The organism is Nonomuraea sp. NPDC005650 (assembly GCF_040605375.1).
Taxonomy (GTDB): domain Bacteria; phylum Actinomycetota; class Actinomycetes; order Streptosporangiales; family Streptosporangiaceae; genus Nonomuraea.
The window spans coordinates 320,576-375,475 of record NZ_JBEXCR010000007.1 but is presented as its reverse complement, the minus strand read 5'-3'; the positions used below and the strand labels follow the sequence as shown (position 1 = coordinate 375,475).

59 protein-coding genes and 1 tRNA gene (2 of these 60 only partly in view) are annotated in these 54,900 nt (G+C 66.5%); 32 read left to right on the top strand and 28 right to left on the bottom strand.

The annotated features are described in order from the left end of the window. Positions 1-51, bottom strand: the 5' end (the start) of a protein-coding gene (locus ABZS69_RS15125; protein ID WP_355371572.1) for a DUF397 domain-containing protein. It extends 153 nt beyond the left edge of the window; only the first 51 of its 204 coding nucleotides appear in the window; its start codon is at positions 49-51; its stop codon lies beyond the left edge, outside the window. 12 nt (positions 52-63) lie between these two features. Then, complete coding sequence (locus ABZS69_RS15120; RefSeq protein ID WP_355371570.1) at positions 64-912, bottom strand: helix-turn-helix transcriptional regulator; 849 nt, start codon at positions 910-912, stop codon at positions 64-66. 530 nt (positions 913-1,442) lie between these two features. Between ABZS69_RS15120 and ABZS69_RS15115 the strand changes: the two genes are divergently transcribed. The 3 genes from ABZS69_RS15115 (at position 1,443) to ABZS69_RS15105 (ending at position 6,543) form a co-directional block, all read left to right on the top strand. Beyond that, positions 1,443-1,850 (top strand): ATP-binding protein, encoded by a 408-nt coding sequence (locus ABZS69_RS15115; RefSeq protein WP_355371647.1) that lies wholly within the window; start codon positions 1,443-1,445, stop codon positions 1,848-1,850. Positions 1,851-3,265: 1,415 nt separating this feature from the next. After that, positions 3,266-4,828 (top strand): ISL3 family transposase, encoded by a 1,563-nt coding sequence (locus ABZS69_RS15110; protein WP_355371644.1) that lies wholly within the window; start codon positions 3,266-3,268, stop codon positions 4,826-4,828. A gap of 998 nt (positions 4,829-5,826) precedes the next feature. Beyond that, positions 5,827-6,543, top strand: a complete 717-nt coding sequence (locus ABZS69_RS15105) for a type II toxin-antitoxin system prevent-host-death family antitoxin (protein WP_355371567.1) — start codon at positions 5,827-5,829, stop codon at positions 6,541-6,543. A 184-nt stretch (positions 6,544-6,727) separates the two neighbouring features. On the opposite strand, the gene ABZS69_RS15100 is transcribed toward ABZS69_RS15105, so the two are convergent. The 4 genes from ABZS69_RS15100 to ABZS69_RS15085 form a co-directional block, all read right to left on the bottom strand. After that, positions 6,728-7,030, bottom strand: a complete 303-nt coding sequence (locus tag ABZS69_RS15100) for a hypothetical protein (RefSeq protein ID WP_355371564.1) — start codon at positions 7,028-7,030, stop codon at positions 6,728-6,730. Positions 7,031-7,034: 4 nt separating this feature from the next. Further along, positions 7,035-7,448 carry a hypothetical protein gene (locus ABZS69_RS15095; RefSeq protein ID WP_355371562.1) on the bottom strand — a complete coding sequence of 138 codons (414 nt, stop codon included), beginning with the start codon at positions 7,446-7,448 and terminating at the stop codon, positions 7,035-7,037. Positions 7,449-7,600: 152 nt separating this feature from the next. Then, positions 7,601-9,550 (bottom strand): hypothetical protein, encoded by a 1,950-nt coding sequence (locus ABZS69_RS15090; RefSeq protein WP_355371559.1) that lies wholly within the window; start codon positions 9,548-9,550, stop codon positions 7,601-7,603. A gap of 182 nt (positions 9,551-9,732) precedes the next feature. Beyond that, complete coding sequence (locus ABZS69_RS15085) at positions 9,733-10,194, bottom strand: GntR family transcriptional regulator (protein ID WP_355371556.1); 462 nt, start codon at positions 10,192-10,194, stop codon at positions 9,733-9,735. 138 nt (positions 10,195-10,332) lie between these two features. On the opposite strand from ABZS69_RS15085, the gene ABZS69_RS15080 reads away from it, so the two are divergent. The 3 genes from ABZS69_RS15080 to ABZS69_RS15070 all read left to right on the top strand — a co-directional run bounded on the left by ABZS69_RS15080 (position 10,333) and on the right by ABZS69_RS15070 (position 12,731). Next, on the top strand, positions 10,333-10,602 hold the full coding sequence (locus tag ABZS69_RS15080) for a hypothetical protein (protein WP_355371553.1): 270 nt from the start codon (positions 10,333-10,335) through the stop codon (positions 10,600-10,602). A 531-nt stretch (positions 10,603-11,133) separates the two neighbouring features. Next, positions 11,134-11,823 carry a GntR family transcriptional regulator gene (locus ABZS69_RS15075; protein ID WP_355371550.1) on the top strand — a complete coding sequence of 230 codons (690 nt, stop codon included), beginning with the start codon at positions 11,134-11,136 and terminating at the stop codon, positions 11,821-11,823. Further along, positions 11,823-12,731, top strand: coding sequence for an aminoglycoside phosphotransferase family protein (locus tag ABZS69_RS15070; RefSeq protein WP_355371547.1), 909 nt, complete (start codon positions 11,823-11,825; stop codon positions 12,729-12,731). Before ABZS69_RS15075 ends, ABZS69_RS15070 begins: the two co-directional genes overlap by 1 nt. Here the strand turns inward: ABZS69_RS15070 and ABZS69_RS15065 are convergent. Next, complete coding sequence (locus ABZS69_RS15065; RefSeq protein WP_355371545.1) at positions 12,728-14,113, bottom strand: hypothetical protein; 1,386 nt, start codon at positions 14,111-14,113, stop codon at positions 12,728-12,730. The genes ABZS69_RS15070 and ABZS69_RS15065 overlap by 4 nt on opposite strands. 312 nt (positions 14,114-14,425) lie before the next feature. Here ABZS69_RS15065 and ABZS69_RS15060 point away from each other — a divergent pair, with 312 nt between their 5' ends. From ABZS69_RS15060 to ABZS69_RS14995, 14 genes are all read left to right on the top strand, one after another. Continuing rightward, complete coding sequence (locus ABZS69_RS15060; protein WP_355371542.1) at positions 14,426-14,593, top strand: hypothetical protein; 168 nt, start codon at positions 14,426-14,428, stop codon at positions 14,591-14,593. A 22-nt stretch (positions 14,594-14,615) separates the two neighbouring features. After that, the gene (locus tag ABZS69_RS15055) at positions 14,616-14,945 is read left to right on the top strand and encodes a WhiB family transcriptional regulator (protein WP_355371539.1); all 330 of its coding nucleotides are present in this window, start codon (positions 14,616-14,618) and stop codon (positions 14,943-14,945) included. Then, positions 14,945-15,328 (top strand): RRQRL motif-containing zinc-binding protein, encoded by a 384-nt coding sequence (locus tag ABZS69_RS15050; RefSeq protein WP_355371536.1) that lies wholly within the window; start codon positions 14,945-14,947, stop codon positions 15,326-15,328. The genes ABZS69_RS15055 and ABZS69_RS15050 overlap by 1 nt, the downstream gene beginning before the upstream one ends. Positions 15,329-15,377: 49 nt before the next feature. Next, entirely contained in the window at positions 15,378-16,352 is a 975-nt protein-coding gene (locus ABZS69_RS15045; protein ID WP_355371533.1) for a DUF2637 domain-containing protein, read from the top strand. Beyond that, complete coding sequence (locus tag ABZS69_RS15040; protein ID WP_355371530.1) at positions 16,352-16,756, top strand: hypothetical protein; 405 nt, start codon at positions 16,352-16,354, stop codon at positions 16,754-16,756. Before ABZS69_RS15045 ends, ABZS69_RS15040 begins: the two co-directional genes overlap by 1 nt. Continuing rightward, positions 16,753-19,008, top strand: a complete 2,256-nt coding sequence (locus ABZS69_RS15035; RefSeq protein WP_355371527.1) for a cell division protein FtsK — start codon at positions 16,753-16,755, stop codon at positions 19,006-19,008. Before ABZS69_RS15040 ends, ABZS69_RS15035 begins: the two co-directional genes overlap by 4 nt. 199 nt (positions 19,009-19,207) lie before the next feature. After that, positions 19,208-19,366, top strand: coding sequence for a hypothetical protein (locus ABZS69_RS15030; RefSeq protein ID WP_355371525.1), 159 nt, complete (start codon positions 19,208-19,210; stop codon positions 19,364-19,366). 25 nt (positions 19,367-19,391) lie between these two features. Further along, a complete protein-coding gene (locus tag ABZS69_RS15025) occupies positions 19,392-19,838 on the top strand; it encodes a single-stranded DNA-binding protein (protein ID WP_355371522.1) in 447 nt (148 codons plus the stop codon). Positions 19,839-19,935: 97 nt separating this feature from the next. Continuing rightward, positions 19,936-20,112 carry a hypothetical protein gene (locus tag ABZS69_RS15020; protein WP_355371520.1) on the top strand — a complete coding sequence of 59 codons (177 nt, stop codon included), beginning with the start codon at positions 19,936-19,938 and terminating at the stop codon, positions 20,110-20,112. Beyond that, positions 20,099-21,016 carry a bifunctional DNA primase/polymerase gene (locus tag ABZS69_RS15015; protein ID WP_355371518.1) on the top strand — a complete coding sequence of 306 codons (918 nt, stop codon included), beginning with the start codon at positions 20,099-20,101 and terminating at the stop codon, positions 21,014-21,016. The genes ABZS69_RS15020 and ABZS69_RS15015 overlap by 14 nt, the downstream gene beginning before the upstream one ends. A gap of 23 nt (positions 21,017-21,039) precedes the next feature. Further along, on the top strand, positions 21,040-22,215 hold the full coding sequence (locus ABZS69_RS15010) for a DUF3631 domain-containing protein (RefSeq protein WP_355371515.1): 1,176 nt from the start codon (positions 21,040-21,042) through the stop codon (positions 22,213-22,215). A gap of 165 nt (positions 22,216-22,380) precedes the next feature. After that, positions 22,381-22,575: a helix-turn-helix domain-containing protein gene (locus tag ABZS69_RS15005; RefSeq protein ID WP_355371511.1), complete on the top strand. Its 195-nt coding sequence runs from the start codon at positions 22,381-22,383 to the stop codon at positions 22,573-22,575. 11 nt (positions 22,576-22,586) lie between these two features. After that, positions 22,587-23,951, top strand: coding sequence for a site-specific integrase (locus tag ABZS69_RS15000; protein WP_355371508.1), 1,365 nt, complete (start codon positions 22,587-22,589; stop codon positions 23,949-23,951). Positions 23,952-24,539: 588 nt separating this feature from the next. Further along, entirely contained in the window at positions 24,540-25,202 is a 663-nt protein-coding gene (locus tag ABZS69_RS14995) for a hypothetical protein (RefSeq protein WP_355371505.1), read from the top strand. Positions 25,203-25,251: 49 nt separating this feature from the next. Here the strand turns inward: ABZS69_RS14995 and ABZS69_RS14990 are convergent, their stop codons facing one another. The 4 genes from ABZS69_RS14990 to ABZS69_RS14975 all read right to left on the bottom strand — a co-directional run bounded on the left by ABZS69_RS14990 (position 25,252) and on the right by ABZS69_RS14975 (position 32,344). Then, a complete protein-coding gene (locus ABZS69_RS14990) occupies positions 25,252-25,839 on the bottom strand; it encodes a TIR domain-containing protein (RefSeq protein WP_355371503.1) in 588 nt (195 codons plus the stop codon). Between the two features lie 409 nt (positions 25,840-26,248). Continuing rightward, positions 26,249-28,984 (bottom strand): DEAD/DEAH box helicase family protein, encoded by a 2,736-nt coding sequence (locus ABZS69_RS14985; protein WP_355371500.1) that lies wholly within the window; start codon positions 28,982-28,984, stop codon positions 26,249-26,251. Further along, positions 28,981-31,233 (bottom strand): site-specific DNA-methyltransferase, encoded by a 2,253-nt coding sequence (locus ABZS69_RS14980; RefSeq protein WP_355371498.1) that lies wholly within the window; start codon positions 31,231-31,233, stop codon positions 28,981-28,983. Before ABZS69_RS14980 ends, ABZS69_RS14985 begins: the two co-directional genes overlap by 4 nt. A gap of 1,039 nt (positions 31,234-32,272) precedes the next feature. Continuing rightward, positions 32,273-32,344: transfer RNA gene (locus tag ABZS69_RS14975), tRNA-Arg, on the bottom strand. 115 nt (positions 32,345-32,459) lie between these two features. Between ABZS69_RS14975 and ABZS69_RS14970 the strand changes: the two genes are divergently transcribed. The 5 genes from ABZS69_RS14970 (at position 32,460) to ABZS69_RS14950 (ending at position 35,085) form a co-directional block, all read left to right on the top strand. Next, entirely contained in the window at positions 32,460-32,849 is a 390-nt protein-coding gene (locus ABZS69_RS14970; RefSeq protein ID WP_355371641.1) for a response regulator, read from the top strand. Positions 32,850-32,891: 42 nt separating this feature from the next. Continuing rightward, the gene (locus tag ABZS69_RS14965) at positions 32,892-33,530 is read left to right on the top strand and encodes a tetratricopeptide repeat protein (RefSeq protein ID WP_355371495.1); all 639 of its coding nucleotides are present in this window, start codon (positions 32,892-32,894) and stop codon (positions 33,528-33,530) included. A 72-nt stretch (positions 33,531-33,602) separates the two neighbouring features. Next, on the top strand, positions 33,603-34,265 hold the full coding sequence (locus ABZS69_RS14960; RefSeq protein ID WP_355371493.1) for an AIM24 family protein: 663 nt from the start codon (positions 33,603-33,605) through the stop codon (positions 34,263-34,265). Between the two features lie 42 nt (positions 34,266-34,307). Next, positions 34,308-34,610 (top strand): winged helix-turn-helix domain-containing protein, encoded by a 303-nt coding sequence (locus tag ABZS69_RS14955; protein ID WP_355371490.1) that lies wholly within the window; start codon positions 34,308-34,310, stop codon positions 34,608-34,610. Further along, positions 34,600-35,085 carry a YbaK/prolyl-tRNA synthetase associated domain-containing protein gene (locus ABZS69_RS14950; RefSeq protein ID WP_355371488.1) on the top strand — a complete coding sequence of 162 codons (486 nt, stop codon included), beginning with the start codon at positions 34,600-34,602 and terminating at the stop codon, positions 35,083-35,085. The genes ABZS69_RS14955 and ABZS69_RS14950 overlap by 11 nt, the downstream gene beginning before the upstream one ends. 36 nt (positions 35,086-35,121) lie before the next feature. Here ABZS69_RS14950 and ABZS69_RS14945 read toward each other — a convergent pair whose 3' ends face one another. From ABZS69_RS14945 to ABZS69_RS14930, 4 genes are all read right to left on the bottom strand, one after another. Beyond that, positions 35,122-35,646 carry a DUF402 domain-containing protein gene (locus tag ABZS69_RS14945; RefSeq protein ID WP_355371486.1) on the bottom strand — a complete coding sequence of 175 codons (525 nt, stop codon included), beginning with the start codon at positions 35,644-35,646 and terminating at the stop codon, positions 35,122-35,124. 141 nt (positions 35,647-35,787) lie between these two features. After that, positions 35,788-36,960 (bottom strand): cellulose binding domain-containing protein, encoded by a 1,173-nt coding sequence (locus ABZS69_RS14940; protein WP_355371483.1) that lies wholly within the window; start codon positions 36,958-36,960, stop codon positions 35,788-35,790. Positions 36,961-37,029: 69 nt separating this feature from the next. Then, entirely contained in the window at positions 37,030-37,872 is an 843-nt protein-coding gene (locus tag ABZS69_RS14935; protein WP_355371481.1) for a universal stress protein, read from the bottom strand. A gap of 12 nt (positions 37,873-37,884) precedes the next feature. After that, on the bottom strand, positions 37,885-38,235 hold the full coding sequence (locus tag ABZS69_RS14930) for a hypothetical protein (RefSeq protein ID WP_355371479.1): 351 nt from the start codon (positions 38,233-38,235) through the stop codon (positions 37,885-37,887). Positions 38,236-38,367: 132 nt separating this feature from the next. On the opposite strand from ABZS69_RS14930, the gene ABZS69_RS14925 reads away from it, so the two are divergent. The 3 genes from ABZS69_RS14925 (at position 38,368) to ABZS69_RS14915 (ending at position 40,525) form a co-directional block, all read left to right on the top strand. Next, on the top strand, positions 38,368-38,802 hold the full coding sequence (locus ABZS69_RS14925) for a CBS domain-containing protein (RefSeq protein ID WP_355371477.1): 435 nt from the start codon (positions 38,368-38,370) through the stop codon (positions 38,800-38,802). A 119-nt stretch (positions 38,803-38,921) separates the two neighbouring features. After that, positions 38,922-39,428: a SigE family RNA polymerase sigma factor gene (locus ABZS69_RS14920; RefSeq protein WP_355371474.1), complete on the top strand. Its 507-nt coding sequence runs from the start codon at positions 38,922-38,924 to the stop codon at positions 39,426-39,428. Next, positions 39,425-40,525 (top strand): hypothetical protein, encoded by a 1,101-nt coding sequence (locus ABZS69_RS14915; RefSeq protein ID WP_355371472.1) that lies wholly within the window; start codon positions 39,425-39,427, stop codon positions 40,523-40,525. Before ABZS69_RS14920 ends, ABZS69_RS14915 begins: the two co-directional genes overlap by 4 nt. An 11-nt stretch (positions 40,526-40,536) precedes the next feature. Here the strand turns inward: ABZS69_RS14915 and ABZS69_RS14910 are convergent, their stop codons facing one another. From ABZS69_RS14910 to ABZS69_RS14865, 10 genes are all read right to left on the bottom strand, one after another. After that, a complete protein-coding gene (locus tag ABZS69_RS14910; RefSeq protein WP_355371470.1) occupies positions 40,537-41,694 on the bottom strand; it encodes a hypothetical protein in 1,158 nt (385 codons plus the stop codon). Then, entirely contained in the window at positions 41,691-42,191 is a 501-nt protein-coding gene (locus ABZS69_RS14905; RefSeq protein ID WP_355371468.1) for a SigE family RNA polymerase sigma factor, read from the bottom strand. The genes ABZS69_RS14910 and ABZS69_RS14905 overlap by 4 nt, the downstream gene beginning before the upstream one ends. An 81-nt stretch (positions 42,192-42,272) precedes the next feature. After that, entirely contained in the window at positions 42,273-43,118 is an 846-nt protein-coding gene (locus ABZS69_RS14900) for a geranyl diphosphate 2-C-methyltransferase (protein ID WP_355371466.1), read from the bottom strand. Positions 43,119-43,135: 17 nt separating this feature from the next. Then, the gene (locus tag ABZS69_RS14895) at positions 43,136-44,302 is read right to left on the bottom strand and encodes a family 2 encapsulin nanocompartment cargo protein terpene cyclase (protein ID WP_355371463.1); all 1,167 of its coding nucleotides are present in this window, start codon (positions 44,300-44,302) and stop codon (positions 43,136-43,138) included. A 38-nt stretch (positions 44,303-44,340) separates the two neighbouring features. Then, the gene (locus tag ABZS69_RS14890) at positions 44,341-45,726 is read right to left on the bottom strand and encodes a family 2B encapsulin nanocompartment shell protein (RefSeq protein ID WP_355371460.1); all 1,386 of its coding nucleotides are present in this window, start codon (positions 45,724-45,726) and stop codon (positions 44,341-44,343) included. A 100-nt stretch (positions 45,727-45,826) separates the two neighbouring features. Next, on the bottom strand, positions 45,827-46,846 hold the full coding sequence (locus ABZS69_RS14885) for an iron chelate uptake ABC transporter family permease subunit (protein ID WP_355371457.1): 1,020 nt from the start codon (positions 46,844-46,846) through the stop codon (positions 45,827-45,829). Then, complete coding sequence (locus tag ABZS69_RS14880; protein ID WP_355371454.1) at positions 46,843-47,841, bottom strand: iron ABC transporter permease; 999 nt, start codon at positions 47,839-47,841, stop codon at positions 46,843-46,845. Before ABZS69_RS14880 ends, ABZS69_RS14885 begins: the two co-directional genes overlap by 4 nt. Continuing rightward, on the bottom strand, positions 47,838-48,857 hold the full coding sequence (locus ABZS69_RS14875) for an iron-siderophore ABC transporter substrate-binding protein (protein WP_355371451.1): 1,020 nt from the start codon (positions 48,855-48,857) through the stop codon (positions 47,838-47,840). Before ABZS69_RS14875 ends, ABZS69_RS14880 begins: the two co-directional genes overlap by 4 nt. Positions 48,858-48,867: 10 nt before the next feature. Further along, on the bottom strand, positions 48,868-49,743 hold the full coding sequence (locus tag ABZS69_RS14870; protein ID WP_355371448.1) for a siderophore-interacting protein: 876 nt from the start codon (positions 49,741-49,743) through the stop codon (positions 48,868-48,870). A gap of 100 nt (positions 49,744-49,843) precedes the next feature. Further along, positions 49,844-50,692, bottom strand: coding sequence for an alpha/beta hydrolase (locus ABZS69_RS14865; RefSeq protein WP_355371445.1), 849 nt, complete (start codon positions 50,690-50,692; stop codon positions 49,844-49,846). Positions 50,693-50,846: 154 nt separating this feature from the next. On the opposite strand from ABZS69_RS14865, the gene ABZS69_RS14860 reads away from it, so the two are divergent. From ABZS69_RS14860 to ABZS69_RS14845, 4 genes are read left to right on the top strand one after another with little or no spacing between them, the layout of a single operon-like run. Continuing rightward, positions 50,847-51,296: a hypothetical protein gene (locus ABZS69_RS14860; RefSeq protein WP_355371442.1), complete on the top strand. Its 450-nt coding sequence runs from the start codon at positions 50,847-50,849 to the stop codon at positions 51,294-51,296. 10 nt (positions 51,297-51,306) lie between these two features. After that, on the top strand, positions 51,307-51,903 hold the full coding sequence (locus ABZS69_RS14855; protein ID WP_355371439.1) for a cell wall protein: 597 nt from the start codon (positions 51,307-51,309) through the stop codon (positions 51,901-51,903). Positions 51,904-51,917: 14 nt separating this feature from the next. Beyond that, positions 51,918-52,673: a MauE/DoxX family redox-associated membrane protein gene (locus tag ABZS69_RS14850; RefSeq protein ID WP_355371436.1), complete on the top strand. Its 756-nt coding sequence runs from the start codon at positions 51,918-51,920 to the stop codon at positions 52,671-52,673. Positions 52,674-52,711: 38 nt separating this feature from the next. Then, entirely contained in the window at positions 52,712-53,170 is a 459-nt protein-coding gene (locus ABZS69_RS14845) for a hypothetical protein (RefSeq protein ID WP_355371434.1), read from the top strand. 50 nt (positions 53,171-53,220) lie between these two features. Here ABZS69_RS14845 and ABZS69_RS14840 read toward each other — a convergent pair whose 3' ends face one another. The 3 genes in view from ABZS69_RS14840 to ABZS69_RS14830 are tightly spaced (each overlapping or abutting the next) and all read right to left on the bottom strand, a layout consistent with a single transcriptional unit that may run on beyond the window. After that, positions 53,221-53,841, bottom strand: coding sequence for a VOC family protein (locus ABZS69_RS14840; protein WP_355371431.1), 621 nt, complete (start codon positions 53,839-53,841; stop codon positions 53,221-53,223). After that, on the bottom strand, positions 53,838-54,413 hold the full coding sequence (locus tag ABZS69_RS14835) for an alkylhydroperoxidase domain protein (protein ID WP_355371429.1): 576 nt from the start codon (positions 54,411-54,413) through the stop codon (positions 53,838-53,840). The genes ABZS69_RS14840 and ABZS69_RS14835 overlap by 4 nt, the downstream gene beginning before the upstream one ends. After that, positions 54,410-54,900: the 3' portion of a CMD domain protein gene (locus tag ABZS69_RS14830; RefSeq protein WP_355371426.1), read on the bottom strand. Its footprint extends 100 nt past the window's final position; only the last 491 of its 591 coding nucleotides appear in the window; its start codon lies off the right edge, out of view — the gene reads right to left on this strand; it ends in the stop codon at positions 54,410-54,412. The genes ABZS69_RS14835 and ABZS69_RS14830 overlap by 4 nt, the downstream gene beginning before the upstream one ends.

Sequence of the window (54,900 nt, the reverse complement as noted above, 5' to 3'; positions counted from 1 at the left end):
ACTGAAGCTGCTCTTGCGCCATTCGGCTCCGGTCAGGTCTATCTCTTCCATTAGGTCCTCCCCTCAGTCCTCTTCCAGCACTTTGGCCAACAGAGCATCCGACGCCTCTGGGCTAAGAGCCAGCTCCTGCAGGTCTGTGAACATAAGGCTATATCGCCCGATATCTTCCTGACTCTCCAAGAAGAGGTCGTTCGTGCTCGACTCGATGTAGACGACGTCCTGCGCTTCCTCGAAGCGCAGGATCGCGAAGCTACCGTGCATCCCGGGATGAGCCCCGGCCTCGTACGGGATGACTTGCAGTCTGATGTTCGGCTGGCGCGACGCCTCTCTCAGGTACTCCACTTGCGCACACATGACGGCCTTGCCTCCGACCAGCCGGTGCAGCACCGCTTCATCGATGACGGCTTCCAATGTCAGTGGTTCCTGCTGCGTCAGCAGTTCCTGGCGCTTCAGCCTCGCCGCCACTCGGCCATCCACCTCTTCCGGAGACGCTTTCGGCGCCGAGCCCGCGATGACAGCGCTCGCGTACGCCTCCGTTTGAAGCAGGCCGGGAACGAAGGAGGGCTCGAAGTTGTGGAGGGCGGATGCCTCTCGCTCGAAGCCGATGTACGCAGCGTACGGACCAGGCAGGTATTCCGCAGTGGGCTGCAGCCAAGTCTCTTCTGACGCCGCCCGGAGAAGGGCCTCCAACTCTTCCCGGCGTTCCGGCGAAGTTCTGTAGAGGTCGCAGAGCGTCCGCAGGGTGCGGAGTTGCGGTTTGGTCTTGGCCGTTTCGAGGCGGAACAGGGTGGACGCCACCAGTCCTGTCTCATTGGCCACCTGCTGATGACTGAGGCCGGCTTCCTCCCTGAGCTGGCGCAATTGCAGAGCAAGTCGCCTCAGGCGGGTCGTAGGGGCCTTATAGCGTGCCACGTCGGACAGCGTAGCCGACCTTGGTCGCGGAGTGCAGATGCAGTATTGCATTTGCAGTTATGCTCATGCACGATGGCTTTGCGTAGTCGGGGCGTAGCGATTGGTGATCGCCTCATCGTCTGTCCGCTGCGCAACGCATGCCCCCGATCTCTGGCGATGAAGGGTGGATGAACCCGTGCGATGGCCCCGGGCGCGAACATCACAGGTCCCAATACCTCAAAGACGACGTACACCTCAGGAGGAGCAGTATGTCTGCCTGGGGAAACTGGCATGGTCCATGCGAGAGGCCGGCGTGGCCCCCTCGATCTCGCTCGTCTTGCGGAAGCGAGATGAGCCCTTTGTGCTCGTCTCACGCGCCTCCACTTCAGAAGAACTGCGGGTGCGGGCCGCCGTCCGAGAGGGGCAATGGGTCTTCACCTGGGGGCGCGGACGTGAGCGATGGGCGGACATCAGCGATGCCGGATTCCAGCGGCTCTGGAAGGCGGCGCAGTGAGCAGGTTCCTCGCTGAGTTGATCGTCCCCGGGGAGCCCTGGTCAGTGCCACTGCTTCGGCACTTCGTTGGACGGGTGCTGACGGTGGCGGGCACCGCAACATCGACAACGCACAGCTCGTGACCAGCGAGTTGGCGGGAAACGCCGTCTTGCACACGCGATCGGCACGTCCCGGCGGCCTGATCACCACCAAGGTGACCGAAGTCAGGGCGGGGCTGGTCCGTATCGAAGTGATCGATGAGGGATCCGCGACTCTCCCCCGTCCCCGAACGGTCAGTGGCTACGCATGTCACGGTCGCGGACTGCGCCTGGTGGAGCTCCTGTCCGAACGGTGGGGCATACGTCTGAAGCCTCTCAGGTGGAAGGCCGTGTGGGCTGAGGTGCTCACCTCCGAAGACGCCCTGGCCGCGACTATGAGCGTCTCCCTAGACGAAGCCGAGACGTGATGGCTCTCCATTGGCGAGCCGGAGGGGTAGGCCCGGCCAGCGGTCAGGGCAGCCCGCGTCGGACATCGCAGGGCTCTGGCTGCGCGCGGGGGAATTGGATCGCTCCATCCTTTGATGGTCGATCATGAGCGGCCCCTTGACTCCAGGTAGCCAAGTGAAGATCACGGGACTGGAGCACAGCCCACCAGTTACTCGGGCATGCAAGTCGCTGATCGGCGAGTGTGGGGCGATCGTGACACTGTTGCACTTCGGTAAGTGCGCTTTGGTGGAACTCGATACTCCAAGGTCCGAGTGCCCTCAGGGTATGCGGCGCTGGTCGGTGGGTTTGGATGACCTGACCCATCTGGGTCCCGGGATCGGTCCTCGGAGACGAAAGGCCAGCCCAGTCACTGGCCTCACCGGTAGCGGTTCGCGCATCGCCCAGCACGCGGTGTGGGAGGGCGAGGAAAAGAGTCTCTGCGGCGAACTCGTGCGCCCTCTACCTTTCACCGGCTGGTCTGTGCCGTTCTCCGGCTCATCCCGAAGAGCCTGCCGCGACTGTGCCGGCCTGACGGCGGACGCGTTGCCGCCCGAGTCACCAGACTGAGGGGCACCCAGGGTGTGGTCTGTGACGACGCCCATGGGCTCCGCCAACCCGGACCATGAGAAGGCGTCCTGGTCTCCGCTCCGGAAGCAGAATCCGCACAATCCGCAGAATGGCGCTCCAAGAGCTGAGCAGCAGGTCACACGCTGTCTTCGCAGGTGCCGTCGGCCAACGCCGACGGTCGCGCAATCCCGCAGTATCCGCAGAAACAGCCGCCCGGAGCATGAGAGAGCATCAGACGCTCTCCACGACAAAGACGGAAGATCAAGTAGCAGATGGCCTCCAAGCTCAGCGCGTTGCCCGCTGACATTCGCGGCGCGTTCAGACGCTTCTACGTCTGGCATGACCCCCTCGACGGGTGGCATGCAAAGCCGCTCCCTAAGCTGAAAGCCGACGAGATCGCCAACGGGGTCAAGCCGGAACTCGTGGCGGACACTCTGCTACAGCTCGCATACGCATGCACTTGGCAGCGGAGCCGCCGCAACGTCCTCCGTTACCTGCGGAAATACGCCGGGCCAAGCTGTTGATGTGAATTCCGACGCCGACCACCTCCTGTTCCTCCCTGACAGGAATCTGGCTTTCTGCGGCATAGTGCGGGACTTGCCTTCGGACCGTTGATCGAAGGCACTGATGTGCTCCGAGTGGCGTAGCGCGGGTTCTGCGGTTTACGCGGCATGACCGATGATCACGATCATTCTCGGCTCGCCGTGTCAACGACGGCCGAATTCTGGGTCTGGCCCACTTTTCGTGATCAGCCGTCCATTCGAGATCACAATCATGTCGAACCGGATGCGGGCCGGTGCCGGTGTCGGGACGCTGCTCTGTGTCGATCATGGAGCTGTTGGCGGTCGTGTTCCCGCATCTTGCCGCCGTTCGTATCGAGCGGGTGCATCGGATGGGCGCGACCGTGCGGGTGAAGGCCGCGACGACGCAGCCGAAGGGTGAATGTCCGGCCTGTGGCTGTGAGTCGGTGCGGGTTCATAGCCGCTATGAGCGGTTCCTGTCGGATCTGCCGGTGGCCGGGCAGGAGGTGCTGCTCCAGGCGCGGGTGCGCCGCTTCTTTTGCGACAACACCGCCTGTGACAAGCGGACCTTCGCTGAGCAGGTTCTCGGTCTGACCAGCAGGCACGGCCGGCGCGCGGCGGGGCTGTTGTCGATGCTGCGGATGGTGGCGTTGGCTTTGGGTGGTCGGCCCGGTGCCCGTCATACCGCCCGTCTGGCCTGTGCGGTGGGCCGTTCGACGCTGCTGCGGCTGTTGCGGAGCTTGCCTGATCCGCAGGTGGCGACTCCGCGGGTGCTGGGGGTCGATGAGTTCGCCTGGCGCAAGGGCCACACCTACGGGACGGTGCTGGTCGATGTGGAGGGCGGCCATGTGGTCGACCTGCTGCCGGATCGCTCGGCGGACTCGTTCGCGGCCTGGCTGGAGGCCCATCCCGGGGTCGAAGTGATCTGCCGGGACCGGGCTGGCGCGCGGCGCGGCGCCCCGCTGGCGGTGCAAGTGGCCGACCGCTGGCATCTGCTCCACAATCTGTCCGGCGCGGTCCAGCGGGCCGTGTCCCGGCACCGCGCGCGCCTGCGTGAACCGGCCAAGCCCGAGATCGTCGATCCTCCTGCTGCCCTGGAGTCGGCCCGCGAGGAAAGCCCTTCGGCAGCCCGCATCAGGGCACGGCACGCCGAGATCCACCAGGCCCTCGCCCAGGGGGCGAATATCACTCAGATCAGCCGCGAGCTGCGGCTAGATCGCAAGACCGTGCGCCGCTACGCCACCGCAGCCAGCGCCGATGACCTCATCAGCGATGAGCGCGCACCATACCGGACGATCCTCGATGCCCATGTTCCCTACCTGCAGCACCGCTGGGAGCAAGGCTGCCGCAGCACCGATCAACTCCTGACTGAACTGCGCGAACGTGGCTACTTGGGCAGCGCCCGCACGCTCCGACGCCTCACCGCCAAGCTCCGCTCGACAACCGTCAAACCCGCAACGCCGCCCGCGCCCAAGATCCGGGAAGTCACCGGCTGGATCGTCCAGCCACCCAGCAAGGTCGCCACCGAAGACCTGGCCAAGCTCGAACAGATCACCGCCCGTTGCCCAGAACTCGCCTCGGTCACCGAATTGACGCGCCAGTTCGCCGAGATGCTCGTCCACCGTCGCGGCGAGCAGGACCTGGAAGGCTGGGCGGCGCGAGCGGAGGCCAGCCCGGCACGGGAACTACGCGACTTCGTCGCCGGTCTTCGCCGGGACTGGGCGGCGGTCAAGGCCGGACTCACCCTGCCCTACAGCTCCGGGGCCGTGGAAGGCAACGTGAACCGCATCAAGATGATCAAACGGATCATGTACGGGCGAGCCAACCCCGACCTTCTCCGCGTCCGTGTCCGTGTCCTGCACGGCTACTGATCACGGAAAGTGGGCCAGACCCACTTTTACATGGCCACGGACAGCGGGGGGCGTTCTCGTCTACATGATCGCAAGGACCTGTGCGGGATCTTGTCACCATCAGCATCATCGGTGGGCACCGCCTCCGACACACCTTCGGTTACGGAGGCACTAACCGGCCGCCACATCGCGGAGGGCGGTCAGGCTGCCCTGCAGCGGCATCGAGTGGCGCCTAAGATCCGTACGCTCCTCGTACGTGATCATGGGCACATGCTTGCCATCGGCGGCATCGGGTGGCACACCCCGGAACGCAGAAGGACCTGCGTTTCCGCAGGTCCTGGCGCATCTTACGATGTAGATCTCGAGTGCCCCCTGTAGGATTCGAACCTACGCACCCGGCTCCGGAGGGGATTGCGTGTTTGTAGGCGGACACGTTTCTGACCAGGCACTATGCATGGACAGCGCTAGATCGGGCGATGGATGGTCCACACATGGTCCACGATCATGCCGGAGAGCCTCTGCGGAGGGACCCGCTCGTCCGATTGACCATCCGGCGGGTCGTGCGGAGTGGTGAGGGCCAGGACTCGCTTCTCCTCCGCCTGGCGTGCGTTCTCTCCGCCTCTCACCCGCTCCTATTATGGGTGCACCGGCCGCCCTATGGTCGCGAAGTACTCGCGGGCCCTCGCCATGCCTTCTCGTTAGATGGCTGCAGCACCAAACTTCAGTGTTGCAGCCACATCACGTTAAAGTGCTGGGGAAATTGCTGCACCTAACGAGCGTGCAACAAGATCGCAGCACCTATCACAACGACTGTTGTGATGGCGCACAGGCGGGCGGTCCGTGGCCAACTGTCCAAGGATGTCCGGATCGTCCGCCCTGCCTCCTTTACCAAGCATGTAAGCCAGTCCAATGATGATCACCTCCTTGTCGCCAGCTTCATGCGAGCCACTGTAGAGATGGGGCATCGGCGGGTCCAAGTCCATTGTGTACACGGTGTACACCCTGTATGTTGAGCGGCCATGAGCGCTCAGGAGCCTGGTACAGGCCATCAGGCATTGGACGTTGGGCTTCGGGATGCCAGGGCTTCTCTCGGTCAACTCGTGGACAAGGTGTGTTATGAAAACGTTCCCGTCTTCCTGACTAAACACGGTCGACGAGTAGCGGCGATACGAAAGGTCGATCCCCTACTGACACCTGACGATGTGTTGGATGAGGATTCCGATGAGCCAATATCGATACCGGGAAACGTTGAGGCCGCTGCGGGCTTCCTTTTAGGATCACTGAGTGGCAAAATCGATCAGGAGCGGTTGAAACAGGTTTCGCAGTATTCCGGAATCAGTCAAGCGGATTTTCTCGGGGGCCTAGCGACCATTGCTTGGTATATGTTCCCTGCGCCTTCGAAAGACGAAGATGAAGGCGAGGAACGAGAGCACTTGGATCAGATATACGCGAGAGTGACCCTGATGATCTCTCGGGTATTGCCGTCGTGGGGTGCGGACTCTGCAGTTGTCCCGATATTTTCTGGATCGATGGTCGCAGCTCACCTTGGTCAGCATCCCGCCGTATGGAGAAATAGGCTCCCGGTCAAAGTTGATGAAGTAGAGCGGACGGCGTGGATGCTTGGGTGCTATCTGCTAGCTGATGCGCTTCGTGAGCTATTCGGACAAGACTTTATTGAAGAAGCTGTCTACTCGGCGGTAGAGACTGTCGCTGAGGTCGCTTCACCCGACGGATGAGCCGCATCGCCTCTGGCGCCGGATGCTGATTGCTGCGCCGCGAAGCTGTCGAGACATCTTCTGACCAGCGTTTCGCTGGAATTGGCTCCCGCATCCTAACCGCTTCGGTTGTTTAAATCATCGTTTCAACCCCGAACGACAGTGAACAGACGTGATGCACCTGCCGCGCCATTGTCCGTCACCATCACGACAAATCGTACTGCCGGGTGAGCGCGAGGGCTTGTTTCTCGTCCACCTGGCGTGGCATGCGGGCCATCTTCTCGCGCAAGTCTTCCAGGATGTTGTTGCCAGCGCGGGCGACGCGGTAACGGTGGAGCTCCAGTTGGGAGTCAAAGAGCTTGGCCGTGGGCCCCATCCAGATTAGCCCGGAGTGGAATTCCTTGTGATTTTGCTCTATCGCCTCGGTGGCCTTTTGGATGAGCGGGGCGATCTTCTGCTCGGCTTCGCGTAACGCTTCGTAGAGCGGGTTGGGCACCATGTCGGGCATCGGCTCAGCCGTTCTCGTCGGCGTTGAGGGTAGTGGCGATGAGCTTGGGCGCGATGAGCTTCATCAAGGCCACCACGTCGGCGGTGTTGTCGCGACCCTTGACGCCTTTCACCAGTTCGATGGACAGCCGCACCTTGCCTTTCACCAGCATCGCGCCAGCCCTGGTCTTCTCGTTGGGGTCGGTCGTGTAGTAGCCGAAACTGCCGGGGACGATCTCTGGCAGCTGCTTGGAGACTCCGTCGCGTAGCTGGTTCTCGATCTGGCCGCGTGTGCCGCCGACGTCCTGGAAGATGCGAAGCACTGTCCATCGTTCGCCGGTTCGCTGGTAGGCGGCGCAGGCGCCGACGGCGGGGTTGAGCTTGTCCTCTCGTGCGAGCTCGACCGATCCGGTGACCAGCGGGTCAGTGACTCCCGTCATCCGTTCCACCGCGATTTTGGGAACGTGGCCGCATATGAAGGGTGGGCCGTATGCGGTAGGTAGTGGGGTCGTGTCGACCGGGCTCTCGTCCGCGATGCATGCTGAAACGGTGATCAGAGCGCATGCGAGCACTATCCCGCGACCGGCTGTGATCACCTGTAGTGGGCGAAGCCGCTGTCGAAACCTTCGTCGAGCTTGCTCTGTACGTCGAGTGATTTCCACGCGTTGTCCTCGGGGCGTCGATAGAGCCAGGTGCGGTACGCGTTGTAGCGCTGGCCATCGCCCGCGATCATCTCCTGGAGTGACATCAGCGTCTTGCCGTCCTCCTTCAGGAAGTTGTTCGGCGCGCTGCGTGGGTTGTCACCAGGTTGGACGTTGGTGAGCGAGGCCCATGGGTGGGTTTTTGCCGGTGGGTCGCCCGCGCCGAAGAGTCCATGGTTGAACATGGCCTGCGCGGTGAGTTGATGTACGAGGAACCGTGCCTGTTCGCGGGCGTTGTTGGCGTCGAGGACGGCTGCCGTTTCTGCGGTGCCCTTGACGCCTTCTTCGATCATGCCGCTCCATGCGCCCACGGTGCTCGCAGTAATGGGCCACCCGCCTGTTTGCCCGAACCCCAGACCGGTGTTGACCACGGCCATGAGGATCTTTATATTCCGCTTCTGGGTCTCGTCGAGTTCATGGCCCTTTTCAATACTGGCGAGCCCGGCCGCGTCGGTGATGAGACCGAAACCAGCACCGACCTCAAGGGCTGCGGTCTGGATACTCCCGGTGCCACTTTTCGCGGCCAACTGCCCGGCACCATGGTCGAAGAGTTTGTCACCCCATGCCGTCTGGGCTGCGGCTACCATTCCGAAGGCGTACTCGTCCTCCTTGAATGCCTCCTGCATCACTGCGCGGAGTTCGTTCTTGTTAAACTGGGCACCCCAGTCCTCCCGTCCCGGGAGGTTCGGGTAGTCCTCTCGGAACACGCCAGGTTGTTCCAGACCGGGCGTGCCGGCCACACGGTTGACGTCGGGGATGTACGCCGCCAGGATGTGGCCGATGGAGCGGGGCGCCACCAGGGATTTCGGGTGGTCATCGGCCTTGAGCCGTTCATACTGGAGGTGAATTACGTCCGAGGCGATCTTGGCCGACAGATAACCGCGGGATGGGTTCATGGGAGTGCCCGCATGGTCGCGGTACGTCATGGTGGCCGCCTCCAGAGCCGTACCCAACGCTTTGCCGCCATCATTCAGCGGCATCTCCGTCACGTAGTACTTGAGCGCCGTTGGATCGTAGGCGAAGAACTCTTGAGCCGCTGCGGGATGGCGGCCCAGCGCCTCGAACACGTCCGCCATCGGGTTGTCATATCGTAGGCCGTCGTGTTGGGCGCGTTCGGCCGCGTCCACCTTTCTGGCCACGTCCAGTAGGAATTCGTGGTCGAATTTTCCGAACTTGAGCGCCCGTGCGAGCCCGCGGTGCTGCCCTCGGCTGAGATCGCCCGTCAACTGCTTGCGCCAGGTGGCGTCCAGGCGTGGGCTCGCTGCGCCGAGCGCCTTGCCCAGCACGGCCTGAAGGCGCTCGGCCTCTTTACCTTCCTGGTGGATCGCCCTGTTCATGATTTTGCGGAAGGTCTCCGTACCCAGGGCGTACATGAGCTTGGTGGCGAACTCCGGGTCCAACGCTCGCTTTTCCAGGGCTGCCAGGGCGGAGTCTGGGATCTGGGCGTCGTTGGGGTAGGCGGATAAGTGGCTAACGGCGGCGTAGACGTCGGGGTCGTTGGAGGCCTTACTATAGAGTCCTTCGTCGAAGCCGGCCATCCCATTCACGGCCTGGCCAGGCCCTCCCCATTCCGAATTCTCGACGGTGATGGTTTCCTTGCGGCGTCGTAACTCCGGGCGCTTGGCATTGATCCAGTTGGCGGCTTCTCTGAACGCGGTCAGATGCGAGGTATCCAGGTCGAACTGTTGCAAGGTGCGCCGGATCTGTGGCTCGCTGCTTTCGATCGTGGACCCAGTACGGCCAAGGGCGGGCTCGAAGAGCGCCATAAGGCCGGGGTCGATGCCCGAGTAGTTCCCCTTCAGTTCCCACACGCGGGGATCAGGGCCGGTGGGGTAGCTCATGACAAGCCTCCAGCACGAACGGCGGGACGCACACGGCCAGCCAGACCAGCGTATCCCCGTGCTGGCTTGACGTTGAGATCTCATGCCGAGACCGATATGGCGTCGTTGCGGATCGTCAGGAAGTACGCGAGCTTAGGCTCCAGAAGTTCAGATATATAGCAAGGAAGTGCAGCAACCGCGGCTTATTCGCTGTCGCTGGCGGGCAGATCGTCGAAGGCCAATTCCACGTGGTCACCACGCAGGACCTTCCGATGCTTGCGGGGCCCCGGCACGATCTCGAAGACCGGTACGCCCTCGGGCATGCCGCCGAACTCCCGTAGCTCCCCTGGCGTGGCCAAATCTCGCCGCTCGTCTGGGGTCGGCATGCGCGCGATCACTCGCGAGCCAGCAGGGACGAGGTACGGCTCTCGGGTCGGCTCAGTGGCCACCATCGACCCCCGCTTGCGGACCGTGGTGATGCGCCCCTCGGCCCGCAGGTACGCCAGCGCTTCGCGGACGGTGTCCCGGCCCACCTCGTACATCTGCGAGAGCTGAGCCTCCGAGGGCAACCACGCTCCCGGCCGGTAGCGGCCAGCGGTGATGTCGTCGCGGATCGCGTTGGCGACCTGGCGATACACCGGCACCCCGGAGCTGTAGTCGATCACAGTACACAAGTGTCACGCGGCTATGTTGCCATGAGCCTTGTGGCCATGAGGCCCTAGAGTTAACGTGGGCAAACGTCGGTCAGAGTGGATTTTTGACTGGCTTCCCTGTCCAACGCAACACGGGGAGATCAATCCCGCATGACTTCCATCTTTGGCGTCTCGCCTCACGACCTGCGCGGCGCGTTCAGGCGCTTCTACGTGTGGCACGACCAGCTCGGCGTCTGGCGGGCCAGGCCGCTGCCCAAACTGACCGCCGACGAGATCGCCTATGGCGTCAAGCCGCAGCTCGAAGCCGACACGCTCCTAGAGCTCGCCTACGCCTGCGCATGGCAGCGATGCCGCCGCAAGGTCTTCCGCTACCTGCAGGAGTACGCCGTGGAAGGGCCGAGCGGCCATGCCGGATCCTGACGTGCCCGGACTGCGCTGGGAACCTTATCTGCGCCCTTGGAGGGACTACATTCGGATCACTGAGACATCGTGCTGCGGAGTGTATGAGTGGGCGGGCCAGGGTGGGCAGTTCTTCGTTCTCCGTACTGCGGGGGAGAGCTACGAGGAGGCCGGTAGGGGTCGCTACAAGCACGCGCGTGAGCTTTGGATGATGCTCATGGCGGAGTTCGAGAGGACGCACAAGTGTAAAGACCCGGACGATGCTGCCATCAAAGCCGGGTGGCGCGGTGACACGCGGCCGGCCAGGAGCCGGAGGCCTAAACGGTCACGTACGTCTGCCGTAGGAACTGCTCCAGGGGACGCGTAGAGCGTCGCAGCCCCTCCTGGTCCGCGCTCGGACCTCAACTGAGACTTGTTGGCCAACCTGGTGCCGGATCGCGTCCATGGCTCCATCGAGGGAGAACTTCAAAAGAGGCGAGGAGTCGCGATACTCCGCAGGTCCTGGCCTGTCCGCCCTACTCTAGAGACGATGTGCCTCGGCGAGGGAGCGCGATGAGCAAGGCGAAGGATGGGCCCACCTACGTTCGGATAGCCGAGGATATCCGCCGTCGCATTCGCGAGGGAGACCCCCCCGCCGGCGGCATGCTGCCTTCCGAGGCGATCCTTGCCCACACATACGGCGTGGCACGCGGAACCGTACGCCAGGCCGTCGCCGAGTTGGAGCGTACGGGACTGGTGGCCAGCGAGGCAGGCCGCGGACGTCGGGTGGTGGGAAAAGAGCCACCAGGCGGCCGCCGTGCGGCCGCGACCCAGTACGAAGCGATCGCCGAGGCGATGCGCAAGCGCATCGAGAGCGGCGAACTCGTGGCCGGCCAACAGCTACCAGGTGAAGCAGCGACCGCGAACGAGTATGGCGTCTCGAAGGGGACTGTCCGTCAGGCGTTCCAGTTGCTTGCCTCTGAACAGATGATCGCCTCTGTCCATGGGAAGGGGTGGTTCGTCGGAGGGCCCGATCATGCGCGTACGCGGGCTGACGACGTTGCTGCTGCTCTGCGACAGGACATAGCCAGTGGGCAGTTCGCCATAGGTGCTGTGCTCCCCGGAGAGAATGCACTGGCCCAAGAGCGAGGCGTTGGTCGTATCACTGTCAGGCGGGCGTTCGCGCTGCTAGAAGCAGAAGGGATAGTCGAGAAGCGGGCCGGAAGAGGCCGCGTGGTCAAGACGCAACCAAAGGGCTCCTAGTGACCGTGTTCCAGTCAGCCGCAGTCCCGTTCACCTCTCAGGAAGCACAGGCGACCCTCCAGGAAGCTTGTAAGGTCGCCGGCCTCGCGAGCGAAGACGCGCGGCTGATCCGCCTCGGCGAGAATGCCCTCTTCGTGCTGGCGGCCGAACAGATCGTCGTGCGAATCGCTCGGAGCCTGGACGTTCTTAACGACGCTCGCAAAGAGGTGGCCGTGTCCGCCTGGCTTCATGAGGCGGGACTGCCAGCGGCGCAAACGACTCATCACCCCCAACCTCTCGTTGTCAGGGACAGGCCCGTCACGCTGTGGCACTTCGTCGACAACGGCGGCGGTCCCGCGACCTTGATCGATCTTGCCGAGGTCTTGCGGGCTCTCCATCGGATGCCGGTCCCTGAAGATCTGGCGCTGCCACAGATCGACATCCTTGGACGCGTATCGGAACGCATCTCCTCGACCAATGTCCTCTCGGACGAGGAACGTCAGTTCCTGCTGAGGAAGTACCAGCAGCTCCGGACAGCCTATGAGGCTCTGCATTTCCCTCTCGCCGCCTGTGCCGTACACGGTGACGCTCACTCTGACAACCTCATCAAGACCGCTGACGGCACCATCGTGCTGATCGACTTCGAGCGTTTCGCCTTCGGCCCTCCTGAGACCGATCTCGCTGTCACAGCCCTTGAACACTCCCTGGGCTGGGGTACCCGTGCCGAATATGACCAGTTCGCGGAGCACTACGGCTTCGATGTTCTGGCGTGGGAGGGCTATCCCGTGCTCAGAGACATCAACGAGTTGAAAATGACGACATGGCTGATGCAGAACGTCAACGAAGACGAGACCATCGCTCGCGAGTTCCGTAATCGCCTTTTCTGTCTGCAGAATCCGGATACGACTCGTCGGTGGCGGGCTTTCTAGTCGCCGAGGGAAGGGTACTTCTCGGTGACAAGAGTGTTGAACGCTCTGACCGAATCTTCGCAGCCGAAACCTGCGAGGTCGGCTTTCAGGTCTCGAATGTACCGGAGATAACGCGCGGACTTGAGGGGGCCGGCAAGGTTGACGGCTTCTAGCGCAACCAAGGCCGCCTTCGCGGGCTGCCCCATGTGGACGTAACTCGCTGCCTGCACGAGGCGGTCGAAGGCGAGCGTCCGCACGTACATCGCGTCACAGAGATCGACGGCCTGACCGACGAATTCCATGGCCTGTGAGGGGATTCTGAGGTCGCGATAGCAGTGCGCACCTTCGCTGGCCAGTTCCGCTGCGTCGAAGTAGCGTGACCATGGCGGGTCATCCTCCACGTTGCGCCTGCTGAAATACTTCTCGGCCTGTAGCAACGCCCGTGCGCACTGGACCTCATCGCGGTTACCTGCGTGGGCCCGCGCTTCCATGGCGTAGAACAAGGCCATGGGCGTGGCAGTGGAAACGTCCTTGCACCCTTCCTGAGCTGCGCGTGCAAGCTGTATCGCCTGGTTGTACCGGCCAAGATAGTTGGCCTGATGGCTCATATCGGCGAGCAGCAGACCGCCCATCATGCGGTCCCCCGACGCTTGCGCGAGGCGTAGTCCTTGGAGGAAATATCGCTGAGCGAGCCCGTGTCTGCCCAGGTCGTAAGCCGTCCAGGCGACCAGCTCGGTGATTTCCGCAGCAGCCGCGTACAACGATCGTCCTACCGGCTCGGTAAATTTACCGTTCAGCATTGGGACGACTTCGCGGTTGTAATACTGGATGAGCGCGGAACGCGCATGGCCACCGCCGAACTGAAAACCCATATTGGCGAAGATCTCAGTGGTCGCCCGGACCGCGTGTACGTCCCACGCGCCCACAGATGGCCGGGCATTATCCCTGGCCTGATGCGGCTCTGGCCGCGACAGTAGCCACGCGATCAGAGCCTCACTCCAGGCGTCCGGCACGATCACGGACTCCAGCGCGACGGGATCATCGGCGAGGTCCCGCCGGGTAAGGCCGAGCAGCAAGCTTCCGACATCGGATATCCCGCCGCCGTGGGCGAGGGTGGCTTCAAGCGTCTCCGGAGTGACGACCCTGCCGAAGCCGATGTCGTCCAACGAGAACGTCGCGCCGGCCTTCTGAGAGAGGGCCTCGGCGATGAACCGTGCCGTCGTCGGGCGAGGCTTCACACCGTCAAGCCAACGCTTGACGTCCACATGGGTGCAACTCAGGTTTATGCCGTCTTTCTGGGCAATTTGCCGCACTCGCGAAGCAAGTCCCGAATTTGAGCAATCCGCGCGCCGCATGACCTGCGCAAGCGCAACATTGGGCATTCGAGACACGTTCACCTCCACATATCCGCGCCTTCGCATCATGGCGCGGACAAAGGTTTCCGCGACTCGAACTCCACAAATTTGGTCTGGATATTTCTCCTGGTCGAGGGCCGAAAACACCCCCAAAAGCACCTCCTGTGCATTCAGTCCCGGGGGCGATCACAGTGTTGCCGGAGCTCGCGGCGAGGAACCCTTGAGTCAGCAGGAACGAGTGAGGCGAGGCCTACAGGAACCCGAAACGGTCGGTACCTAGGACTTGACTCTCCGTGACTATACATGTTCTATGTCTCTTAGAACCTGCTCGCAGGCTCGAGAACCCGAGAGGGGCTCAACATGCTTGTCCGTCCGCGAAAGGTACTCCCGACCGTCCTCACGATCTGCGCCGTCCTCTACGCCATCAAGGACCCCGAGGGCGCCGCGACCATCGTCAAGGCGGCGGCGCACCTGGTCATGAGCGCGTCCGAATCGTTCGCACGGTTCGTCCAGACCATCCGCAACTGAACGCAGAAAGAGAGATCCATCCATGGCACACAACACGAACCGCCTCATCCACCCCGCACGCATGTCGCTCGCCGAAGTCGAAACGGCATGGCAGGTGGACGGCGGAACGCCGCTCCCCGAATGCACCTACGACCCCGAGCTGCACACCGGCCCTCGGCTCACCATCGAGAGCAGCCATGAGCGCGCGGCCCGCGAAGCCGTCGCCCGCGAGGTCTGCGCCACCTGCCCGGCCCTGGAGCTCTGCCGGCTCTATGCGCTGGAGGCCCGTCCGAAGTCGGGCATCTGGGCGGGGCGCACACCCGCGGAGTTCGCCGAACTCGCCGGTGAGCTGGAAGACCTGGAGGTGGCCTGATGGCCAGCCGCATTCGTGCCCGCTTCTGGGATCCGGCCGGCGACCGGTACAGGATCCCCACGTACCCGTGGAAGATGGCGCCGCCGCACCTGCGTACCCTTCGCCAGCTCACCGCAGAAGGGCTGCGGCCTGGCGTTCAGGGCGTACAGGCACAAGTGCTGTGGCGCTCCCGCCGCTACGGTGCGCCCGGCGTCCGCGCCGCTTACCTGTACGACGTGCGCTTCGCCCTCCCCAAGCGCACCGCCAGCCTGCGTCAACGCGCCGCGCTGGCCACGGCGAACGCCGCCCGCCGCACCTGCCCGGAGTGCCTGACAGACATCGGGTACCAGCTGCCGCGCCACCCCGGCGTGTGCCTGGACTGCGCGGAGGAGGCGGCCGCATGAGGCGCACCAGCGCACGTCCGCCCGCTCTACCTGCAAGGAGATTCGACTCATGACCACGTCCCATCCCAACCACGACACGCCCCGCCCGCTGACCGAAGGCGAACAGACCGTCATCGCCGTCACCTCGGCGGTAACGGGACTGCTCGGCCTGCTCGGGTTCATCAACAGCTTCGAGCGTGTGGCCGACGCCGCCGAGGCCTCGTTCGGCTGGTTCGCCTGGACCGTTCCATTCGGTATCGACCTCGGTATTGCGGTGTTCTCCGCGCTCGATATCGTGCTCGCCCGCCTCGGTATGCGGCTGGGCTGGCTGCGGTTCATCCCGTGGGCGCTCACGGCCGCGACGGTCTACCTCAACATCATCGGCTACTTCGGCGCACGCACCGACTGGTTCGCCGTAGTGGCCCATGCGATCCTGCCGCTCCTGTGGGTCATCGCCATCGAGATCGGTGCTCACGTCCTGCGCAAGCGTGCCGACCTGGCCAGGGCCGATCACATGGACGGCATCCGCCGCTCACGCTGGCTGCTGGCACCAGTGGCGACCGTAGTGCTGTGGCGCCGGATGGTGCTGTGGGAGGTTCGCAGCTACCCCGAGGCCCTCGGGCGCGAGCGTGAGCGCATCCTCGCCAAGACGGATCTGCAGGATCGGTACGGCCTGCTCTGGCGCTGGAAGGCCACCCGTCGCGAGCGAGCCCTGTACCGCCTCGGCGAACTCGCGCCGAAGGACGCGCCCGTCAAGGCTGTACAAGTCACGCAAGAAGCGGCCCCTCCGGCCCTTCCGCCAGCTCCGCGCAAGCCGAAGAAGCCGCTCGTGAAGCCGACCACGGCGAACCTGGGCGACCTGGTTCCGCTGGGGCGGCGCGTGGCCGCCGACTTGACGGCCCAAGGGAAGCCGCTGACCCGTGACCGGCTGCGAGACGGCATCCGCAGCCTGGGGCAAAGCATCTCGACCGATCGGGCCGGAGCACTCCTGACCCAACTGAAGAGGCAGACACCGTCAGCCGAACGGGAAGACGAGGCCGCCTAATGACCCTGCGCATCACCGACGACCGCATGAGTTCGGACGACTGCCCGCACGTGGCCGACCTTCAAGACGGGCGCTGGACCGTCACCGGTTACCCCGGACAAACCTTCGACCGCATCCAGGCCATCACCGCCATGCTGCTGGCCGAACTGCTCACCCGGCGCCCGTTCCCAGCGGACCGGATCGACCTGTTGGCCGCCACCTGGCGGACCGAACTCGGCATCACCGAGGCGGACGGACCGCACACCCCGACCGCCACCACAACGCCCACCGACCGACCCGACGAGCAGCGGTCCGACCGCTCATCGTCCCTGACCGCCACGTGGGGCGCGGCCTCATCCGCCAAGACAACGACCGCGCCCCAGGACCCCGCGACCAGCAAGTCAGACGAGGTGAACCCATCATGACTCACGAGCAGGACAACCCGAACCACGACGACGGCAACGGGCCGGACCGGTCCGACGCGGACCGCGAGCAGGGCAAGGACGCGGACATCGTCCACCTGGACGCCGCCCGCGCCGGACGCCAGCCCCAGAAGCCGGAAGCCGTCCGGTCCGAACCGGACACGCCTGCGCAGGCGGACGGACCGGTCCTTGAAGGCGCGGTCGTCCGCGTCGACCAGCCCGGTCCGACCGGAGCGGACTGGCGGACCGCGTTCGAGGCGAAGGCACGCAGCCGACAGCCGATCATCCCGCTGTGGCTGCGCTCCCGGTCCGAAGCCGGCGACACCCTCGCCTGGATCAGCCGCCACTACCTGCACATCGCTGGATACCAGGTTGCCCGCCTGCCGCTGTACGGCGGACGGCTGACCGCCCGCGCTCCCCGCGGGCTCCTTCGGCTGGTCGGCGGGAGCATCAAGTGGACGTTCGACCTGGAGGGTGAGCCGGTACGAGTGGCCGCCGTTCAGAAGGAGGACCCCGAGGCGTATCTCAAGCTCAGCAGGCAGCGAGACCGCCGCGTCCGCCTGCGTGTTCTGATCTCCGTCGTCGCGCTGATCACGCTGGCAATCGCCGCCATCGTGGTGGCGGCGCAGCCGACCACCATGCAGTGGATGGCGCTCGCGGTCTCCATCGCCATGCTCGGCATCCTTGGCAAGCCCGCCGACCGCCCGCTGATCAACCGTGCGGTGGTGCCGTCCACGGTGGAGAAGTTGACCAGCGACATCGTCATCCGCGCCCTGACCGTGCTCGGCATCGCCGGCATCAACCAGGCCGTAGCCAAGAACCCGAAGGACGCGATCCGGTTCGTTGCCCCGATCACCCGCGACGGTCCCGGCTGGCGGGCGGACATCGATCTGCCGTACGGCGTGACCGTGGCGGACGTGATGGACAAGCGCGACCGCATGGCCTCGGCGCTGCGCCGCCCGCTCGGGTGCATCTGGCCCGAGGGCGATTCGACCATCCACGAGGGGCGCCTGATCCTGTGGGTGGGGGACAAGGACCTGTCCAAGACGGTCGTCAAGTCTCCGCTGCTCAAGGCCAGCTCACATGACGTTTTCAAGGGCATCCCGTTCGGCTGCGACCCGCGAGGCCGCGCCATCGTTGTCCCGCTCACCGAGCAGAACATCCTGATCGGCTCGCAGCCAGGTCAGGGCAAGACGGCCTCGGTACGCGTGCTGGCCTCGGGCGCGGCCCTCGACCCGTCCGCAGAGCTGTGGATCCACGAGCTCAAGGGCACCGGCGACCTCGACCCGCACGAACAAAACTGCCACCGCTACGTCTCCGGCATCGACGACGAGGCCATCGCCTACGCCGCCGACTCCCTGGCCCTGCTACGGAAGGAGGTCATGCGCCGCGCCGCCGCGCTCAAGGCGCTGCCGCCGGATCTGTGCCCGGACAAGAAGGTCACCCGGCACATCGCCGACAAGCGCTCACTGGGCCTGCACCCGCTGGTCGCCATCTTCGACGAGTGCCAGAACCTGTTCGCCCACGCCGACTACGGCGACAAGGCCGGTCAGGACGCCGAGTTCATCATCAAGCTCGGCCGCGCCCTCGGCGTGATCCTGGTGCTGGCCACGCAGCGTCCGGACAAGGACAGCCTGCCCACCGGCATCAGCGCGAACGTGACCATCCGGTTCTGCCTGCGAGTGGCCGGCCAACTGGAGAACGACATGATCCTCGGCACGTCCGCGTACAAGAACGGCATCCGCGCCACGGTGTTCCAGCCCACGGTAGACGCCGGGATCGGATACCTGCTCGGCGCGGCCCCGATGCCCAAGGTCGTACGCACCGCCTACCTGGACACGCCCGCCACGCAGCGCATCGCCGACCACGCCCACGCACTACGGGCCAACGCGGGAGCGCTGAGCGGACACGCGCTCGGCGAGACGCCCGAGCAGCACGCACCCGCGTACGACCTGCTCGCGGACATCCTCGCCGTTGTCCCGCCGTCCGAGGCCAAGGTCTGGAACGAGACCATCGTCGATCGCCTGGCAGAGTTGCGGCCCGAGATCTATGGCACGTGGGCGGGCCTGGAGGGCGGGGCCAAGACGGCCCAGCTCACGACCGCGCTCAAGCCGTACGGCATCAAGACCTTGCAGGTGTGGGGCACGCCCGAAGCCGGCGGCAAGGGCGCCAACCGCATCGGCGTGGCCCGAGACGACATCACCAAGGCCATCACACACCGTGACGGCGGACGCAGCACCAGCGCCGCGTCCTGAGCCCTGAATCGCCTCTAGACCTAGAGGCCGCCCCCTCTAGGTCTAGAGGCCCTGCTAGAGCCCAAAACCATGTTCGACCAGGGATCTAGCGCCTAGGCACCGACCTGCGGAAACCCTGAAATCGGCCCTTGGAGCCCACATGGCCACCACCATCGCCCTTCTAGCCGCCTGCCTACCAACAGTCACTGTCGGTTACATCGTGTTCTGCCTCGCGTCACCCTGGGGCGCCTGCCAGCGATGCCGTCCCGGCCGCAGGAACCGCACCTGCCGCGCCTGCGACGGCACCGGCCTGCGCTCCCGCCTCGGCTGGCGGCTCTACGTCTACGCCCGCCGCCTGTACCGCGACGGCACCCACTAGCCCAGACCCACGGAAGGAACCCGCCATGTCCGGCGAGACCACCATCACGATCATCGGCAACCTGACCAACGACCCCGAGCTCCGCTTCACTCAGACCGGAACGGCCGTCGCCACCTTCACGATTGCCTCAAGCCCGCGCGTCTACAACAAGCAGCTTGAGCAGTGGGAGGACGGCGAGGCCCTGTTCATGCGCTGCTCGGCCTGGCGCGACCTCGGCGAGCACATCTGCGAGTCGCTCACCAGAGGCACCCGCGTCATCGCCTCCGGACAGCTCCGGATGCGCACCTACGAGACCAACGAGGGCGAACACCGGACCGTCTTGGAGATGACCGTTGACGAGATCGGCCCATCCCTGCGCTTCGCCACCGCCAAGCCCGCCAGGGCGGCCCGCAAGTCCCACACCAGCCACAACGGCACCGCACCCGACCCGTGGGCCGACGCTGCTCCATCGGGTGACAAGCCGCCGTTCTAGCCACTCACGCAGCACCAGGGATACGGCCTCGGCGACCAGCCGCCAAGCACAACCGCCGAGGCCACCCACCCCGATCACGAGGAAAGGCACTGCCAGCATGACAGCCACCAACGCCCGCGACCATTTCCATCACCAGATCCGCGTGTGTACCAAGCGCCTCGGCTCGGATCGCCCGCACCGCGCCCTCCCATTGGACGCCTTCCGTCAGGACCTGGTCGAAGGCAACCGCCTTCGGCTGCGTGAGGACCAGGAGGCGTCCAATGGGGTGGCCTGACCTGACCCGCTCGGCCCTGGAAGCCGCGGCTCGCGGCTGGCATGTCTTCCCGCTCACGCCACGCGGCAAGAAGCCGTTGCGCGGCTTCACCAACTGGGAACGGCACGCCACTACGGACACCGACCGCCTCGCCGCCTTCTGGCCGCGCCAGCCGTACAACATCGGGATCGCCTGCGGCCCGTCCCGCCTGGTCGTGATCGACCTCGACCAGCCCAAGCCCGGCGAGCACCCGCCGGCCACCCACGACCCACAGGACGGCGAGGAGGTCTTCCGCCTGCTCTGCGCCGAGCACGGCCAGCCCTACCCTGACCAGACCTTCACGGTGCGCACGCGACGCGGCGGCACGCACCTCTACTTCACCGCACCCGAGGGTGTACGGCTGCGTAACAGCGCAGGCCACAACGGCGGCCTCGGTTGGCTGATCGACACCCGCGCCCATGGCGGGTACGTCGTCGGGCCTGGCAGCCAGGTCACCCAGCCGGACGGCACCGGCCCGTACGAGATCACCCGCGACCTACCACCCGCGCCGCTTCCGGCCTGGCTCGCTGAGGCCCTCACACCCGCTGGACCTTCCGCGATCAGCACTGCTGACCTGCTGGCGATCCTGCCCGACCACCGGCTGACTCGCTACGGCGAGGCAGCGCTACGGGGCGAGGTGGAACGGGTGGCCACCGCTCGGCGCGGCACCCGCAACCACGCGCTCAACACCGCCGCCTTCAACCTCGGCCAGCTCGTCACACGCGGCGTGCTGCCCGCCGAGGTCGTCATCACCGCTCTCCAGTCCGCCGCCGAGGCCGCGAACGCCGAAGGCGATCCGAACCCGCCTCGCGAGATCGCCGCCGTCATCGCCTCGGGCCTGTCCGCAGGCATGAAAGCCCAACCACGCCGTAGCAGGGCCGCATGAACACCATCCAAGGAGCACCAACCATGAACGACCACACACCCACCGGCGCCGCCCTGCTCGACCGACTACGCGCCGCACTCACCCGCTACGTCATCCTGCCGAGCAGCGAGGCCGCAGACGCCGTCACCCTCTGGATCGCCGCCACCCACGCCCAACCCGCATGGGCGCACGCGCCCCGGCTGGTCATCCGTGGCCCAGAGAAGCGCTGCGGCAAGTCCCGACTCCTGGACGTGGTGGAGGCCACCTGCCACGAGCCGTTCATCACGGTGAACTCATCCAGCGCTGCCGTCTACCGCTCCATCACCGAAGATCCGCCGACCATGCTCGTGGACGAGGCCGACACCATCTTCGGCCCCAAGGCCGACGGCAACGAGGACCTTCGCGGCCTGCTCAACGCCGGTCACCAGCGCAACCGCCCGGCCAAGCGCTACGACGCCGCCACCAACCGAGTGGAGAGCATCCCGACCTTCGCCATGGCGGCGTTGGCCGGCATCGGTGCCATGCCCGACACCATCGAGGACCGCGCCGTCGTCGTCCGCATGCGCCGCCGCGCCCCTGGGGAGACCGCCGCCCCATACCGCCACCGCCGCGACCGTCCGCCACTTCGCGAGCTGGCGGCCGACCTGAACCAGTGGCTTCGCGCCGACCTGCCCGCTCTGGAGGAGGCAGAGCCGAGCATGCCGGTCGAAGACCGCGCGGCCGATACCTGGGAACCCTTGGTCATCGTTGCCGACCACGCCGGGGGAGGGTGGCCTGATTGGGCTCGTGCCGCCACGTTGAAGCTCACCGCCGAGGCCGACGACAACGGCCAGACCTCGGCCCGCGTACGTCTACTGACGGCTTGCCGCACGGCCTTCGGCCCTGACACCGCCCTGCCCACCGCTGTCTTGCTGGAGCGGCTCAAGAGCGACCCCGAGAGCGAATGGGCCGACCACGGTCCGGCCGGACTGACCGCGATGAAGCTCGGCACGATGCTGCGCGAGTACGACATCCGCTCAGGCAACATCCGCTTCCCGAACGGCCAGGCCAAGGGCTACCACCGCGCCGACTTCGCCGACGCCTGGGCCCGCTACTGCCCCAGCCTCGACCCCATCCCGAACGCCGACGTCGTCCCGATCGAGAGGGACGCACGTCCCAGCCGTCCCAGCCTCGTCACCGCAGGTCAGAACGGGACGGCTCCGATCGCTGGGACGGTATGACCCGTCCCACCAAATCAAGCCGTCCCAGGCTTGACCTGCGGAAATGACCCTGGGACGGCTGGGACGGCTCACCCCCGCCCAACCACTCTCGGCGACCAGCCGCCATGCACAACCGCCGAGGCTTCACCCAGCACCGATCACGATGCCCGAAAGGCAAGCACCACCATGACAACGCGTCCCAAAGCCCTGCTCACCATCGCCGAGGTCCTCGACGAGATCGACGTTCCGAAGTCCACCTTCTACCGCTGGCTGAACACCGGCCGCGGCCCGAGGTCCCTGAAACTCCCCAACGGCAAGCGCAAGGTCCGCCGCTGCGATCTGGACGCCTGGCTCACCACCTTCGAGCAGACCGCAGCCTAGAAAGGGGCGACATGCAGACTCACGAGGTCGTGATCTGGAGTATCCGCAACCGCAAGGGCCGCGCCAAGCCGTACCAGCTTCGATGGAAGGTCGGCACAGAGCCGAAATCCAAGGCGTTCCTGACCAGGGCGCTCGCCGATAGCTTCCGTGCCGACCTGCTCAAGGCCGCGAAGAGAGGTGAACCCTTCGACACGCTCACCGGCCTGCCCGCCTCCATGACGAAGACGGAAAAGGTTGCTCTGAGCTGGTACGGCTTCTGCAGGAAGTACGTGCAGATGCGGTGGAAGGGTGCCGCCGCCAAGACCCGTGAGGCCATTGTGGACAGTCTCACGGTCGCCACCTTTGCCCTTCTGGCCGACGAGGCTGCCAGCCTCTCCAAGAAGGAGATCAGAGCCGCGATGCAGTGGGCCCTCATACCGCGCCAGGAGGACGAGGCGGCCCCGCCTCATCTCAACTACGTCGTTCGCGTCCTCCAGAAGGGCACCATCAACGTGAGCGACCTCGCAGACCCCATCGTGGCGCGCAACGTCTGCGAGGAACTCACCCTCACGCGCGACGGCAAACGTGCGGCTGCCGACACGACGGCCCGTCGGCGTCGCGGCCTCAACACCGCTCTTGAATACGCGATCGACCTTGGCGAGCTGGCCGAGAATCCGCTCAAGCGCGTCAAGCAGAAGAAGGTGGCCAGGGATAACACCGTTGATCGGCGATGCGTGGTCAACCCCGTCCAGGCCCGCGAACTCCTCGTGAGCCTCTCCTACGTTGGTAGCTGGCGTCGTGCGAGGGGACGCCGCCTCGTGGCGTTCTTCGCCACGTTGTACTTCGCCGGCCTCCGCCCTGCCGAGGCCATTGGACTTCGAGAAACAGACTGCCTGCTGCCGGAGGAGGGATGGGGACTGCTCACTCTCGAAGTCACCCGTCCCAGCAGTGGCAAGCAGTGGACCGACAGCGGGACCGTGCACGACCAGCGCGGGCTCAAGCAGCGGGAGGAACGCGAGGTCCGGCCCGTGCCGATCCCACCGGAGCTGGTTCGCATCCTGCGAACACACCTCTGCCAGTTTGGCACAGCCCCAGATGGACGGTTGTTCCGCAACGAACGCGGCGGCGTCCTTGGCGCTTCGACCTACTCGCGGGCCTGGGAAGAGGCCCGCCGCTTCGCCTTGACCTCACAGCAGGTCGCCTCGCCCCTCGCCGGAAAGCCCTACGACCTGCGCCACGCCGCCCTGTCCACCTGGCTCAATGCAGGCGTCGACGCGACGGTGGTAGCGGAGCGCGCAGGCAACAGCGTGGAGGTCCTCCTCAAGCGGTACGCCAAGTGCCTCGACGGACGCGACAGCCAGATCAACCGCCGGATCGAGGCCGCCCTTGAAACATGACCAACGAGCGGATCCACGATGCGCGACTGGAGACCCTGGCCAGGCCCGATGCAGGAGGGCGAGGCCGGGGATAGCCACACTGCCATCGAGGCGAGTTGTTTAGTCAGCGATGTCACGGCATCCACGCGCACTTGATATAGACAACACGCGCTGAGCGATGGTCGTCCACCTGGTTTACCGGTTTTGAGCTGCGCGAATGCCTTGCGCGACCTGCATCGGTCTTAAGATCATCCCACGATGTCTCGCACTTGGAATGGAAACATTGGGGACAGTCCTGAAAGTGCCGTACAGGTGCGAACTGAGCCCAACCGAGACGCTCCCGTTCCCTCTCGTCCGGCCAAAGTCGTTGTTAGCGAGCCTAAACGGACCGCCTCTGCCCTTCCTGGACACAGGGCAGGCGCTGTCCCGCTATCGAACCGCATCGTCGCTGCTCAGGCGCGTACGGAAACGTGGGGACATCGGGGGACACATCGAGGGGCAATTCACCCCCGCTGGCTCCGGCATACGAGATAGATCGATAGTAAAGTCCTGCTTGTCACAACAGGTCTGTGGGTGAGGCAAACCATGAAGGCGCGTACGGCCGCGATCATGCGGCGGCTCGTGGTGCGACTGCTAGCCGCGGCCATCGTTGGAGCACTTGTCGGGCTTGCTACCTTCCAGCTGACCAAGGTGGAGGGTCGATGGCTGTTCGTGGTCACCGGAATGGTCGCTGGCGTCGCCGCGGTAATCGCGATCCAGCTCTATAACAAAGCTGCACGGTTGACCGAGGTAAAGGTCAAGGTCCCTCAGGTCAGCGAGCTTACCTTCGTGGTAAACAACGAGAGTAGGCACGTCGCATGGAAATTATTTGTCGAGACCATCACTCGGGTGTCCACCCAGCCACTCGATGAAGATGAAGGGCTGGTTAGGGAGGCAATGACCTCGCTCTATGGGCTGTTCAGCACCACCCGAGACACGCTCAAGGCTAGTAGGCCATCATCCCCTGTTCCCGGCAGCCAGAGTGTGGAACATCTAGCGATTACGATGCTCAATCGCGAGTTACGGCCATTTCTATCGAAGTGGCATCCGCGCTTAAGGGAATTTGAACAAGGAGCCCCCGAGAGTCCTGAGTCGGCATGGGAAGGGAACATGGAATGCCGAACGGATCTGCGCCAGGTTCAAGCCCGCATCAGGGAGTACGCCCTTGGCTATGCCAAGCTGGCTGGGGTTCGAGAACCCGAAGAGATGATCAAAGCTCCGAGTGAAGGCTAGCCGCTGCCGAGCACGCAAACAAGCTAAGACCGGCAACGACAGATTCTCGTTAGCATGATGAGTTGTAAATTTTCCGTGGTCGGCTGTTTATAATCAAGTCCGCCTTGTTTGTCCGATCTTGGAATGCGGTTTCGATCAAGCCACGCAAGAATTCGGCCGACGATGGATACTTCCACCAACGTGCATACAGCTTATCGTTGTCGACATTGTCTGCAACCCGTGCAGGGAGCTTCTTTTCAGCGTAGTTGGCGGCGGACCTGAGCGTGATAGCCATGAGTCCACTTCGCCTATTCTTCTTGTCGTTCCGAAGCGTGGAGAACACTTCCCAGTCGACATAGCGGCGCGCCCATGTACATTTACCGACCAAGACGATAGTCACAGTTGAATCTGTCAGATATCTTTCTCGGATCTGGTCCATTATATAGTCGGTGTCGTCGCTATCGATGATGTCATCCTCGTCGGATACGCCGAGCACTCGTGGAATGAAGACGTGGCCGAATGAGTTGATAAATTCTGCGACCTCATCTTGGTCGTCGTGGTGGTAGGACACAAAACATTTGTGCCTAGTGGGATCATTATTTTTCCTCGCTGCCGCCTCGGCGAGACGGGCGAGGCGAAGCTGGCTGTACGAAGGCATCACTCAACTCCTTGAACCGGCATCAGCTGGCCTTATGAACTAGCGAAGTTTATCGTTGGAGGCGCCCCTTATGCGCTCGTATTCAGAAATCGGGTCTAGTGAATACTCACACCCGGGAGACAAGACCTAGCCTCGATGGCTCAAGTCTTGATCGTGCCGGTGGGAAATTTAGTAGCAGTTTCCGCCTGAATGTCTTGTTCGTGTAGAGCGTATAGCAGGTGACCTTGACCCCGGACCCGAATAGGTCGCCGCCTACTGGAAGGGGTTGCGGATGATGGTACGCCCTGAAGCGACAAGTTCCGGTCCGTTCATGGCTCAGGATGCTGCTGTCGCCTCAGCCACGGCAAAAGGAGGGGCTCGGCGCCGATTGACCGAGCCGTGGTCGGCGAGAACCCGAAGTGAGCGATCGTCACGGCCTCGGCCCGTCCTGGGCCAACTGCTTCAATTGATCTGCGAGTTCGGCTGCGTTGTAGCTGATCGCATGCACCCACACCCCAAGGCCGCCCCAGGTGTTGACAGCCTCAACCCATCGACGCGCGGCAGTAGACTTCGCATCGTCCCTTTCGCTGGGTTCTCCCTTGCCCTCCAGCAGGAGGATACGACCGCTAGTCAGCCTGACTACGAAGTCAGGCCGATAGCGATGGGTCACTCCTAGGTAGAGATATGGAATCTCCAGGAAGAGCTTGTGGTTCTTCACCCACGCCTCAACGACGTCGCTCATCTCCTCTGAATCGAGGACCGCACAGATTTTGCGTTCCAGCCCTGAATCACAGACTGCATGACTGAGATGGCTGCGCAGGGTGGGAACGCATCGATCAGTTGGCGAAGAGAAGTGGAGACCGTCCGTTGTTCCGATCGGCTGATATTCATCAAGAGCAGGCAGGAATCGTTCGGGGCCTTCTCCGGGACGTAGAGCGGCACCCAGTCGCTCACGGATCAGGGTCAAGTACCGAAGGTTGCAGATCTCCCTGGGATCAACACCGTCCGCATAGTCGATCTTTCCTCCGTCCTGCAAGGGCCGGACTATATGCTGAGCGATCTGAAGTGCCTGCGGGAACAGCCACGGTTTCCCGTACGGCTCGATCAGGCCGGCCGCAACTCGGAACATGAGGCGCTGCGTGCGGAAATTTGTGTAGGCACGCTCGCGGTCCTGCACCATGCCACCCATGCCGCCACGAGGCTGTCCGAGGTCAAACTCGACATAGGTGTCGGTTGGATCAAATCGAGGGTTGACCCGGATCGGCTCGATAGCGTCGACATCGACATCAAGGGTGTCCTGGATATCGGGAACGATTTGCACTAGCCGGGGGAACTTGATCCGTAGCGGGTGACGGTCTGCGACGGTGTGGACGATGGTGTAGTTTGGTGGCTTCACCGGTGCCCCTCCGCCACCCTTCGCCATGGGCAGCAGTTGAAATGGCACGCCGTAGACATCGACGTATTCCGGCTGCGACAGGTCAGAATAGTCCGAGCGGCGCAGCCCGCGTCCAACAACCTGTTCACATAGCAGCTGTGAGGCAAACGCGCGTAGTCCCAAGATTTGGGTGACGTTGCGGGCGTCCCATCCTTCTGCGAGCATCGCGACTGACACTAGGCACCGCACCTGCTCGCCTGGCTTGCCCTCACGGCCAACTGTGGCCACGACCTCCCGGATCTTCTCCGCCGCCGCGTTGACTTCGCCGGCCTCGGCTTTGGCCAGCGCATCAGAGTCGATACGTATGGTGACTTGCGGGATGCCGTCAAGGTTCACCAGGTCGGGGCTCGCCTCACCAAGTTCTGCGATGTGGCGTTCTAGCAGCCGGGCAACATGCGTATCGTGGCAGATCACTACCATGGCAGGAGGGATCTTTCTGCCACCCGCCTGCCACAGACGGTAGGTGCGTTCCCATTCACCGGCGAGCTGCTTGAGCGGCCCATCGGCCTCGGCGAGATAGTCCGTCAATGGATGGGAGTCATCTCCGACTTCATTCCGCTTGGGCAGAGTCTTCTTGATGTGCTCCCAAAGATTGCGGTACTTCGGTATTGCCTCGCCGGTGTTGTCGTCAGTAGGAGTCCGCGGAATCTTAACCAGCCCAGACTCGATCGCATCGACGAGCGCGAAGTCAGAGACGATCCACTCGAACGGCGTCCATGCCTTGCCCTTGATCGACCCCGGATACATCGGCGTCGCCGATACATCGATCGTCCTGATGATTTCGCGGTGCTGATGGATTCGCTCCAGCCCGGTAATCCAGATCGTGGCTTCGCGCGCATCTTCGGCGGCCTCGCCGGTGAGCTTGATATCCGGCGGGAAACGGTAGGCGTGATGAGCCTCATCGTTGAGTACCAGCACTCGTCCCGATGGCGCGAGGTCGGTCAGCACACGACGGGAGAAGGCGGCGTCGGACTCACGTCCCCGGCGTACAACAGACCGTTTCGGATCCTCCTTCGAGGCAAGCTGATGCCAGTTCATCACCTGGACGCGTACCTGCCCGAGCAGCGTCGCATACTGCGGAGGGATCAGATCGAAGTCCACGTACAACGACTCAGGGTGTTTAGGGTCGAGACCGCCCGGTCCCGACAAGCGGTGCAGCACCGTGAGGTTCGGGCAGACGACCAGGATCTGGTCGCTGAACCTGGCGTCCAGTCTGTTGTGGGCCTTGTTCATGCCCGACCAGGCGATGACCAGCGCCATCACGAATGTCTTTCCCGTGCCGGTCGCCATCTTCACCGCCCACCGGCTGTAGGCCTCGCCTGAATCGGGAATGCTCACGCCGACCTTGCGTTCGTCGGGGGCCTCGACGAGGAACACGACGGTCTCGATGGCTTCCTGCTGCGCGAAGAACGGTCGGATGTTGGTCGACTTACGGTCGTCGTCGAACCAGTGCCGGAACAGATCGCGTGTGATTGTCGTGCTGCCGGGATAGCCGTCGGTACGCCACTGGCGGACTCGGTCCCGCAGGTCGTTGACGAGTTCCAGCGGGATCAGCTCATCAGTGATGCGCAGTTGCCCGTCAGGCGAAGGCGCGAGGTAGCCGGCTGTCCTGCGCCCTTCACGCATAGTCGGTGCGACCTCGCCGAAATGCCAGTAACGGGTCGGCTCTGTGAACGCGTCGTTGATGATCGGGTTTGCGTCGATCACATTGGTAACTGACTGCTGGCTCATTTACCGCCACCCGCGTGGGGGATCGCGATGATTGCCTCCGCGGCGTTGCCGTCCTGAGCGACAATCCGGACAGCGATGCGACCGTGATCTCCTCGGGAAAACGGCAGCGACTGCCAGCCGTGCAGGGACTGGATAAGATCCGCGTCTACAGTGCCCTTGAGCGCCCTCTGCAGCTTGTCCCAGGCGTTGTTGACAGGGAAGAAAGCCTGTGCAACGCGGAAGACCGTACCGTCATAGTCGTCGTCAAGGAACCACGCCTGCACGCCCGCTCGCCCGAAAGAGGTAACATCGCCCGTCGCGGCATCGAAGGAGTCGACGCCCTCGACGGTGACCCGATAGTCCTCACCGCCGTTGTCGATCCGTACATCGGGCGCCGCATACAGACGGAAGGTCTGCGACGCTTTGGTGTTCTTCAGTAGGTCGCCGACAAGCAGGTCGGGATTGGCTAGCAATAGCGCGACATCGACGCCGCCGACCTTCCCGCTCGCCAGCCGCTCCTGAGCCTCCGCAGACACCGCGAAGCCGCCAAACACGATCAGGTCGAAACCAATCGCGGCACGAAGCGCATCTGACACCTGGCCCATGGTCACAGCACCGAACTTGGGCCCGAGGGAAACTGCGAAACGGGCACGATGTCCTCCGAGATCGGCAATGCCCTCTGCCTGAATCGGACCGGCCGCAGCGATCGGGGCCAATGATTCGATGACATATGGCTTGCCCCCTGGACGGGGAATGCCCTGGACCTTTAGCGCGCTGAGCAGGACGTCGACATGGTTCCCCGACTCAGCGGCAGGGACAGACTCGGCCGCATCCGGGTCGGTTGGGTTCACCGCGTATCGGGACAGTGCCTCGACAGTGAAGGGCCCCGCAACACGCACTCGCCCCTTGACGACCAAGGGCTGATCGTAGAGCGGAACCGTCTCAGGTGGTTCGCCCCGCGCAATCGAGCGTAACGTGATCCGGTCGAGCTTCTTGTACTTCAGGCCCGCGTCGACTCCTCGCTGCTGGTCAACCAGCTCATACATCTCATAGCGCGCCGTGAGTACCCGCTCGCGAGCGATGGCGAGGGCCACCCGACTGGTGTCGATGGTGATCCAGCGCCTGCCGTATTGCTCGGCAACGTATGCCGTTGTGCCAGACCCACATGTCGGATCGATGACCAGATCGCCAGGATCAGTGGTCATCAGGACGCAGCGTGCGATCACTGTCGGGTTGGTTTGAACCACGTACCGCTTTTCTGCGCCGAAGCCACTTTGACCGGTGTCTGTCCAGAAGTTCACCAGCAGCTTGCCTTCGAAGTCATCGAAAAAGCGCACATAGCGAAGGGAATTGCCTACGCCCTGCAAGCGTCGGGCCGCCAGCAAGCGCTCCACGCCCTCACGGCCAGTTTTCCAAACACCTTTGCTTGGCAGATACTCAACCCCGTCAACGACTATCGGGAATCGTGTTGTTTCTGTCCCGCTCTGGGAGGTAAAATCGCCGAGAGTATATGCTCGCGCGCCATGGGGCAACGTGGATGGATCACTAAGCTCCGCCGACGTCATCTTGCGACGTGTGCCGTCCAGCAACTGGATCCACGAGTAATTAAGGTCGTCGCCAACCCCTCGCTTGCTCGTATATAGCTGGCGATACTTCATTTGATTACGTTCTTTGGCGTACCAGATTACGTAATTGCAAGTTGCGGGCAGATTTTTCAGCTCGCCCGGCGAGCCAGCGCCGCTCGTTGTCACGAAGGTGATCATGCTGACAAAGTTCGAGCTGCCGAACACCTCGTCCATCAAGATCCTGACTCGGTGGACGTTTTCTTCGCCTATCTGCACGAACACCGAGCCAGTGTCCGCTAGGAGTTCGCGTGCCACCGTGAGACGCTCTCGGAGGTATGACAAGTAGGAATGGACGCCTAATTCCCATGTGTCACGATATGCCTGAATCATTTCAGGCTCGCGGGTCAACGATGCGTCGGCACCATCCTTGACCGCGCGGTCGCTGATCCTGGGCTGGAAGTTGCTGCCGTACTTGATGCCGTAGGGCGGATCCATGAAAAGACACTGGACCTTACCCGCCATCCGCTCGCGATCGAGCAGGCTGGTCATGACCACAAGCGAGTCACCAAGAATCACGCGGTTCGACCACGCCAGGTCATGCTGATAGAACTCCACGGCCGCCGCTGGGTCGAGTTGATCGACGTCGAACAGCGCCTGTTGCGGCCGTTGGCGCCGCACGCTTCCAACGATCTTCTCGGCGGACAATTCCTCGTGGACGTGAACTGAAGGTGCAGGCACAGAGATCGTGTCCCTCTCTGCGCGTCCAGACCACACTAGTTGCGGGTCAAGATGAGGATCGTAGGCGAATGTCCGGATCGGAGTTTTTTCCCGATCTAGATGCGCGAGTCCGGATGGCGGATTGTTTGTCCGTTTAGCGTCCGCGTGCTCATAATCCTCGATCGGTACGGTTCGGTTACCGTCAGCTCTGGCCCGCCGCGCCATCCGTATCCGCCCATCTCTTTCAAGACCTCTCCTATTTCACATCTTCGCGTTAATGCAGGCAACCGTTACAAGCGCAGCTTGTGGCGGGTGAGGTGAACGAGACTCCGGACGCTTTGCAACCTTGCAGGTCGCGGATCTGTGGCTTCTCAAGGACGGAGATGCCCGGCTTCGGATTGCGAGCTTTCGTGACAGCATCGTTGTACGGCAAGCGCCTCACTTGACTGGCTCGGTGTGCTGATCTTCCTCTCGTCGATGAACCTGTTCCATGTACGGCGGTTCGTGCGGCCAAGACTGGCCCGGAGAGGTTGCACGCTCGGTCGCGGCCGCCGAGCGCCCGTGAACCATCGGACGGCGGCTTGAGATAGTGCAGAAACTCTCACCCGAACGCCTGCACCATCGGGAGGCGAGCTTGTACTGAGCGATCAGAAGCAGTGCTGATCAGGGGGAGGGGCCCGCCTGCAAGCACCAGGTCGTCGTACGCCACTTGTGGTTCTGGGCCGACTACGCCGGCAGCGCTGTCCGCAAGGTCGTCGCCATGGAGCGCCCCCGATGAACTCCCTCTGATCGTGGTCACCGACGATTGCGTTAGCGCCTGGTTGGTCCAGCGGATCTGCTGACGCGCGCCAATATCGACGCAGTTGGGGAAGCATGAGTGGGCGGGGGGCGACTGGATCATGGTCCACAACTGGTCCACAACCTGCGAGCGTCAACGAGAACGGGCGGGACTCCGTGAGACTGGAGGCCCGCCCGTACCTGCGATGTATGCCCTGGTCAGCGGCCGGAACCGCTGATCAAGATCGAGTGCCCCCTGTAGGATTCGAACCTACGCACCCGGCTCCGGAGGCCGGTGCTCTATCCCCTGAGCTAAGGGGGCTCGACGAGTGAAAGGCTATCAGCATCCCGACACCACTCGGCACAGGATAAAGGTCCTTGAACACATCCAGCGAAAACCGCCCGTGACAACCCCGCTACAGGTTAACTTGGCGCCCGTGGGCGAGGTTCTTGGGAAAGTACTGGTCGTGGATGACGACGAGGTCATCCGGCAGCTCATCGCGGTCAACCTGAACCTGGAGGGGTTCGAGGTCGCGACCGCCACCGATGGGCAGGACTGCCTTGATCGCGTGCTCGACGTCATGCCAGACGTCATCACCCTGGACGTGATGATGCCGTTGCTGGACGGGTGGACGACGGCGCAGAAGTTGCGGACCGAAGAGGCCACCAGTCACATCAAGGTCGTGTTGATCACGGCGCGGGCGCAGGACGATGATAGGCGGCGGGGGCTGGGGATCGGGGTCGACGCTTATCTGACCAAGCCGTTCGATCCGGCCGAGCTGATTCAGGTCGTACGGGATCTGGCGACGGCGGCCGGCAAGGGATAAGGGCGGCCCGAGGCTCCCCCGGATCTGATGGGAGTGGTGGGCGTGGACGGGCGGCTTGAGCGGGCCAAGGAGCTTTATGACCGGGCCGTTTTCGGCGGGGATGTGGCCGGGCTGGAGGCCGCCGATCGGGGGCTCGACGGCGTGGAGGCCGATCTGGCGCTGGCCCGGGGGCGGGTCATGCACGGCCGGTTTCTCGATGGGCAGGGCGAGCAGGACGACGAAGAGCTGAGGCTGTTCGAGAGGGCGGCGGAGCTTTACCGGGTGCTCGGGGATGTCCGGGGTGAGGGTGAGGCGCTGCTCTGGGTGGGGGTCTTCCATCAGGTCGTCCGTGGGGACGAGGCGCCCGCGGCGGAGGCTTTCGAGCGGGCCCATGAGCTGGCGACGCGGGCCGGCGACAGGCTGACCCTCTCGTACGTCCTGCGCCACCTGGGCATCGCCGAGCACATGGCCGGACGGCTGCCGGCGGCGCGCGAACGGCTGGAGGAGTCCGTACGGCTGCGCCGGGAGATCGGGTTCATGGCCGGGGTGGCGGCCAATCTGGTGGGGCTGGCTTATATCGCCGCTGCTGAGGGGCATCGTGAGGCCGCCGTGGCGGTGCTGGACGAGGCCGCTGAGATCGCGGAGGCCGAGGCAGCGGCGGTCGTGCTGGGGTGGGTGGAAGAGGCCCGAGGACAGTTGTAGCCGGCCGCTTCTTTTGGGAAAAGTTTGCGTACGGTGGGCCGTAACGTCCCCTCGAACCCAGGAAGGCTTACCGTGCGTAGCTCTATTTTCGGCAATCTCGAGTCCCAGCAGTTGCCACCCGGCTTCGCGCTCCAGAACGGCAAGATGCTGCGCGTGCAGCTGCCGCACGAAGTCCTGGCCAAGCAGGGCTCCATGGTCGCCTTCCAAGGGAAGATGGACTTCGACTACGAGGGCGGCGGGATCGGCAAGCTGCTCAAGAAGGCCGTGACGGGCGAGGGCGCGCAGCTCATGCGCGTACGCGGCGAAGGGCTGCTCTACCTCGCCGACAACGCCGACGACATTCACCTGTTCTACCTGGAGAACGAGGGCATCACCGTCAACGGGCGCAACCTGCTGGCGTTCCAGCCGCAGCTCACCTGGGACATCCAGCGCGTGCAGGGGGCCGGGATCGCGGCGGGCGGGCTGTTCAACACGACAGTCACCGGGACCGGGTGGGTGGCGGTGACCACGCATGGCACGCCGGTGCTGCTCGACGCCGCCAGCATGCCCACATACGCCGACGGCCAGTCCGCCGTGTGCTGGAGCACCGGGCTGCGTGTCGGCGTCAACCGGACGATGAAGGTGGGGGCGCTGATCGGGCGGGGCAGCGGGGAGGCCATGCAGCTGGCGTTCAGCGGGCAGGGGTTCGTGCTGGTGCAGGCCAGCGAAGGGGCGCCCGTCGTCACCCAGTCCTGAGTCCGACTAGACAGGCAATTAGCTAATTGCCATAATCCCTTTGTGCTGGACGTCGATCTGGTCAAGGCGCTGGCCAATGACAAGCGGCTGCTGATCCTCGATTGGCTGCGCGATCCTGAGCGCCACTTCCCGCCACAGCGTGACGGCGACCTCGTACGTGACGGAGTCTGCTCGCTCTTCATCGCCGAGAAGCTCGGCGTGAGCCAGCCCACCTGCGGCGAGCACCTCAAGGTGCTCGCCAAGGCGGGCCTGATCCGCGGCAAGAGGATCAAGCAGTGGGTGTTCTACCAGCGCGACGAGGACCGGATCGCCGCGGCGAAGGAGTTGTTGAGCAGTGGCTGGTGAGCTGTACGAGCGGCTGATCGCGGAGATGGACGCCGCCGGCGCCCGCTACCGGGTGATCGAGCACGCGCCGGAGGGGCGGACCGACGAGGTCAGCGCCCTGCGTGGGCACGACGTCGCGCAGGCGGCCAAGTGCCTCGTCGTGATGGTCAAGATCGGCAAGAAGCAGACCCGGCACGTGCTGGCCGTGGTGCCCGGTGACGCCCGGCTGGACCTGCAGGCGGTCAAAGCGCTGATGGACGGCACCTACGTGGCCTTCGCCAGCAAGGACAAGGCCGAGGAGCTGGCCGGCAGTGTGAGCGGGACCGTGCTCCCGTTCAGCTACGACCCTCGGCTCGAACTGGTCGCGGACCCGTCGCTGCTCGACCGGCCCGAGCTGTACTTCAACGCCGCCAGGCTCGACCGGTCCGTCGCGCTGGCCACCGACGACTACGTACGGCTGGCCGAGCCGAGGCTGGCTGCCATCACCGCCAACTAACCAGGAGTTGTCCGCGTGATCGCCGGGGCCCGTGGTTCAGTCTCGTCCGACGTCGAAGGGCGGCAACTCAGCCAGGTTCAGAAGGGCTGCCGGCGGGAAGTCCGGCCACGCGCTCGGCGGGTCTTGGTCCAGGTTGCGCAGGTGCTTGTCGATGAAGCGCTGAGCATTGCGCAGAACCCTGACCGCGGTGGCGGCATCGATGGCGCCGTCCTGCAGCGCGTCGGCAAGCTCGTCGAGGTCCAGGACTTCGTAGCGGCGGCTGGCCGGGGGCACGACGATGTCCACGTAGAGGTCGTGGACCACCAGCCGCTTGGGGCCCGTTTCCTCCAGTTCGACCACGTCGATGTACCAACCGCCTTCGAGTGCGTCGACGAAGGTGACCGGCCTGCGGATCTGTATCCCTTCGTCGGCGATCACGAAGCAACGATCGACCGTGGGTCGGCCGGGAACCCGCCACGGGGGAAGGATCTCAACGTCGTAGGCCACGATGTTGTCGCCGGTTCGGACGCCGGAGCACCATTGCCCGGTCCGGTGGTGGACACGTACCTCTTCAAGGGTCACGAATCGCAGTATGACTGCGTCGGGACGTAAGGGGCTGTCCGGGACGGTTGCGCGACTGCTCCGCCGGAACGGCTCGGGCCGTGGCCGCGCGGTATGGCGAACGCGGCCACGCCTTCCTCGGCATGATCGCCCGGAGAGAGCCTAGGAGCAGGTAGGCGTAGGGGTGGTGTTCGTGCCGCTCCACGAGGCGATGAAGCCGAACGTGGTCGAGGCCCCAGGCGCGAGCGAGCCGTTCCAGGCCACGTTGCGCACGGTCACCGCGGACCCGTTCGCGCTCAGCGTGCCGTTCCAGATCTGGCTGATCCGCTGACCGTTCGCGAACGTCCACTGCACCGTCCACGCGCTCATGGCCGAGGCGCCGGTGTTCTTGACGGTGACCTCGCCCTGGAAGCCGTCCTGCCACTGGTTGGAGTTCTTGTACGTCGCCGTGCACCCGCCGCCCGTGGTCGGAGTCACGGTAGGAGTGACAGTGGGCGTGACGGTGGGCGTCGAGGTGGGGATCCCCGTCAGGGCGTTCACCAGGGGCGGGTACCACTTGTCGGACATCTTCTGGTCGCCGGTCGCGTTCGGGTGCACGCCGTCGTAGGTGTCCGTGCTCGTGCTGAACCCCGTCCACTGGTCCACCACCGTGATCGGCGACTGCTGTGTGGTGGTCGCGGCCACCCAGGCGGGGATGGCGTTGTTGAAGTTCACGGCGCGCTGGCCGCAGTCGGCGCAGGTGGACGGGTTCATGGGGATGATCTTGGCGACGAGGATCTTCATGTTGGGGTTGCCGGCCCGCATCTGGTTCACGAGCGTGGTGAACGCGCTGAGGATCGTCGCCGGCGCGATGTTGCTCCACACGTCGTTCGTGCCGAGGTGCATCAGCACGATGTCGGGTTTGGTGGCGGAGAGCCAGCCGGGCAGCTGGTTCTGGTTGGCGATGTTGGTGGCCAGGTAGCCGCCGTGGCCCTCGTTGTCGCCGTCGTACGAGACGCCGCAGCCCTGGGGCGGGAGGGTGCCGACGAAGTCGATGTTGGTGTAGCCGGTGCTCTGGAGCCGGTTCCAGAGCAGGGCCCGCCAGCAGCCCGGGGAGCCGGTGATCGAGTCGCCCAGCGGCATGATCCGGGTGGCGGCGGCACCGCTCGCCTGCGTGGTCGTGACGAATAACACCGCCGCGGCGAATGCCAGCATCGCCGCCAGCAAGGTGCTGGTCCTGCGCATCGTCTGCTCTCCCGTCGTAGCCTGCGCAGATCGTAAGGACGGCTCCCGCGCGGCGGGAAGGCGGCGAGCCACGTACGCGGCGGCGACCTGCGCGAACGCGGGGACTGGCATGTAACTTTCAAACCGGCCCAGTTCACGGCTTTCCAACCGGCCTGCGACTTTCAGACCGGCCCGCGGCTTTCAGGCTCGGTTCCTGCGGACCACGGCGAGCGGGCAGGGGGCGTGGTGGAGCATGGCCTGGCTGATCGAGCCCATGAGCATCCCGGCGAGCTGGCTACGCCCGTGCGTGCCGACCACCAGCAGATCCGCCCCGGCCGCCGCCTCCCGCAGCACCTCGATGGGGTGACCGTGCACGATCTCCGCCACCACCTCCACCCCCGGACGCCGCTCCCGGTGCCCCGCCAGCAGTTCGTCCAGCTCACGCGACCGGTCCCCCGCCCTGCCACGGTCGGCCGGCTCGAACCCGCTCGGATGCGGCCAGGCCCACGCGTGTACGACGTGGAGCTTCGCGCTGCGCAGTTCGGACTCGGCGAACGCGAAGTCGAGCGCCCGCACGCCCCCGGGAGAGCCGTCGACCCCCACCACGATCTCGCCCCGCGGGGTCGAGGGACGAGCGCGTACCAGGACGACGTCCGTGATCGCGTGCGCGGCCACGCCGTACGCGACGGACCCCACCAGCAGCCCGCGCACCCCGCCGACGCCCCGGCTGCCGACGACCAGCAGCTCGGCGTTCTCCGAGGTCTTGACCAGGGCGGAGCGGGGGTCGCCCGGGAGCAGGACGGTCTCCACCACGATTCCCGGCCGCTCCCGCAGGGCGCGGTCCCGCGCGGAGACCAGCACCGATTGCGCGCCCCCGCGCATCCACCGGCTGATCTCGGGGTAGGGGCCGTCGGTTCCCTCGCACACCCACTTCGGAACGGCGTGCGCCACGGTAAGCGGCACGTGTCTCAGCGCCGCCTCCGTGGCGGCCCAGCCGGCGGCGTCGAGCCCGGTTCTCGAACCGTCAACGCCGACGATGATCATGGAACTGACTCCTCAGGCGAAGGCGTAGCACTCCACCTCGGCACGCCGGTACGACAGTCCTTCGGCGACCGAGTCGCGAATGCACTGGCGTTCGGCCTCGCTGAGCTTGAGGGTGCCGCATACGGTCACACCGGAATAGGTGCGACAGTCGAGCGTCTTGTCGAATTTGCCGATGCGGTACATCTCCTTGACCGCCCGACGGCACTTCGCCTTGCCCTGGTCGGCATAGCGGCACTGGGAGATGAGGGTGTCGTACTGCTGCTGACTCACTTCGTGCTTGGCGGTACCGTCCGCAAGGGCCGCGGCGGTCACGCCGTACGTGGCCAAGACCACGAGTCCTGCGACAGCGGCGATCTTTTTCATATTTCCCCTGATGGGGACCATACCGCCCAGGGCCCTCGTCAAACCTCGAACGCGTCCGCCCTCGTGCGATCTCCCGCAGCCGGGGTAGGGCTTCGACTGAAGATTCCTTCGACCTTCTCGGAGGAGGTAGAGATGGGCACATCGGGACTCGGAAAGACGGTCCAGGACGTGATGCACCGCGGAGCGCAGTGCATCGGCGAACACGACAGCCTCCGCACGGCCTCGCAGATGATGCGTGACCTGTCGGTCGGCGCCTTGCCGATCTGCGGGGACGACGACCGGCTCAAAGGGATCATCACCGACCGCGACATCGTGATCAAATGTTGCGCCGAGGGCAAGGACATCGACCGGACCACCGCGAGCGAGCTGGCCCGTGGGCTGGTGTGGGTGGACGCCCGCAGCAGCGTCGAGGAGGCGCTGCAGAAGATGGAGCAGCACCAGATCAAGCGGCTGCCCGTGATCGAGAACCATCGGATCGCAGGCATGGTCACCGAGGCCGACCTGGCAAAGGAGCTGCCGGACAACAAGCTCGCCGAGTTCGTCCACCGCGTCTACGCATCCGCGTGACGCGATCTATCTGATGCGAGGGGGTCCCAAAGCGGGGCCCCCTCACCGTGTGAAAGCAGCGACGGATGTGCAACCTTTCGCCCCACTGGTCGCATTGGTAAGGGGGAGAGGAGAGCACATTGGATCGTCACGACGGCTTCCGCGAGTTCGTGCTCGCCCGCCAGCAGGCGCTGATGCGGACCGCGTACCTGCTCGTGGGAGACGCCCACCTCGCCGAGGACCTGTTGCAGAGCGTCTTGACCAAGATCGTGAAGCACTGGCCCAAGCTGGCCAAGGAGGGCAATCCCGAGGCTTACACCCGCAAAGCGCTGGTCAACCAGTACCTCGCCTGGCGGCGCCGGCCCCGGCCCGAGGTGCTGAGCGCCGAACCGCCCGAGCGAGGCGCCTCCTATGACGACGCCTTGCTCGACCGGATCGTGCTGCGCCAGGCGCTGGCCAAGCTGACCCGCAAGCAGCGGGCGGTGATCGTGCTGCGCTTCTGGGAGGACCTCACCGAGGCGCAGACGGCCGAGGCGCTCGGCTGCTCGATCGGCAACGTCAAGAGCCAGACCCATCATGCCCTCGCCCGTCTGCGCGTGCTCGCGCCCGAACTGGCGGCCCCGTACCTGCAGGAGGTGGTTCGATGACCAGGCTGCGCGAGGCGCTGAGCGGTCTCGCGGAGGAGGCTCCGATGGTGAGCCTGGCCGACGCGGCCATCGCCGGCCACCGGCGCAGGCAGCGCGTCACGCTGGCGGCGGCCACCGTCGCGACGGTCGCGGCGCTGGTGGCGTCGACGGCGGTCGCCGTGGTGGCCTGGCCCCGTGGCGCCTACCCGGCCACCCCGCAGAAGGCGGACATGGTGCCCGACCTGCCCGACGGCAAGGTGGAGGCGATCCAGTACGCGTACGAGGCGCCCTGCGACGTCTCCGAGGACCAGCAGGTCACCAACTGCCGGGTCCAGAAGTGGCGGGTGGTGACCCGGACCGGCACGACGTACCAGGTGCCGCAGGCGCTGGTCAGCACCCGCAAGGGCAGTCGCGTCCCCTTCGCGGTCAGCCGGGACGGGCGCATGCTCGCCTACTACAGCCGCGAGGCCCAGGCCCACGTGGTCCGCGACCTGACGACCGGCGCCGTGACGACCTCCCCCTTCAAGGTGAAGGAGGAGCAGATCCAGATCGGCAGCCAGCTCGTCGTCTCCGACGACGGCCGGTACGTGGGCTTCGATCCGCGCGTGGGGAGCACGAAGGACACCGGGCTGCTGATCGACGTGCGCACCGGCAAGACGGTGCGGGTGCCCGACAAGTTCGAGATCATCAGCATCAAGGGCGGCATCGCCGAGCTGGTCCGCTACCGCAAGACCGACATGTGGCTGATGCCCGTCACCGGCGGCGGCAAGCCGGTGCGCTTCGACGGCACGTTCATCCAGTTCAGCGAGATCGCTCCGGACGGCCGCACGCTGGTCGCCTACGACTTCGACGACCCGAACAGGTCGACGCTCACCGTCCTCGACGCCAAGACCGGGCGGATCGGGCGGAAGGTGCCGATCCGCGGCCTGCCGAAGGGCACCAGCATCGACCGCGCCTCCGTCTGGCAGAGCCCGTCCGAAGTCGTGGTCCTCCTCAGCTCGGGCAAGACGTCCGCCACCTACGCGGTCAACGTCGAAACCAGGAAGACCAGGCGCCTCACCGACCTTCCCGCGCACAAGTACAACCTGGTCCTGCCCGGGACCGCCAGCGGGAAATAGGCGCACGGGGATCAGCGGATCCTGGCGAGGTCGATGATCACGTACTGGTTCCTGAGCGGGTAGGACACCAGGCCGCCGTCGAGGATCCCCGGCTCGACCCCGGTCATCCGGCCCTCGGCGACCTGCCGCAGGCCCAGGTCGCCCTGCTTGCCGGTGGCCAGGTCGAGCAGCACCTGGCCGCCCGCGGCACGAGGCGGGTCGACGGCGATGAACCGGTCGTCGCCCAGCCCGAGCACCGAGGACATGGGCAGGTCCCGTTCGGACGAGCCGTCGCGCAGCCGGTAGAAGCGCGTGCGGTCAGGTCTCATGCCGACGCAGGTCGTCACTCCGCACCTGACGTAGCTCTCCCCCGGCCGGACGACCGCCTTGCTCTCCTGCCCGGTCTCGGCGTTGAGCAGCTCCTGGAAGCTGGGCTCGCGGTTCTGCGTGTACTCGCTCGGGGTCGCCAGCCACGGCCAGCGCAGGATGTGGTGCCGTTCCGCGCCCGCGACGGGGGTCACGCGCCCGCCCCTCAGAGGGAACGTGAAAACTCCGCCTCCGACCAGCGAGAACGCCACCCGGTCGCCGGCCACGACCAGCTGCTCGGCGCGTCCCTTGACCGGGCCGCCGGTGTCGATGGCGGCGGGCTTGCCGCCGGAGACCGGCACCGACCAGAACCGGGTGCGCTCGTTCTGGTCGACCGTCTGCCAGACGATCCGGCCTGCGCCGGCCGCGTAGAAGGAGGCGTGCTCCCGCTTCTCGGAGGGGATGTCCGCGATCTTACGGGTCCGGCCGGTGCCGAGATCGTAGGCGTAAACGGCGTCGGCCCGCTCGTCGCTCTTGGACGTCCACAGGAGCACCGTTCGGTCGTCGATGAAGATCACCGGGCGGAAGTCCGGGAGGCCCGGGAGCCGCCGGGGGATCTTCCAGACCGCGCCGGGCCAGACTTTCTCGACGGAGTCGGGCAGTTTGGCCTGAGCCGGCCGCGGCCCGTCGACGCCGCGGGCCGTCACGCCGACCCCGCCCGCGACGATCACCACGGCGACCGCCGCCACCAGCGCCTGCGTACGCGTCCTGCGGCGCCGGGAACGGGCCGCGATCTGGCCGGGGAAGCCGGTCGGGGCCTGCGGCGCCCCCTCTGCGGCGTGGCCGAGAACCCGGCTCAGGTCGTCTTCCAGGTCCGTGCTCATGGGGCGCTCCTCCTCGCGGGCGTACGGTGGGCGATCGCGGAACGGAGCTTGGCCAGGCCGAGCGACGCGTGGCTGCGCACGGTGCCCTGGGAGATGCCGAGGACGCCGGCGATCTCCGCGTCGGCGAGCTGCTCGTAGAAACGCAGGACGAGGACGGCGCGCTGCTTGCGCGGCAGCCCTTCGAGCGCCTGCCAGAGCTCCTGGTCGGCGTCGGAGGGCAGCACGTCCTCGATCGGCGTCTCCGGGAGGGCCCAGGCGAGCTGCTCGCGACGGCGGCGGCGCCAGGCGCTGATGTGCAGCCTGGCCATGATCGCCTTGGTGTAGCGCTCCGGGTCCTCCTTCCTGCGCACGCGCGGCCACGCCCGGTGCAGCCTGACCAGCGCCTCCTGCGCCAGATCCGCCGCGTCGTGCGGATTGCCGCTCAGGGCGTAGCCGTAGCGCAGCAGCGCGTTGGCGCGTTCGGCGACGAACTCCGCGAACCGGGGGTCGTCTTCCAATTACCATCGCCTTTCCGTGATCCGTCTCCCCTCAGACGGACCTGGCGCTGGATTTGTTGAATGGAGGGGGATCCGCCTCCGTCAGATGCGGTCGGCGGCGATGAGCAGGTACTGGAAGCTGCCGTCCTTGTACGCGTCGAGGAACGCCTGCTCGATCCCCGTCGCCAGGTTGGTCTTGGCGCGCAGCTCCCAGTAGGGGATGGTGGCGGCGGTGAGGTCGATGACGTTGATGGGGACGAGCCGGTTGGCCGCCATCTCCCTGAAGTAGGTGCTGCGGGGGTGGATGTCGCAGATGTAGTGGGCGTTGATCTGGCTGACGGCACGCGAGGGCAGGCCGTAGGCGTCGTTGTAGCAGCCGGTGATGCACACGTACCGGCCGCCGCGGTTCAGCAGGCGGGAGTGGGCGGCGAACAGCAGCGAGAGCTCGACGTACATCGTGCTCTCGTTGTTCCAGATGGCTTGGAACGATCCAGGCTCGAAGCCGGTGTCGAGCATGTTGCGGAAATGGAAGCGCACCTTGTCGGACACGCCGCGCTTCTCGGCCTGTTCGTTGGCGAAGGCCACCTGCGACTCGGAAATGGACACGCCGTCGACCTGGCAGCCGTACCTGCGGTTGACCAGGAGGCTGGAGCCGCCACGGCCGCAGCCGGCGTCCATGGCCCGGTGCTCGGGCCGCAGGGCGCCGAGCTGGCCGATGAGGAGGTCGGCCTGCGCGTGCTCGAGCCGGTGCAGCTCCTCGATGATGCGTTTCTCGCGGGTGTCCTCGGGGCCTTCCAGCACCGACCAGTCCACTTCGCCGATGCCATAGTGGTGGTGGTAGATCCCGTCGACCTCGCCGAGGCGGAGGTTGACCGGGTTCTTCTCCGTGTTCCAATAGTCGGCGACGGAGTGCTGGTAGTAGGTGCTGAGGACGGGGCTGACCGTCATCGGCAGGGCTCCTTTCTCTAGGACTTGTAGCGGCTGGTGGTGTCGTGCCAGTCGACGCACCCGGCCATCCATCCCTGCGCCCCGCGCAGGAACCGCTTCAGCTCGATGGACGGTACGGCGTCGAGCGCTAGCCGGCTGGCCTCGAACCCTCTGACGAAGTCGTTGTGCATGGACACGGCGCGTTCGGTCGCCTCGCGGATCGAGCAACCCTCCTCGGCCGCGATCAGCAGGATCACGTTGGAGTCGGGCAGCTCGTCGGCCGCCTCCTTGGCGGCGGAGTGCAGGTCGTTGACGAGGACGCTGGCGGTGCCCGCCTGCATGAGCGCAGTGTGGAACCTCCTGTCGGAGAAGAGATTGGCGGGCAGTTCGTACGCGCCCACGATGTCGATCAGCGTCATGGACGTGTAGAAGCTGTCGTGCTGCCGGGCCGCGAGGTAGCGCCACACGGGCGGCGGCGTCTCCAGGTATCGCCAGGCGGCGTAGGCGGCCCAGCTCACGTACATCTGGGAGGTGATGTTGCAGATCCGCATGACCTGCGACGGGGTGGCGTGGCGGGTGATGTGGCTGACGGACGACCTCAGGGAGACCAGGACGGGGTCGGCCTCGATCGCCTCCTCGAGCTGGCGCGTGTAGTCGCCCGCGGGCGGCGGCGGGTCCATGGCCGAGGTCACGAGGGCGAGCCGGGGCGGCAGCTCCGTCGGCGTCGCGCCCAGGTCGGTCTCGTCGGCGTAGTAGTCGTCCGCCGCCCACCAGGCGGCGTTCATCTGGGCCGCGATCAGCAGCAGGTCGGGGTCGTCGGCGTCGGGGTGGGTGAGCATGGCCAGCCGCCCGTACCCGGTCTTGTGGAACACCTCCATGCGCCCCTCGTGCAGGCCGATCCGCTCCGCCCACGCCACCAGCCGCCGGTCCACCTCCTCGCCCAGCGCCTGGTCGTTCCGCACGGTCTCGGGGCAGTAGAGCGGCGGATAGGACCCGTCGCCCCACTGCCGCTCCCGGTAGGGCAGCGGGGCGAGACTGTGGCGGTACGCGGCGCCGCGCGCCGCCTGCGCGGGGTCCACCGGAGCGGGCCTGGGAGGCTCGTGCCCGTCCCTCGCGTCGGGCCGTGGCACGGGAAGACGGTCGAAGATCGGGAGGCGCAGCGCGGAGGTGCCCAGACCGGTGGGACCTGCTGCGATCTCGGGCATGACACGCCCCTTCCTTGAGTCGAGCCGGGGTCGAGCGGTCAGGAACGGGGAGTCGCGATGTCGACGTTCTCGAGGATGCCGATCGCGTCGGGCACCAGGATCGCCACCGAGTAGTAGGCGCTGACCAGGTAGGACATCACGGCCTGGGAGTTGATGCCCATGAACCGGGCGTTCAGCCCCGGCTCGTGCTCCTCCGGGATGCCGGTCTGGTAGAGGCCGACGACGCCCTGGTCGTCCTCCCCCGTGCGCAGGGCCAGGATCGAGGTGGTCTGGTGCTCGGAGATCGGGATCTTGCCGCACGGGAAGATCGGGATGCCGCGCCAGGCCGGGATCTCGTGGCCGTCCACGTCCGCGCTGCCCGGCACCAGCCCGCGCTTGTTGCACTCCCTGAAGAACGCGGCGATCGCCTTGGGGTGGGCGAGCAGCATCTTCGTCTTGCGGCGCATGCTGATCAGGTCGTCCATGTCGTCGGGAGTCGGCGGGCCCGACCAGGTGCTGATCCGCTGGTCGTACTCCGTGTTGTGCAACAGGCCGAACTCGCGGTTGTTGAGCAGCTCCCACTCCTCGCGCTCGCGGATCTCGTGGACCGTGAGGCGCAGCTGCTGTTCGAGCTGGTTCATCGGGTCGTTGAAGAGGTCGGCCACGCGGGTGTGGACCCGCAGGACGGTCTGGGTGACGCTGAGCTCGTACTCGCGGGGCTGGATGTCGTAGTCGACGAACGTGCCGTCGATGACCGGCTCGCCCACGTGCCCCGACGCGAGCGCGACGGCCGCCTCGCCGCGGCGGTTGACCGGCTTGCGCGTCTCCTCCAGGTAGCGCACGACGTGCTCGCGCAGGGCGGGGGTGTCGCCGAGCAGCTGCTGGATCTCGTGCCGCGGCGACGCCAGGATCGTGCCGGAGCTGGCGGCCCTGACGGTGAACGGCCACAGGGGCCCCTCCTGCACGAGCGCGTCGTCGCCCAGGTGCTGACCGTCGGTGATGACGCCGAGGACCTGCGGGTCGCCGTACTTGCCGGCGGCCACGCGTTCGAGCCGGCCGTGGGCGATCACGTACGTCTCGGTGATCGGCGTGCCGGCCTGGGCGATGACCTCCCCCGCCTGGAACTCCCGCGGCGCGAACGTCGTGGCGATCGCCGCCAGCGCGTCGAGGTCGTCGACGCCGCGCAGCAGGGGGAGCTCCTGGAGCGTCTGCGGGACGATCCGCACGTCGTCCGCCCCGTTGAGCACCACGCTCACCCGGCCACGCCCGAGGTGGTGCGTCAGCCGGCGGTTGACCCGGTACGTTCCGCCGCGCACGTCGACCCAGGGCAGTCGGCGAAGGAGCCAGCGGGAGGTGATCGCCTGCATCTGCGGGCGCGTCTTGGTGGTGGTGGCCAAGTTTCGCGCGGCCCGAGTGTCCAGGCTCAACCGGGGCTCCGTCGTCATTTTCCCTCGCAATCGCTTGGCGGGTCTCCACTGAACGTAGTCAGCCCACCACACTACGTAGAGTGTCCTGATGGCTACGTACTGCTTACCCGCGGACGATCTAGCGGCGGCGCGCGCGGCCCAGGAGCCACAGCAGCAGGGGCGCCCCCAGCACGCCGGTGACCACGCCGACCGGCAGCTCCACGTCCGGGATCAGCAGCCGCGCGACGACGTCGGCGGCCAGCACGATGAACGCCCCGGCGAGCCCGGAGGCCAGCGGCGGCGGCCAGGCGGTGCGGGCCAGCCGCTGCGCGATCTGCGGCGCGGCCAGCGCCACGAACGCGACGGGACCGGCCGCCGCGGTGCCGGACGCGACCAGGGCCACGCCGGTCAGCAGCAGCGTCAGCCGCGCCGCCTGCACCGGGGCCCCGAGCACGACGGCCACCTCGTCACCGAGCTGCAGCACCCGCGTCCAGCGGCCGAGCAGGAGCGCGGCGGGCACGAGGACGGCCAGGGCGAGCGCGAGCGGCGTCACGTGGCTCCACTCGCGTGCGTTCAGGTTGCCGAACAGCCAGCCCAGCGCCTGCTGCGCCTGGAAGTCCCCGGTGGTGACCATGAGGTATTCGGTGGCGCTCGTGCACATCCACGAGACGCCCACCCCGACGAGCACGATCCGGTAGCCGCTCGCGCCGCGCCGCCAGGCCAGCAGGTACGTCAGCAGCGCCACGACCACCGCGCCCGCGAAGCCCAGCACCTGGGTTCCCCCGACGCCCATGACGATCCCCGCGACGACGGCCAGCCCCGCCCCCTGCGTGACGCCGATCATGTCGGGGCTGGCGAGCGGGTTGCGCGTCATCGTCTGGAACAGCGCGCCCGACACGCCGAAGGCCACGCCCGCCAGCAGCCCGGTCAGCGCCCTGGGCAGGCGCAGCTCGCCCACGACGAACACGGTGCCCTGGTCGCCCGCGCCGAAGAGCGCCTGGACCACCTCGCCGAGCCCGAGCGGGACCTCGCCGAGCCCGACGCCCAGACAGAAGGCCAGGAACGCGGCCGCGGCCAGCGCCAGGCAGACCACGATGACGCGCGGGCGCAGCACCCCGGAGACGGGCGGCACGGACAATCTGAAGGTCAGCTGGGTCATAGCTCCGCCAGGTGCCTACGGCGGGCCAGGACGACGAAGAACGGGCCGCCGATGAACGCCACCAGCAGCCCGGCCTGCACCTCGATCGGCGGCGCCAGCACCCGGCCCACGACGTCGGCCGCGATCAGCAGGCAGGGCCCGAGCAGCGCGGCCAGCGGCAGCAGCAGCCGGTGGTCGGTCTCGGAACCGCCGCGTCTGGCGACGAGCCGGCCCAGATGCGGCACGACGAGCCCGACGAAGACCACGGGCCCGATGGCCGCCACGGCGGCCCCGGTGAGCAGCATCACGGCCGCCGCCGCCCGCGCCCTGACCAGGCCCACCCTGCGGCCGAGCCCTCTGGCCACGTCGTCGCCGAGCGCGAGGCTGTTGAGCGCGGGCCCGCAGGCCAGGGCGAGCGCCGTCCCGGCGAGCACGAAGGGCAGGAGCTGCGGCAGCACGTCCGGGCCCGTGCCCGACAGCGACCCCGCCGACCAGAACCGGTAGCGGCTCAGCGACTCCGGGTCCACGAGCACGAACGCGCTGGTCACCGAGCTCAGCAGGAACGTCACCGCGACCCCGGCGAGGGCCAGCTTGACCGGTGTGGTCCCGTCGCGCCCCAGCCCGGCCAGCGCGTAGACGAGGACGCTCGCGACCAGCGCCCCCGCGAAGGCGAACCAGACGAATCCGGCGAGCGCCGAGATGCCCAGCACACCGATGGACACGACGACCGCGAACGCGGCCCCCGCGCTGACGCCGAGCACGCCCGGGTCCGCGAGCGGGTTGCGGGTCAGCGCCTGCATGAGGGCGCCCGACAGGCCGAGCGCCGCCCCCGCCAGCACGCCGACCAGCGTGCGCGGCACCCGTACGGACCAGATCACGTCGAGGACGTCGCGGTCGGTCACCGTTCCGGCCAGGGCGCCCAGCACCTGGTCGGGCGGGATCTGGCGGGCGCCCAGCGAGAGCGACAGCAGACAGAACAGGACAAGTGCCCCGGCCGCCAGCGCGAGGGGTCTCACGCCTTGGTCGCCGGGTCGCCGTCGGCGGCCGCGACGAGCCGGGGCACCAGGTGGTCGAGCACGTACGGCAGGCTCAGCACGGTGACGAAGGAGACGGCGTTGCCCTGGTCGGTGTTCTCCTGCAGGAAGACCTCCCGGCCCTCCTTCACCACGCCGAGCCCCTTGTAGACGCTGTCGGCGTGCAGCGTGCCCTGGTCCTTGGCGACGTCGGCGGAGCTCCAGACGATCACGCCGGTGTCGACGAGGTCGAGGCGCTCGCGGCTGATGTTCGCGCCGAACTTGTCGCCGATCGCCTGGTCGAGGCCGTCGGGCAGCTTGAACCCGAGGGAGGCGAGCATGCGGGAGCGCGGGTCCTGGCTGCCGAAGACGAAGTAGCCCTCGTAGACGGTGGCCATCAGCGCGGTCTGGCCCTGGAACTCCGGATGTTCCGTGCGCGCCTTCGCGAACCGGTCCTCGACCTGCTTGACGAGCTGGTCCGCCTCGGCGGCGCGGCCGACGGCGATGCCGACCTTCCTGGTGAGCTCCTGCCAGGGGATGCCGTAGTCGATGTACTCCTTGGGCTGGGCCACGGTCGGCGCGATCTTCGACAGCGTCGCGTACTGCTCCTGGGTGAGGCCCGAGTAGAGCGCCAGGATCAGGTCGGGCTTGAGCGCCGCGATCTTCTCGAACTGAGGGCCGCTGCCGGTGTCCTTGAGCACCCGCGGGAGGGCCGCCGTACCCAGCTTGTCCTTGGCCCAGGGGCCGATCGCGCCCGGGTAGTCGCCGATCCACGTCGTGGTCGCGACCGGGGTCACGCCCAGGGCCAGCAGGGTGTCCTGTTCGAGCAGACCGACGGTGACGACGCGCTTGGGCGCGGCGGGGATGGTGGTCTCGCCGTACTTGTGCGCCATCTTGACAGCGGCGGCGGCAGCGGACGCGGACGCGGAGGACGACGACGCGGGGGCGGCGGGGGCCGTCGAGCCGCAGCCCGCGAGGGTGATCAGGGCGAGTGCCACGAGGGCGAGTGCGCGGGTCATGGAAGGTTCCTCACTCGTTGTGCTCTGCTCGGCCCTGACGCCAGTAGCCCATGAAGGCCACCGCGCGCCGGTCCATGCCACGCTCGGCGACCAGATATCGCCGCAGGTTCCTGATCACCGCCGCCTCGCCGGCCAGCCAGGCGTACAGCGGCTCCTTGCTCCCCTCCTCCGGCACCTCCCACAGCTCGTCCACATCGACGTCCACGTCGTCGAACGTGTCCGGCACCGGCAGCGGCGGCAGCAGTCGCCCGGCGGCCGAGCGCAGGGCCGGCTCCAGCAGGGCGCCGCGCCCGGCGCCGTTCCTGGCCAGCCACTCGATCTTCACCTGGCTGGCCGTGTGGATGTCCAGGAAGTCCTGCTCGCAGGGCACCTCCATGAGCGCCGTGCCCGCGAAGCCGTCGGGGAGCCGTTCGAGGATGGAGCAGATCGCGGGGACCGCCGTCTCGTCGCCGGCGATCAGCACCGTAGTGGTGCCGTCCGGCGGCTGGAAGACCACGTTCCCGTGCGGTTCGGGGTGCCGCGCGTCGCCGCCGAACAGCACCGCCACGTCGTCGGGCCGCACCGCCTCCGCCCACTGCGCGACCGGCCCGTCGCCGCCCGGGTGCATGACCACGTCGACGTCCACCTCGCGCTCGTCCGGCCTGACCAGCCTGGCCGTGTACGTGCGGATGGGGTTGCGCTTGCCGTCCTCCAGCGCGCGCCATCGCGGGAACCAGTCGGGGCCGTAGGGCAGGTGGGCGAGGCCGTGGTCGGCGAGGGGGAGGATGAGCTTGATCCGCTGGTCGTATCCGTTGTCGGCGAATAAGCCCAGGTCGTCACCCGTGAAGGTCACCCGGAGGAACGATGGGCTCAACCGTTCCAATCTGGCCACGCGCACGTCGAACATGCGATAGGGCTCCACCAACGCCAGCCTCCCGCCACTACCTTTAGGTGAGGCTAACCTAACTCATCACGATCGCGAGCGCCACGCCCGCCCGCGTCCCCGGTCAGCGGCGCAGGAACCGGCGCAGGTGAGCGAGCAGGGCCTCGGGGCGTTCCTCGGCGATGAAGTGCCCGCACTCGGGGATCTCGGCCGCCGTGACGTCGTCCGCGTAGGCCCGCCAGATCTCCTCCGACGGCATCCGCGCGGGCAGTCCCGCCGACCCCCACAGGGCCAGCACGGGCATGGTCAGGCGGCGGCCCGCGGCGGCGTCCTCGTCGTCGAGCGCGAGGTCGCGCTCGTGCGCCCGGTAGTCGTCGAACCCGGCGCGCAGAGCCCCCGGCCGGCTGAACGCCCGGACGTAGACGTCGACCGCCTCGGCGGGCAGCCCGTGCCGGTTGTACGTCCAGCGCTCGAAGAAGTACTCCAGATAGCCCCGGACGTCCTGCCCCACCAGGCGCTCGGGCAGGTCGGGCTGCAGGTGGAAGAGCCAGTGCCAGTAGCCCGCGGCCACGGACGCGTCCAGGCGGCGGAACATCTCGCGCGTGGGGACGATGTCCAGCATCGCGACCTTGGCGACCTGGTCGGGACGGTCGAGCCCCCAGCGGTGGGCCACCCGGGCGCCGCGATCGTGCCCGACGACCGCGGCCCGCCCGAAGCCGAGCCCGTCCACCAGCTCCGCCATGTCCGCGGCCATCCGCCGCTTGTCGTAGCCGGCGACCGGCTTGTCGCTCAGCCCGTATCCGCGCAGGTCGGGCGCCACCACCGTGAACTCGGCCGCCAGCGGCTCGACGAGGTGCCGCCAGCAGTGACCGGTCTGCGGCCAGCCGTGCAGCAGCACCACCAGCGGCCCGTCACCGGCCCGCGTGTAGTGCAACCGGATGCCGTCCACCTGCGCAACGCCCGTCGTCTCCATGGCGTCAGTAGATCATGGGACGATCCCGTGACCCCACAAAGCACGAAAAATAGGGGCATTGACGAAAAATCCTTACATGGTACTCATAGATCGAGTCGGAAAGTTTCAGGACCCCCCACCGAGACCGTCCAGAGCTCACCTGAGGAGGACGCGCATGGCGCGCACCCAGACCCCCGACACCCCCATCGACTTATACGCCGCCGTCCAAGGAGAGGTCTCCTGGTTCTGCTGCGGCACCGCCTGGGGACCGTGCAGCACCACAGGCAAGGGCGCCTGCGGCACCTGCAACTCCGGCAGCCTCCAGCACGCGTGGCCCAACACCTCCGACGCTTGCTGGGCCATCACCCACCCCGACACCTGCGGCTTCAACCTCTCCCGCAGGACCTGCGGTTTCCAGCACCGCACCACGAACCTGTGCAGCGGCGTCAGCGTCGTCACCTCCATCGCCGACTGCGGCCCGCAGACCGACCTGTTCTGCGGAGAGCGCAGCTGCTGCGGCGCGACCTGCGCCACCGACCGGATCATCGACCTCACGCCCGCGGCGTACAGCAAGATCGCCAGCCTTTCCACCGGCCTGCGGCCCTGCTCGATCGACACGGCGTGAGGGGGCGACGATGACCAGCAGAAGAGACATGCTCAAGTCCGCCCTGCTCGGCGGCGGCGCCACCGTCGTGGCCGCGAGCGCGATGGGCTCGCTCGGCCCGGAGGCGGCCTTCGCCAACACCGCGCTCGACGTCGACCCGGGCGCCCCCGACCCCAACTTCGCCGAGGGCCGGATCCGTTCGATCAAGGACAACACGCTGCTCGTCCTCGGCTCGAACATGGTCATCCACAACATCAAGGTCGTGGACGGCACCAGCCTGTGGAAGCTCGGCCCCGTGGCGTTCGACGCGGCCAAGCCCGGCGACGGCCTGTACGCCCGAGGCGTGCGGATGCCGGACGGCACCCTCGCCGCCGAGTCGGTCTGGCTCAACATCGTCAACATCAAGGGCCACATCAAGAACATCACCGACCAGACCATCCACCTCGACCACAACGGCAAAGAGGTGCTGTGCCACGTCGTGGCCGGCAAGTCGGTCGCGATCCACTCCGAGGCGCCGCCCACCGCGGACCTGTCGATGCTGAAGGTCGCCCAGCACGTGCAGATCCTCGGTGCCTGGCGGCCTGACACGAACGAGGTCGACATCGCCACCGTCTTCTCCCCGCACTAGCAAGGAGCCTGAGCATGCACGGGATCGCCGCGACGCAGCCGTACGTGATCGCCCTGTTCCTCGCCTGGGCGGGCCTGATGAAGCTGTTCAGCCGGCGGATGCGGGCGCGGGCGGGGCAGACCGCCCTGGCCCGGCTGGTCGGCGCGACGCGCGCGGTCCCGGCGCTCCGGCTCGTCGGAGTGGCCGAGCTCGCGGTGGCCGCCGCCCTGCTGCTGCCGCCCGTCTCGCCGTGGGAGGGCGCGATCGCCGCGCTGCTCTCCGCCGGGTTCCTGGCGTATCTCACCTATTCGTACGTGGCCGCGCCCACCGCGTCGTGCGGCTGCCTCGGCGCCCACTCCAAGCCGGTGGACGTGCGGGCCTTCGCCCGCGCGGGGCTCCTGCTGGCCGCGAGCCTGCTGGCCGTCCCGGCGGACCCGGGCCCGCCGCTGGTGGCGCTCGGCCTGGCCGAGGCCGTGGCCCTGATGGCCCTGTCCGCGGAGCTGGACCGCTACTGGCTCACCCCCCTGCGGCGCCTGCGCGTACGGCTGCGCGGCCCGCTCGCCGTGCCGCCGTCGGAGCACGTCCCGCTGGGCGCCTCGCTGTACCTGCTCTACCACAGCCCCGCGTTCTGCTCGGCGTCCGCGCAGATCAGCTCGGACGTCCAGGACACCTGGGACGAGGACGGCCTGCGGTTCGTCGTCTTCGGGGCCCGCGAGCGCACGGCGGTCTTCGCCATCCCCCTCGTCGGGAACGACCCCACGGCCGTCCTGGTCACCCTCGTGGCGGCGTGACCGGCGCACCGATCATCCATCACCGAAAGGTTCACGACATGCGATTACGTGCTCGGCTCGTGTCAGGGGCGGTGCTCGCCGCCGGACTGCTGGCGGCTCAACCCGCGACGGCGGCCCACGCCGCGGTCGCGTTCCACGCCGACTCCGGGGACCAGTGCCTGCGCGGGGTCACGGAGGGGACCCTGGACTGGGTCGACGGGCCCGTCGTCCGGCCCACGGTCAAGGTCGACGGCTCCCTGACCGACGACGCGCCCTTCTCGGCGTGCGCCCCGGACGGGATGTACTCCCAGGCCACCTTCTCCGCGTACAAGGGCGGCACCCTCGTCGACTCCGAGGCCGTCAAGGCGGACGACGGCAAGGTCGCGATCGCCTTCGCGCTGTCCGACCCGGCGGGCGTCACGGCCATCGATCGCGTGGTCGTGCAGGTGTGCCGGTACAGCAGCACCCCGGTCGGGATCAGCTACTGCGGCCAGGCCGCCGAGTACAAGGCGCCCTGAGCCGTGGCACGTCCCGTGCCCGTCCGCGCGGGGACGGGCACGGGACGCCGTCAGGCCAGGGACACCGCGCCGCGAGGGGTGTCGAGCACCGCCCGCAACGCCGCCTCGGGCCCCTTCGAGACCTCCAGCTCCGCGCCGACCGCGGCCAGCTCGCGCCGGAGCGCGCCGGGGTCGGGGTGGGTGGCGGTGAAGGAGGCCAGGCGCAGTTGCGGCAGCCCGGAGGCGGCCGGGTGCGCGGTCCGGCCCCAGTCGATGAGGAACGGCACCGGGTTGATCGCCGCCGGGTCGGCCCACCTGGTGAGACGCCATTCCAGCAGCGTCCCCGCGGGCGTGCGGCGCGAGAGGGGCTGGACCTCGCCGGGGTCGACGCCGAGCTCGCGGGCCCGCCGTACCGTCTCGTCGATGTCGTCGGGCCGCACCGCCCAACCGGCGAGCCGGGACGCGGTGAGGGTCTCCAGGCCGAACGCGCGCGGCCGCGCGCCCGGCACCGCCGGGTCCGGGCCGATGATCTCCAGGTACGCGCCCGTGCCCAGCCCGACCAGGTAGTTGGCGGTGCCGCCCGGGTGGCTCCCGCCCGGCACCGGGGTCACCCCGGTGGCCTCGGCGAACGCGATGACACCCGCGGCCAGGTCGGGCACCGCGTAGACGAGGTGGTCGAGCTCCGCCGTCATGACGTGACCTCCGCCGTGGGCTCGCCGAGCGAGAGCATGAGCCGGTTGGCCCAGTTGAAGAACGCCGCAGCATGGATGACGTCGCTGATCGCCAGGTCGTCGAGCCCGGCCGCCCGCAGCGCCGCCACGTGGTCCGCGGTGAACTCGGCCGGGGTGGCGGCCAGGGCCACCGAGGCGTCGACGATCGCCTGCCACTCGCCGTCCTGGGGCGCGTTGACCCCCTCGTCGAGCAGCCGGTCCACGTCGTCGGCCCGCTTGGAGTAGTGGGCGGCGAAGCGGGCGTGCACCGAGGCGCAGAACACGCACCCGTTGCGGCGCGAGGTCGCCGTCGCCGCCAGCTCGCGCTCCGCCCGCGGCAGCCCGCCGTCGGCGTTGTAGAAGATGTCGTTGTCGGTCTTCGTCCTGGCCTGCAGGATCGCCGGGTCCCTGGCCAGGAGCAGGAAGTACGGCGACTTCGCGCGCGCCTTGTCGACCAGCGCCTCGTAGTGCTCGTCGGTCAGCTCGTCCGTGGCCAGGGGCGTCAGCCAGGGCTCCCACCCGAGCTGCTCCCGCGTGAACGCCGGTTGGGTCATGAGGTCGCTCCGTTCTGCAGGTGACGCAGCCCGGCCACCACGCGGATCTGGAAGGTGAGGAAGGCGACGAGCTGCGACAGCGTCACGACGCCCGTGGTGCTCCAGCCCGCCCGGGCCAGCGCGTCCAGGGCCTCCCGGCCGGCCTCCCTGGGCCGGAACACCAGCAGGTGGGCGTGCTCGAACGCGGCGGCGAGCCGTACGCCCAGGTCGGCCGGGCGGCGGGCCCGGTAGCGCAGCCCCTCGTCGCTCTCGGCCGACAGCGGGCCCTCGCCCGGGTAGACCCCGTACGGGCCGGTCGTGGCCCCGGCCGAGACCTCCGACTCGACGGCCTCGAGCAGCCCCGGCGAGAGCTCGGCCAGCCGGTCGGCGTAGAAACCCGCGATGCCGGGGTCGTGGTGCAGCCCGGCCACGAAGGCGGCGATCGCGTCCCGCTCGACGAGCGTGATCTCCTGCTCCGTCTCGGGGCTGAACAGCGCGTCGTAGCTGC

Coding starts and splice junctions, on each gene's coding strand:
- ABZS69_RS15110 (WP_355371644.1), top strand. CDS start 3,266: ATGGAGCTGTTGGCGGTCGTGTTCCCGCATCTTGCCGCCGTTCGTATC.
- ABZS69_RS15105 (WP_355371567.1), top strand. CDS start 5,827: ATGAGCGCTCAGGAGCCTGGTACAGGCCATCAGGCATTGGACGTTGGG.
- ABZS69_RS15100 (WP_355371564.1), bottom strand. CDS start 7,030: ATGCCCGACATGGTGCCCAACCCGCTCTACGAAGCGTTACGCGAAGCC.
- ABZS69_RS15095 (WP_355371562.1), bottom strand. CDS start 7,448: ATGACGGGAGTCACTGACCCGCTGGTCACCGGATCGGTCGAGCTCGCA.
- ABZS69_RS15090 (WP_355371559.1), bottom strand. CDS start 9,550: ATGAGCTACCCCACCGGCCCTGATCCCCGCGTGTGGGAACTGAAGGGG.
- ABZS69_RS15080 (WP_355371553.1), top strand. CDS start 10,333: ATGACTTCCATCTTTGGCGTCTCGCCTCACGACCTGCGCGGCGCGTTC.
- ABZS69_RS15075 (WP_355371550.1), top strand. CDS start 11,134: ATGAGCAAGGCGAAGGATGGGCCCACCTACGTTCGGATAGCCGAGGAT.
- ABZS69_RS15060 (WP_355371542.1), top strand. CDS start 14,426: ATGCTTGTCCGTCCGCGAAAGGTACTCCCGACCGTCCTCACGATCTGC.
- ABZS69_RS15055 (WP_355371539.1), top strand. CDS start 14,616: ATGGCACACAACACGAACCGCCTCATCCACCCCGCACGCATGTCGCTC.
- ABZS69_RS15050 (WP_355371536.1), top strand. CDS start 14,945: ATGGCCAGCCGCATTCGTGCCCGCTTCTGGGATCCGGCCGGCGACCGG.
- ABZS69_RS15045 (WP_355371533.1), top strand. CDS start 15,378: ATGACCACGTCCCATCCCAACCACGACACGCCCCGCCCGCTGACCGAA.
- ABZS69_RS15040 (WP_355371530.1), top strand. CDS start 16,352: ATGACCCTGCGCATCACCGACGACCGCATGAGTTCGGACGACTGCCCG.
- ABZS69_RS15035 (WP_355371527.1), top strand. CDS start 16,753: ATGACTCACGAGCAGGACAACCCGAACCACGACGACGGCAACGGGCCG.
- ABZS69_RS15025 (WP_355371522.1), top strand. CDS start 19,392: ATGTCCGGCGAGACCACCATCACGATCATCGGCAACCTGACCAACGAC.
- ABZS69_RS15020 (WP_355371520.1), top strand. CDS start 19,936: ATGACAGCCACCAACGCCCGCGACCATTTCCATCACCAGATCCGCGTG.
- ABZS69_RS15015 (WP_355371518.1), top strand. CDS start 20,099: ATGGGGTGGCCTGACCTGACCCGCTCGGCCCTGGAAGCCGCGGCTCGC.
- ABZS69_RS15010 (WP_355371515.1), top strand. CDS start 21,040: ATGAACGACCACACACCCACCGGCGCCGCCCTGCTCGACCGACTACGC.
- ABZS69_RS15005 (WP_355371511.1), top strand. CDS start 22,381: ATGACAACGCGTCCCAAAGCCCTGCTCACCATCGCCGAGGTCCTCGAC.
- ABZS69_RS15000 (WP_355371508.1), top strand. CDS start 22,587: ATGCAGACTCACGAGGTCGTGATCTGGAGTATCCGCAACCGCAAGGGC.
- ABZS69_RS14995 (WP_355371505.1), top strand. CDS start 24,540: ATGCGGCGGCTCGTGGTGCGACTGCTAGCCGCGGCCATCGTTGGAGCA.
- ABZS69_RS14990 (WP_355371503.1), bottom strand. CDS start 25,839: ATGCCTTCGTACAGCCAGCTTCGCCTCGCCCGTCTCGCCGAGGCGGCA.
- ABZS69_RS14985 (WP_355371500.1), bottom strand. CDS start 28,984: ATGAGCCAGCAGTCAGTTACCAATGTGATCGACGCAAACCCGATCATC.
- ABZS69_RS14940 (WP_355371483.1), bottom strand. CDS start 36,960: ATGCCAGTCCCCGCGTTCGCGCAGGTCGCCGCCGCGTACGTGGCTCGC.
- ABZS69_RS14935 (WP_355371481.1), bottom strand. CDS start 37,872: ATGATCATCGTCGGCGTTGACGGTTCGAGAACCGGGCTCGACGCCGCC.
- ABZS69_RS14930 (WP_355371479.1), bottom strand. CDS start 38,235: ATGAAAAAGATCGCCGCTGTCGCAGGACTCGTGGTCTTGGCCACGTAC.
- ABZS69_RS14925 (WP_355371477.1), top strand. CDS start 38,368: ATGGGCACATCGGGACTCGGAAAGACGGTCCAGGACGTGATGCACCGC.
- ABZS69_RS14915 (WP_355371472.1), top strand. CDS start 39,425: ATGACCAGGCTGCGCGAGGCGCTGAGCGGTCTCGCGGAGGAGGCTCCG.
- ABZS69_RS14910 (WP_355371470.1), bottom strand. CDS start 41,694: ATGAGCACGGACCTGGAAGACGACCTGAGCCGGGTTCTCGGCCACGCC.
- ABZS69_RS14900 (WP_355371466.1), bottom strand. CDS start 43,118: ATGACGGTCAGCCCCGTCCTCAGCACCTACTACCAGCACTCCGTCGCC.
- ABZS69_RS14895 (WP_355371463.1), bottom strand. CDS start 44,302: ATGCCCGAGATCGCAGCAGGTCCCACCGGTCTGGGCACCTCCGCGCTG.
- ABZS69_RS14890 (WP_355371460.1), bottom strand. CDS start 45,726: ATGACGACGGAGCCCCGGTTGAGCCTGGACACTCGGGCCGCGCGAAAC.
- ABZS69_RS14885 (WP_355371457.1), bottom strand. CDS start 46,846: ATGACCCAGCTGACCTTCAGATTGTCCGTGCCGCCCGTCTCCGGGGTG.
- ABZS69_RS14875 (WP_355371451.1), bottom strand. CDS start 48,857: ATGACCCGCGCACTCGCCCTCGTGGCACTCGCCCTGATCACCCTCGCG.
- ABZS69_RS14870 (WP_355371448.1), bottom strand. CDS start 49,743: ATGTTCGACGTGCGCGTGGCCAGATTGGAACGGTTGAGCCCATCGTTC.
- ABZS69_RS14865 (WP_355371445.1), bottom strand. CDS start 50,692: ATGGAGACGACGGGCGTTGCGCAGGTGGACGGCATCCGGTTGCACTAC.
- ABZS69_RS14860 (WP_355371442.1), top strand. CDS start 50,847: ATGGCGCGCACCCAGACCCCCGACACCCCCATCGACTTATACGCCGCC.
- ABZS69_RS14855 (WP_355371439.1), top strand. CDS start 51,307: ATGACCAGCAGAAGAGACATGCTCAAGTCCGCCCTGCTCGGCGGCGGC.
- ABZS69_RS14850 (WP_355371436.1), top strand. CDS start 51,918: ATGCACGGGATCGCCGCGACGCAGCCGTACGTGATCGCCCTGTTCCTC.
- ABZS69_RS14845 (WP_355371434.1), top strand. CDS start 52,712: ATGCGATTACGTGCTCGGCTCGTGTCAGGGGCGGTGCTCGCCGCCGGA.
- ABZS69_RS14840 (WP_355371431.1), bottom strand. CDS start 53,841: ATGACGGCGGAGCTCGACCACCTCGTCTACGCGGTGCCCGACCTGGCC.
- ABZS69_RS14835 (WP_355371429.1), bottom strand. CDS start 54,413: ATGACCCAACCGGCGTTCACGCGGGAGCAGCTCGGGTGGGAGCCCTGG.